Genomic DNA, 57,285 nt, shown 5'->3' on the forward strand with positions numbered 1-57,285 from the left:
GTCGGTCCCGAAGCTGGTCTGGAAGGAGACCAGCCAGATGCTGACGGTCTGCTTCTCCGGAGTCGACAGCAGGATGTAGACGAGGACGTACTCGTTCCAGGCCTGGACGAGGGCGAAGACGGAGGTGGCGACGATGCCGGGTGCGAGCAGCGGGAGCACCACCCGGCGGAACGCGCCGAGCCGGCCGCAGCCGTCGACCATGGCCGCCTCCTCGAGTTCCACGGGGACCCCGGCGATGAAGCCGCGCAGCATCCAGACCGTGAACGGCAGCGTGAACACCAGGTAGGTGAGGACCACGCCGGTGAGGCTGTCCGTCATCCCGACGTCGTTCAGCAGCAGGTAGACCGGGATGATCAGGGCCGTCAGCGGGACCATCTGGACGATGAGGATCACCACGACGAAGGCCTTGCGGCCCGCGAAGCGGAAGCGGGCGAGGGCGAAGGCGGCGAGCGCGCCGACGACCAGCGACACCAGGACGGTGCCGATGCCGATGACGACGCTGGAGCGGACGTTGGCCCAGAAGGTCTCGGTGCCCAGCGCCCGGGCGAAGTTGTCGAGCGTGGGGCGGCCCGGCCAGAACTTCGGTGGCAGGCTCAGGATCTCGGTGGCCGGCCGGAACGCGGTGAGCACCATCCAGTAGACGGGGAAGCCGATCACCGCGGCGACGAGCAGACCGAGCAGGTCGTGGCCCAGCGACCGCCGTCGCCTCATTCGATCTCTCCCGTCCTGAGCATCTGACGCAGGTGGACGACCGATCCGGCGAGCAGCAGGACGACGGTCACGAGCGCGATCGCGGCCCCGGTGCTGTACCGGTTCACGGCGAAGGACTCGATGAAGGAGTAGACGCCCAGCAGGTAGTACTCCCGCTCGGGCTGGCCGCCGCGCATGAGCCAGATCTGGTTGAAGACGCCGAAGTCCCAGATGGCCGACAGCGTGGTCACCATGACGAGGACCGGTCTGATCACCGGCAGGGTGACGTGCCGGAAGACCTGGAGGGACCGGGCCCCGTCGAGGACCGCGGACTCCTCCAGCTCGGGCGGGACCTGGGCCAGCGCGGCCCGCAGGGTGATCGCGGCGAACGGCAGCGAGCCCCACACCACGACGGCGACGATGACGGTGAACCCCTGCCAGGGGTTGGTGAACCAGTTGTGGCGGGCCAGGTCGACCCCGGGCAGGTTCGAGAGCAGCCAGTTCACCACGCCGTAGTCGGCGTCGAAGAGCCAGCGGAAGACCGACGAGGCGACCATGACGGGCATGGCCCACACGGTGACCAGCACCCCGGCGATGACGGCGCGCACCCACGGGGAGACCCGGTGCATCAGCCGGGCGGTGAACAGCCCGCAGAGCACGGTGAGGGCGACGCACACCGCGGTGAAGAGCACCGTGCGGGCGACCACCGTCCAGAAGAACCCGTCCCCGAGGATCCGGCGGAACTGGTCCAGCCCGGCCCACGGCGGCGAGGTGCCGCCGAACAGCTGCTCGCGGGTCATGTCCTGGAAGGAGAGGACGACCATGTCCACGAGCGGGTAGCCGAGCACCAGGACGAGCGCGAGGACGGTCGGGCCGATCAGCAGGTACGGCAGCAGCGGACGCCGCCGCCGGCCCCGGTCAGCGCTCATTGATCACTTCGTCGATCCGCCGGTCCGCCTCCCGCGCGGCGTCCTGCACCGACGCCTTGCCGTTGGCGATCCGCTCCAGCATCTCGGGCAGGACGTTGGACTTCTCCACCGACGTCCAGCCGGGCGCGAACGGGGTCATCCAGCCCCCGGTCGCCGCGGCCTGGGCGGCGGGGCCGTTGATGCCGCCGGCGGCGACCTCGGTCAGCTGGGTGGTGTTGTTGGGCAGGGTGTTCGCGGCGATCAGCGTCTTCTGCGACTCCCGGTCGGTGAACAGCCTGATCCAGTCGCCGGCCAGGTCCTTGCGCGTCGACTTGGCCGGCACGGCCAGGGTGGAGCCGCCGAGGAAGGGCGGCAGGAGCTTCCCGGACGGGCCGGGGAAGGGGAAGGTGGCGAACTTGTCCTTCAGCTTCGGGTCCCCGCCGGAGCGCTCGTCGGCGGCGGCGCCGGCCTCCCAGGTGTTGCCGTAGAAGACGCCCACGCGGCCCTGGCCGACGACGGCCGGCTGGTCGCCGTTGTCCTTGGCGCGGTCGCCGACGTAGTAGGCGTCGATCAGCCGCTTCCACTCGGTGAGCCCGGCGACGGAGTTGGGCGAGGACAGCGAGGCCTTCCAGCGGTTGCCGTCCTTCACCGCGATCTCGCCGCCCGCGTCCTTCAGGAAGGCCATGGCCGCGTACCAGTAGCGGCCGGGCATGTAGAGGGCGGAGAAGCTCGGGTCCTGGGTGCCGAAGGTGCTCTTCAGCCGGTCGAACGCGGAGAGGAGTTCGGGGTACGTCTTCGGGGCGCCCGGCACACCGGCCTGGGTGAAGTAGTCGGTGCGGTAGACACCGACCCGGGCCCCGACGTAGTAGGGCACGCAGTAGGCCTTGCCGTTGTCGCGGCAGGCGTCGGCGAGCGCCGGCAGCCAGGCGTCCGACTGGTCGAAGCGGGCCGGGTCGAGGGTGGCGAAGGCGCCGTTGACGATGTAGTTGGTGGTCTCGCTGTTGCCCATCTCCACCACGTCGGGCACGTTCTTCCCGGCGAGGACGGCGTCCAGCTTCTGGTTCTTCGTCGTCCACTGCTGGTACTGGACGTCGACCCGGACCCCGGGGTGGGCCTTGGCGAAGCGGTCGTTGGTGGACTGGACCAGTTGTGGCCAGTTCTCCTGGGCGTCCACGGCCAGCCACACCGTCAGCTTGCCGCCGGCCCCGGAACCGCTGCCCGAGCCGGAGCCGCCGCATCCGGCCGCGGCCAGGGACAGGAGCAGGGTGAGGACCAGGGGGCGGCAGGACGCGCGAATGGCCATGGGGTCTCCAAGTTCACTGTGGGGGTGACCTTTTGACTACCCCTCAGATCAGCTTGCGTCGCGGGGGAGCGGACATTCGGCCGGAAGACGTCCGACTCCGGGCCCGGCGGAGACCCCAACTTTCGGATGGGGCGAGGCCCTTCGCATTCGCACCTCCCAGGTCGACGGGTCGTGCGGCAGCGAGCCCGGCCGCCCGGGAGGAACAGTGAACGGCAGGCCGGCGCCTGCTGTGACGACGTATTCAGGACAGATTGGAGTAGACCAATGGCGCGGCTCACCCGCCGGGCGTGCGGCGGGCCTCCGGGAGCAGGGCGCGGAAGGCCGCGGCGACGGCGTCGGGGTGTTCCTGCATGGCGACGTGGCCGACGCCGGGCAGGGTGAGGAGCCGGGCGTCCCGGAAGGCCGTGTAGGACCGGGCCGCCGTACGGAAGGGGACGAGGCGGTCCTCGCGGCCGAAGACGAGCAGGGTGGGGGCGGTGACCCGGCGGGCCTGGTGCCAGGGCGAGGGCTCGCCCGGCAGTCGGAGGTGGGCCCGGACGACGGCGCGCACGCCCTCCACCAACATCTGCTGGTTGTACGGGAGTTCGGCGCGGCGCAGGCGTTCGCGCACTTCGGTCGCCCGCTGTTCGGCGTTGACGCGGGACGGGTCGGCGTAGATCAGGCGGTAGAGGTCGTCGAGCTGCCGGTCGGGGCCCCGGGTGGACAGCAGCCGGGCGTACAGGCGGGCGGCGCCCGGCAGGCCCAGCAGGGAGATCCGCAGGGCCTGCGGCGGCGGGAGGGCGGGCAGGACCGGGGAGACGAGGGTCAGGGTGGCGACCAGCTCCGGGCGGTGGGCGGCGAGGTGGAGGGCGGTCAGGCCGCCGAGTGAGTTGCCGACCAGGTGGACGCGGCGGTGCCCGGTGCGGACGAGGTGGCGGGCGACGGCCGCGGCCTGGCGCCCGACGGTGACGAGGCCGTCGGGCGGGGGAGCGGAGCGGCCGAAGCCGGGGAGGTCGAGGGCCAGGCAGTGCACCGACGACCGGAGGCGCTCGATCAGGGCGGACCAGTTGTGGGTCCAGCCGCCGAGCCCGTGCAGGAACACGGCGGTGTCGGCGTCCGGGCGGGCGCCGGGTACGTACGCGGTGGCGAGCGGCTGGTGCATGACGGGTCCGTTCCTCGGTCTCACCCGCGCCCCGCGGCGGAGGACTCCGCCAGCGCGAGCCGGTAGTGGTCGACGAGCCGGTCGCCGACCGCCTCCCAGCTGCGTTCCACGACCGCGGCCCGGCCCGACCGGCCGAACGCCCGGCGGAGTTCCGCGTCCCGGGCGAGCCGTTCCACCGCCTCCCGGAAGCCGCTGACCCCGGCGGGCGGGACGAGGAAGCCGGTGCGTCCGGGCTGGACCAGGTCGAGCGGTCCGCCGACGGCGGGGGCGATCACGGGCAGGCCGCTGGCCATCGCCTCCTGGAGGGTCTGGCCGAAGGTCTCGAACGGTCCGGTGTGCGCGAAGACGTCGAACGAGGCGTAGAGCCGGGCGAGTTCGTGCCCGGTGCGGCGGCCCAGGAAGAGCGCGTCCGGCAGCGCGGCGGCCAGTCGGGCGCGGCTGGGGCCGTCGCCGACCACCACCAGCCGTACGCCCGGGAGCCGGGACACCTCGGCCAGCCGCTCGACCTGCTTCTCCGGCGCCAGCCGCCCGACGTAGCCGACCAGCACCTCGCCGGGCCGGCCGAGGCGCCGGCGCAGGGCCTCGTCCCGGTGGCCGGGGTGGAAGCGCACGCAGTCGACGCCGCGCGGCCACAGGTGGACCCGGGGGACCCCGTGGGCCGTCAGGGCGTCGAGCGAGGCCCGGGACGGCGCCAGGGTCCGCGCGGCCGCCGTGTGGATGAGCCGCAGCCGGTGCCAGGCCAGCCGGGCCCCGGCGGCTCCGGCGAACGGCAGGTAGGTCCGGGCGTACGCGGCGAGGTCGGTCTGGTAGACGGCGACGACGGGGACGCCCGCGCGCCCGGCCGCCGCCGCTCCGGCCGCCCCGAGGGCGAACGGGCCCGCCAGGTGCACCACATGGGGGCGGTGCTGCTCGACGGCGTCGGCCACCCGGCGCCCGGGGAGGGCGACCCGCACCTCCGGGTAGCCGGGCAGCGGGACGGACGGGACGCGGACCACCCGGTAGCCGTACGCCGACTCGTACGGCTCGCTCGCACTGGCGTTCCCGCTGGTGCGGCGCTGGGCCGCCGGGGCCACCACCAGCGGGACGTGCCCCCGGGCCAGGAGGTGCTCGGCGGTCCGGAGCACGCTGTGGGCCACGCCGTTGACCTGCGGGGCGAAGGACTCGGCGACGATCACCACCCGCAGCCGCTCGCCGCCGGGGGCCGGACCGGCCGCGGCGGGCGCCGCCGGCCCGGGCAGGACCCCGCTCACCGGGCGGCCTCCGCAGGTGCCGTGCTCTTCGCCGCGGCCGCGGCCTCCGGGCGGGCCGGGACGGACCGGCCGACCGCGCGCAGGTCCCGCAGGATCTCCCGGAAACAGGCGGTCGGACCCGCCTCGGCGTACGGCACGCCGATCTCCGCGCAGTAGGCGCGCACGATGCGCGAGGCCGGGCGCAGCGCCACCACCGGCATGGCCGGGAAGAGGTGGTGCTCGATCTGGAGGCCGAGGCCGCCGAAGAGGAAGTGGACGAACCGGCCGGCCCGCAGGTTGCGGGAGGGCAGCACCTGCCGCCGGAGGTAGTCGGTGCGCTCGGCGCCGGGGCCGGTCATCGGCATGCCCTTGTGGTTGGGGGCGAAGATGCAGCCCAGGTAGACGCCGAACAGTGCCCCGAACAGCGCGGTGAAGGCGAGCGCCTGGAGCGGGGAGAGCACGAGGACGGTCAGGGCCGCCGCGACGGCGTAGTGCAGTACGGCGAGGGTGCGTTCCAGCGCCGGGTACCTGACGGTGCCGCGGGTGAGGGTCAGGCCGGTGGCGACGAGCAGGCCGAGTGCCTGGAGGGACAGCAGCGGGAAGAACAGTGCCGCCTGGTGCCGTGCCACGAACCGCCGCAACCCCCGTGTCCGATCGGCCTGTTGGGCGGTCCGGGCGAAGAGGAGGGAGTCGGCGGCCGGGTCCTGGCCCTCGCGGTTCGGGTGGGCGTGGTGCCGGTTGTGGTCGTCGACCCACCAGCCGTAGCTCATGCCGACCACCAGGTTCCCCAGCACGATGCCCACCAGGTCGGTCGTCCGGCGGTCGGCGAACACCGCGCGGTGCGCGACGTCGTGGCCGAGCAGCGCCAACTGGCCCAGTACGAGGGCGAACAGCGGCGCCAGGCCGAGCTGCCACCAGCTCGCGCCGAGCGCCGTGAACCCGGCCAGCAGCCCCGCCAGCGCGGCCAGCAGTGCCGCGCTCCGGCACGCGTAGTACAGCGGGCGCCGACGCAGCAGGCCGGCCTGCGCCACGCGCCGGTACAGTTCGGCGAACTCGCCGCGCCGGGCGGTCCCGGTGCTCGGGGGGTCCGGGATGTCCTGAACGGTCATGCCACCAATCCGGTCTCGGGCCGCCCCGGCCGGCCGTGTCCGTGCTGCGTGCCTGGGGCTCGAAGGCCCTGAGCCTTCCGTACCCGACCCGTCGGTGTCCCGCGCTGCCGGTGAATGCGACCCGATCGGGCGGGTGGCGGCCACGGGCTGACGGCCCGCCGTTCGGAGGTCGGGAATCCGTACGGTCCGCCGCCGGGGGAGTGGGTTGTGGGGAGGCCGTCGACGCGATCGGGCTCCTGGGGCCGTCCGTCCGGCAGGCGAGGGGGCGCGACCGTATGTTGATCCGACCGGATGGCGGCCCTTCGCCGCGCGGCGCGCCGGGTCGTCGCCGAACCGGGCGTGTCCCGGTACGCGGGCTAGGTTCGGGTCCGTGACCGGCAACGACGCGGTCCTGGCGCTGATGGTCGTCACGGCGCTGGGCTTCGACTTCACCAACGGCTTCCACGACACCGGCAACGCGATGGCGACCTCGATCGTGACCGGCGCCCTCCCGCCGCGGGTCGCGGTCGCCGTCTCGGCGGTGCTGAACCTGGTCGGCGCGTTCCTGTCGACCGCCGTGGCGGCGACCATCGCCAACGGCCTGGTCGCCAGTGGGGAGGTGACCCTGACGGTGGTGTGCGCCGGCCTGACCGGCAGCATCCTGTGGAACCTGGCCACCTGGTTCCTCGGGATCCCCTCCAGCTCCTCGCACGCGCTGATCGGCGGGGTGGTCGGGGCGACGGTGGCGGCGGCCGGGACCTCGGCCGTCAAGTGGCAGGGGCTGGTCTCCAAGGTGATCGTGCCCGCGGCGCTGTCGCCGTTCATCGCCGGCGGGGTGGCGGTGGTCGGCACCCTCTTGGTCTACCGCCTCACCCGGGACGTGCCCGAGGGCCCGCGCGGGCGCGGGTTCCGGCTCGGCCAGATCGGCTCGGCCTCCATGGTGTCGCTCGCCCACGGCACCAACGACGCGCAGAAGACCATGGGCGCCATCACCCTGGCCCTGATCGCCAACGGCACCCTGCAGGCCGGGGCGAAGGCGCCGGACTGGGTGATCGTCTCCTGCGCGCTGGCGATCGCCCTGGGCACCTACATCGGCGGCTGGCGGGTGATCCGCGCGCTGGGCAAGGGGCTGGTGGAGATCGAGCCGCCGCAGGGGATGGCCGCCGAGTCGGCCTCGGCCGCGGTGATCCTCTGCTCCACCGACTTCGGCTACTCGCTCTCCACCACCCACGTGGCCACCGGGTCGATCCTGGGCTCGGGGATCGGGCGGAGCGGTGCCGTGGTGCGCTGGCAGCTCGCCCGCCGGATGGTGGCGGCCTGGCTGCTCACCCTGCCGGCCGCGGCGGGGGTCGGCGCGGTGGCCTACTGGACCGCGAACGGGATCGGCGGGACGACCGGGGTGGCGGTGATCTTCACCGTGCTGGTGCTGGCGTCGGTCGCCTTCTTCGCCGCCTCCCGCTACCCGGCCGTGACGCCGGAGAACGTCAACGCCGCCTGGACCGGTTCGGTGGCTCCGGAGCCCGTCAAGGACGAGGTGAGGCAGTGAACTCCTGGGTCAACCTGGACGCGGTGTGGAAGATCGTCGTGGTGGGCCTGGTCACCGGTGCCGGCCTGCCCGCGCTGTTCGCCCTCGGCCTGCGCCTGCTCAACCCGTCCGGCCCGTCCAGTCCGTCGGACCCGTCCGCCCCGTCCGGCCCGGCCGACGAGGCGGCGGCCGTCCGGCCCACCGCCGGCCCGGTCGGCTCCACCCTGGCCGGACTCCTCTTCGCGCTGGTGCTCGCGGCGATCGGCTGGGGCATCTACGTCATCGTCAACCACCGCTGACCGTCCGCCGCCCCGGCCCGGCCCGAACGGGCCCCGCCGAATTCCGCTCCGGCAACCGGGTGAAATGGTACGGAGTCGCCTGGCGCGAATGGAAGCCGGGCCCGACGCTGCCAGAATGCAATTTCTCCGAGGGCCACCTGAACGGACGGGGCCACTGGACGGCAGGAGCGGAACATGCGACTCGTTCGACCACGCAATAGTTCGGAAAGCGCGCCCGACCTGGATGCGGCGCGTCTCCCGTGGACGTTGATGTACCACTCGGTGACGTCGGCGACCGAGGATCCCTATCTGATCACCGTCGACCCCGCACGATTCCGCCGCCAGCTGCGCTGGCTGTCCGCGCGCGGACTGCGCGGGGTGTCGGTGGGCGAGCTGATGCGTTCCCACCGGAACGGAACCGCCGCGGGAAAGGTGGGGCTCAGCTTCGACGACGGATACCGCGACTTCGTGGAGGAGGCCCTGCCCGCACTGGCGGAGTACGACTTCACGGCGACGGTCTACGTGGTGGCCGGCCGGCTCGGCGGGTACAACGACTGGGACGAGCAGGGCCCGCGCAAGCCGCTGATGACGGCGGCCCAGGTCCGCGAGGCCGCCGCCGAGGGGGTGGAGATCGGCTCGCACGGGCTGACGCACCGGCGGCTGGCGGGCCTGGGGGCGCGGGATCTGGCGGCCCAGGTCGCCGACAGCCGCCACGTGCTGGAGGACCTCACGGGCCGGTCGGTCGAGGGGTTCTGCTACCCGTACGGTTCGCTCGACGACGCCGCCGTGGAGGCGGTGGCGCACACCGGGTACGGGTACGGGTGCGCGGTCAGCCCCGGTGTCCACGGCGGGGAGTTCGCGCTTCCCCGATGTTACGTCGGCGACCGGGACGGGCCGCTGCACCTGACCGCGAAGCTGGTGCGCGACCGCTGGCTGCGCTGACGGTCGCTCAGGGGGCGGTGGCGGCCGGCTCCAGGTGCAGCCAGGACTCGTGCCAGAGCAGGGCGCACCGCCGGTCGCAGCCGGTGGCGAGCGGCTCGCCACCGCAGCGCAGGCCGTCGAGGATGAACCAGCGCCCCCCGGTGGGGTGTTGCCACCAGGCGAGGGACCGGTGGCGCAGTTCGAGGGCGCTGTGACGGGTGCCGGTGTGGTGTTCCATCCCCGGCTGGAAGGGGACGCCGTGCAGGCGCCCGTCGGGGTCGAGGGTCGCGCGGATCTCCGCGAGGCCGCGCACGGTCGCCCACAGGGCGACGGGACGGGGGGCGGGGACCGGCGCGGGCGCGGGCTCCAGCCATTCGTCGCGGAACAGCAGGGCGCAGTCCAGCCCGCAGCCCTGGGCGCCGTCGGCGCCGTGGCAGGTGGCGCCGGCCAGGGCGACGGTGCCCGACAGGCGCCGTACCCGGTAGTGGTCGTCGATCATGCGGCGCACGATGCGCTCGACCTGGTAGACACCGCCGCAGAACGACCACTGGCTGCCGGTGAACCACAGGCCGCGGTGGCGGTCCTTGTCGTCGAGGGTGGCGCGCACCGCGGCCTCGTCCTTCACCCGGACCCAGTCCCCCTCGGCGAACCGGGAGGGCCGGCCGGGCGCCGGAACGTCGGCGCGGCGCTCGCGCAGGCCCTCGCGGGCGATCCTGGCGCGGCGCACGACGCCGAGTGGGGGAAGGTCGCGCAGGGGCAGGTTCTTGTACTGGCACCGGTTCGCGGCGGTTCCGCAGAGCGGCTCCGCGGTATGGGTGAACCGTGATTCCTCAACGGCCATCAGTGAAATCCCATCGGGTCGGAGATATCGGCACAGGCTAGCGCACCCGGTCTTTTACGCGCTGGCTCGTCGGACCCTACCGGCGCCATGTCGAAAGAAATAACACTAGACGCACTAAGAGCCCCATGGGGTGAAACATCGCCCTTCCCGGGGAATTCTGGTCAGGGTCCGTGTTCATGTGCGTGTAATGTTTCCATCGTTGTCGGGGTGGAGTGGCCGAGTGGCTAGGCGGCGGCTTGCAGGGCCGTTCAGATGGGTTCGATTCCTATCTCCACCTTTTTCTTCCGAGTTCTTTCGAGACATTTCGATCCGTCTCGAAAGGCGCGCCCGGAACAGGACGAGCGGTGCGGTCACCTGGGGCTCCGGGGCACATCACCCGGCGAAGGGATCGCTCATGACCACCTCCCCCAGCGGCTCGGCCGCCGCGCTGCGCGCCGTCCAGGTCGCGGGGCCGGGTGCGGCCCCCGAGCTGGTCGAGGTCCCCTCGCGGGAACCCGGTCCGGGAGCCGTGCGGATCACCGTGGAGGCGTGCGGGGTCTGCCACTCCGACCTGCTCATCGCCGGCGGCCTGCTGCCCGGCAGCACCTTCCCGATCACCCCGGGGCACGAGATCGCCGGCCGCGTCGACGCCCTCGGCGAGGGCGTGGAGGGCTGGCGGGTCGGCGACCGGGTCGCGGTCGGCTGGTACGGCGGCAGCTGCGGGCACTGCGACGCGTGCCGGGCGGGCGACGGCCTGCACTGCGCACGGGTCGAGATCCCCGGCGTCGCCTATCCGGGCGGGTTCGCCGACTCCGTCGTCGTCCCGGCCGTGGCCCTGGCGGCGGTCCCGGACGAGCTCACCGCGGTCGAGGCGGCGCCGCTGGCCTGCGCGGGGGTGACGGTCTTCAACGCCCTGCGCCGCTCCGCCGCACGGCCCGGGGACACCGTCGCCATCCTGGGGATCGGCGGACTCGGCCACCTGGGCGTCCAGTTCGCCGAGAAGATGGGCTTCCGTACCGTCGCCATCGCCCGCGGCCAGGAGAAGGGGCCGCTCGCGCTCCGGCTCGGCGCCGCCCACTACATCGACAGCACCGCGGGCGATGTCGCCGAGGCCCTGCGGCAGTTGGGGGGCGCGAAGGTGGTCCTGTCCACCGTCACCAACGCGCCCGCCGTGGTGGCGACGATCGACGGGATCACCCGTCGGGGCGAGCTCGTCATGGTCGGACTCCCGGCGGAGCCGCTGGAGCTGAGCGCCCTGCAGCTGATCCAGGGCGACCGGAAGGTCTACGCGCACTCCTCGGGCATCGCGGTCGACACCCAGGACACGCTGCGCTTCGCGGCGCAGACGGGGGTGCGGGCCTGGGTCGAGGAGGTGCCGCTGGAGCGGACCGCGGCGGCGGTGGAGAAGATGGCCGCCAATCGGGCCCGCTTCCGCATGGTCGTCACCACCGGCCGCTGAGCGGCGGCCCTCGGAGTCGGCCCTCGGAGTCGGCCCTCGGAGCCGGTCCCTCGGGGCCGGCTCCCGGCGTGTCCGGGCAGGTGGACGGGGGTGAGCGGCCCTCCGGCGGCGCGGCGCGGGCGCGTACCCCTGGACTTACTAGGACGTCCAACTATATGGTCGACGGCAGGTCCGCGGTGTCAGGGAAGCCGGTGTGAGTCCGGCACGGTCCCGCCACTGTGACCGGGGAGTCCGTCCTCGCAGATGACGGCCACTGGCAGCCAGCCGGGAAGGCCTGAGGGCGTGCGGTGATCCGGGAGTCAGGATACCGGCCGCGGGTGGTTCGTGTTTTCCACGAGGATGGAGACGACACACATGACTCCGGGCTGTTTCCGTTCCACCGCGCCCGGCTGTCCCGTGCCGACGACCGCCGGGGCGCCCGCGTCCTGACGTACCGTCACACCGCCGTACGCCCGTGCCGAGGGGCGCGCCACCGTGCGCCCGCCGACCGGCGGCGGCCTCCATTCCTCCTCTCCCCACCCCTGTCGAGAGTAGGAACCGATGGTCCGAGAGCTGACCCACTTCATCGCCGGCAAGCCCACCGCCGGCACCTCCGGCCGCTTCGGCGACGTGTACGACCCCAACACCGGCCGGGTGCAGGCCCGGGTGCCCCTGGCGAGCCGCGCCGAGGTCGAGGCGGTGATCGCCGACGCCGCGCAGGCCCAGCCCGCGTGGGCCGCCTGGAACCCGCAGCGGCGGGCCCGCGTCCTGCTGCGGTTCCTCCAGCTCGTCGAGCAGGAGAAGGACGAGCTGGCCCGGCTGCTCTCCGCCGAGCACGGCAAGACCGTGGCCGACGCCCACGGCGACATCCAACGCGGCCTGGAGGTCGTGGAGTTCGCCGCCGGCATCCCGCACCTGCTGAAGGGCGAGTTCAGCGACAACGCCGGGACGGGCATCGACGTGTACTCGATGCGCCAGCCGCTCGGCGTGGTCGCGGGCATCACGCCGTTCAACTTCCCGGCGATGATCCCGCTCTGGAAGGCCGCGCCCGCGCTGGCCTGCGGAAACGCCTTCGTGCTCAAGCCCTCGGAGCGCGACCCCTCGGTGCCGCTGCGGCTGGCCGAGCTGTTCCTGGAGGCCGGGCTGCCGCCGGGCGTGCTCAACGTCGTCAACGGCGACAAGGAGGCCGTGGACACCCTGCTGGAGGACCCGCGCGTCCAGGCGCTCGGCTTCGTCGGCTCCACGCCGGTCGCCCAGTACGTGTACGCCACCGCCGCCGCGCACGGGAAGCGGGCGCAGTGCTTCGGCGGGGCCAAGAACCACCTGATCGTGATGCCGGACGCCGACCTCGACCAGGCGGCGGACGCGCTGATCGGCGCCGGGTACGGCTCGGCCGGGGAGCGCTGCATGGCCATCTCGGTGGCCGTCCCGGTGGGGGAGGCGACGGCGGACGCCCTGGTGGCGAAGCTGGTCGAGCGGATCGGCGCGCTCAAGGTCGGGCGCTCGGACGACCCGGCGGCGGACTTCGGCCCGCTGGTCGGCGCCGACGCGCTGGCGCGGGTGCGCGGCTACCTGGACCTCGGGATCGAGGAGGGCGCCGAACTCGTCGTCGACGGACGGGCCTTCCGGCTGGCGGGGCACGAGGACGGCTACTTCCTCGGTGCCTCGCTGTTCGACCGGGTCACGCCCGGCATGCGGATCTACCGGGAGGAGATCTTCGGGCCGGTGCTCACCGTGGTGCGTGCCGCCGACTACGAGGAGGCGCTGCGGCTGCCCAGCGAGCACGAGTTCGGCAACGGGGTGGCCATCTACACCCGGGACGGCGACACCGCCCGGGACTTCGCCCGGCGGGTGAACACCGGCATGGTCGGGGTCAACGTGCCCATCCCGGTGCCGATCGCCTACCACACCTTCGGCGGCTGGAAGCGCTCCGCGTTCGGCGACCTCAACCAGCACGGGCCGGACTCGATCCGCTTCTACACCCGCACCCGCACCGTCACCTCGCGCTGGCCCTCCGGGGCCAAGGAGGGCGCGAGCTTCACCATCCCGACGATGGGCTGAGGCGCGCCGTGCACACCCATCTGACCGACGACCAGCTCGCCATCGTCGCGACCACCCGGGACTTCGCCCGCGAGCACCTCGCCCCGCACGCCGTCGCGTGGGACCAGGCCAAGCACTTCCCGGTCGACGTCCTGCGCAAGGCCGCCGACCTGGGCCTCGGCGGCGTCTACGTGCGGGAGGAGGCGGGCGGCTCGGAGCTCGGCCGCCAGGACGGCGTGCTCGTCTTCGAGGCACTGGCGACCGGCTGCCCGTCCATCGCCGGCTACCTGTCGATCCACAACATGGTCGCCTGGATGATCGACCGCTACGGGAGCCCCGCCCAGCGCGCCCGGCTGCTGCCCGGGCTCTGCTCGACGGAGCTGCTCGGCAGCTACTGCCTCACCGAGCCGGGCGCGGGCTCGGACGCCGCCGCGCTGGCCACCCGGGCCCGCCGGCACGGGGACCACTGGGTCCTGGACGGCGTCAAGCAGTTCGTCTCGGGCGCCGGCACCTCGCAGGTGTACGTGGTGATGGCCCGCACCGGCGGCCCGGGGGCCCGGGGAGTCTCCGCGTTCCTGGTGGAGCGGGACGACCCCGGCGTCTCCTTCGGACCGAACGAGAAGAAGATGGGCTGGAACGCCCAGCCGACCCGGCAGGTGCTGCTGGACGGCGTCCGGCTCCCGGCCGACCGCCTGCTCGGCGGGGAGGGCGAGGGCTTCCGGATCGCCATGAACGGGCTGAACGGCGGCCGGCTCGGCTCGCCGCCTGCTCCGTCGGCGGCGCGCAGGACGCCCTGGAGCGGGCCACCCGGCACCTGGCCGACCGGGAGGCGTTCGGGGCCGCGCTGCTGCACGCCCAGGCGCTGCGGTTCCGGCTCGCCGACATGGCCACGGAGCTGGAGGCCGCCCGCTCGCTGCTCTGGCGGGCCGCCGCCGCGCTGGACCGGGGCGACCCCCGGGCGCCGGAGCTGTGCGCGATGGCCAAGCGCCACGCCACCGACACCGGCTTCGAGGTGGCCAACCAGGCGCTCCAACTCCACGGCGGCTACGGCTACCTGGCCGAGTACGGCATCGAGAAGATCGTCCGCGACCTGCGGGTGCACCAGATCCTGGAAGGGACCAACGAGATCATGCGCGTCATCGTCGCCCGCGGCCTGACCGGGGCCGCGTGATGAGTACGGATGAGGTCCTCGTCCAGCGTGAGGGCCGGGCGGGTCTGATCGTCCTCAACCGCCCGGCGGCCCTGAACGCCCTCACCCACGGCATGGTGCGGAGGATCTCCGCCGCACTGGACGCGTGGGAGCGGGACGGCGACGTGGAGAGCGTCGTGATCACCGGCGCCGGTGAGCGCGCCTTCTGCGCCGGCGGCGACATCGTCGCCATCCACCGCGCCGCCACCGGCGGCGACCCGGGTGCCGTCGAGGAGTTCTGGCGCGACGAGTACCGCCTCAACGCCCGGATCGCCCGCTACCCGAAGCCCTACGTCGCCGTGATGAACGGCATCGTGATGGGCGGCGGGGTCGGCGTCTCCGCCCACGGCAGCGTCCGGATCGTCACGGAGAGCACCCGGGTCGCCCTGCCGGAGGCCGGCATCGGCTTCGTCCCCGACGTCGGCGGCACCTACCTGCTCGCCCTCGCGCCGGGGGAGTCGGGCACCCACCTCGCCCTGACCGCGGGATCCGTCGGCGCCGGGGACGCGCTGCTGTGCGGGCTCGCCGACCACTTCGTGCCCGCCGAGCGGCTGCCCGTACTGCTGGACGACCTGGCCGAACTGCCCGTCCACGACGCCCTGGAACGGAACGTCGGGCCCGCGCCGGCCGGCGTGCTGGACGCGCAGCGCGGATGGATCGACCACTGCTACGCGGCCGGCAGCGTGGAGGAGATCCTCGACCGGCTGCGGGAGAGCGGCGAACCCGAGGCCAAGAAGGCCGCCGACCGGATCGCCGCCAACTCCCCGACCGCCGTGAAGGCGACGCTCGCGGCCCTGCGCCGGGCCCGGGCACTCGGCCCGCTGGAGGCCGTCCTCGACCAGGAGTACCGGACCTCCTGCGCGGCGCTCGCCACGCCGGACCTCGCCGAGGGCATCCGGGCCCAGGTGATCGACAAGGACCGCACCCCGCGGTGGAGCCCGGCGACGCTGAGCGCCGTCGAACCCGCCGTCGTGGACCGCTACTTCGCCCCGCTCGGCGACCGTGAACTCGGCCTCGCCGCCACCACACCCCTGGAGCGCTGGTGACCCAGACGATCGGATTCATCGGACTCGGCAACATGGGCGGCCCGATGGCCGCCAACCTCGTCAAGGCCGGACACCGGGTGACCGGCTACGACCTGGCCCCGGACGCCCGGGAGCGCGCCGCCGGGAACGGCGTCGCCGTGGCCGCCTCGGCGGCGCAGGCGGTGGCGGCGGCCGGGACGGTCGTCACCATACTCCCGGCCGGACGCCATGTCCTGGACGCCTACGGTGAGTTGACGGAAGCGGCGCCGAGCGGCGCGCTGTTCGTGGACTGCTCCACCATCGCGGTCGGGGACGCCCGGGTGGCCGCCGACCTCGCCCGGGTCGCCGGGCACCGGGCCGTCGACGCACCGGTCTCCGGCGGCGTGGCCGGCGCCGAGGCGGCCGGCCTGACCTTCATGGTCGGCGCGGACGCCGCCGACTTCGCCGATGCCGAGCCGCTGCTGGCGGCGATGGGCCGGCGGGTCGTCCACTGCGGAGGGTCCGGCGCCGGGCAGGCGGCGAAGATCTGCAACAACATGATCCTCGGCGTCTCCATGATCGCGGTCAGCGAGGCCTTCGTCCTCGGGGAGAGCCTCGGGCTCAGCCACCAGGCCCTGTTCGACGTGGCCTCCACCGCCTCCGGCCAGTGCTGGGCGCTCACCGCCAACTGTCCCGTCCCCGGCCCCGTCCCGGCCAGCCCCGCCAACCGCGACTACGCGGCCGGATTCGCGGCCACCCTGATGGCCAAGGACCTCGGACTGGCCGCCGACGCCGCCACCGCCTCCGCCGTTCCGGCCGAACTGGGCCGACGGGCCGCCGAGTTGTACGCCGCCTTCGCCCAGGACGAGGGCGCCGGGCTGGACTTCTCCGCCATCATCACCACCCTCCGGGAGGGCGCCGCATGACGTACGGGACGATCCTGGTCGAGCGCAAGGGCCGGGTGGGGCTGATCACACTCGACCGGCCCAAGGCGCTCAACGCGCTCAACACCCGGCTGATGAACGAAGTCGTCGCGGCGGCAACGGAGTTCGACCGGGACCAGGAGATCGGCTGCCTGGTGGTCACCGGCTCGGAGAAGGCCTTCGCGGCCGGCGCCGACATCAAGGAGATGCAGTCGCTCGACTTCGTCGACGCCTACCTCGGCGACTGGTTCGCCGCCTGGGACCGCTTCGGCGCCCTGCGCAAGCCCGTCGTCGCGGCCGTCGCGGGCTACGCGCTGGGCGGCGGCTGCGAGTTGGCGATGCTGTGCGACGTCCTGCTGGCGGCGGACACCGCGAAGTTCGGGCAGCCGGAGATCAAGCTCGGTGTCATCCCGGGCATCGGCGGCTCGCAGCGGCTGACCCGGGCGGTCGGCAAGGCGAAGGCCATGGAGCTGTGCCTGACCGGTCGGATGATGGGCGCCGAGGAGGCCGAGCGGGCCGGGCTGGTCTCCCGGATCGTCCCCGCCGACCAGCTGCTGTCCGAGGCGCTGGCCACCGCTGAGACGATCGCGGCGATGTCCGCCCCGGCCGCGATCATGATGAAGGAGAGCGTCAACCGCGCCTTCGAGACGACGCTCGCCGAGGGCGTCCGCTTCGAACGGCGGCTCTTCCACGCGACGTTCGCGACGGCGGACCAGAAGGAGGGCATGACGGCCTTCGCCGAGAAGCGCCCGCCGGAGTTCCGCCACCGCTGACAGCCCGGCCGGTGCGCCGCCCCTCACCGGGGGCGGCGCACCACGGCCTGCGGGGGTGACCGCCAGGCGTACGCGTCTGGCCCCGGGTCATGAGTGTCGGCAGAACTCCGCGTCGGCGAGGTCCCGGGCCGCCGCGCCCTGGAGCGCGAGGCTGTCGGTGTTGAAGTAGACGGTCATCCGGTGGCGGGTGTCGCGGGTGGAGACCGCGAGGGCCTCGAAGCCGTAGCCGCCGCCGCGGTACCCCCAGAGCTCGACCCCGCAGGAGGTGGTCATGCGGGCGATGCCGAGGCCCTGGTCGTCGATGCCGGCGGGCACGGTGGTGGTCATCTCCCGCAGCTGCGCCTGGGGCAGCAGCCGGCCGGTGAGCAGGGCGCGGTAGAAGCGGTCGAGGTCGTCGGCCGTGCTGATGATCTCGCCACTGGCGCGGATCGCCGAGGGGTTGAACTCCGTGACGTCGACGCCCGGTGGGGGCAACTGGACCTGGGCGGTGGAGTAGTCCCGGCCGGACGGCCGGGGCAGCGACTCGCGGGTTCCGGGCGAGTCGGTGCCCCGCAGGTGGAGCGGGTCGATGATGCGACGGCGCAGCTCGTGCTCGTAGGAGCTGCCGGTGATCCGCTCCACGATCATCGCGGCCAGGAGGTAGTTGGTGTTGGAGTACACGAACCTCTCGCCGGGCTGGGCCGTGGGCGGCTTCGACATCGCGACGGCCAGGAGTTCCTCGGGAGTCCAGGTGTCGTGCAGGTGCTCGAGCCAGATCGGCCCGATCTGGTGCAGGGCGGGGTCGTTGAGGTAGTTGTACACACCGCTGGTGTGGTTCAGCAGCTGCCGGACGGTGATGCGGCGGCCGTCGTGGCCGTGGCCCCGGACCAGGCCCGGCAGCCACTTCTCCACGATGTCGTCGATGCCGAGCCGCCCCTCCGCCTCCAGCTGGAGCACGAGCACGGCCGTGAACGTCTTGGTGATGCTGCCCACCCGGAAGTGGTCCGCAGGACGGGGCGGGCGTCCCGTCCTGCGGTCCGCCACCCCTGCCGTTCCCACCCATCGGCCTTCGCCCTCGGCCACGGTGACGAGGACCCCGGGCGCACCGTCCCGTACCGCCCGCTCCATCGCGGCCCGGGTCCGTGCGTGCTCCGGCCGGCCGGCCCCGTCGGCCGGTGCGGCGGCGGCCGCTGGGGACGCCGGGACCGGCAGGAGTGCGGTCAGGAGTGCGGCGGCCACGGCGACGAGGGTGGCCGGGCCTCTTCCGGTGGCCACGGGCATGGGCGTGCTCCCTCTCGGGGCGGGGATCATCCGTCCTCAGTCAAACAGAGGTGCCACCGCCCCGCATGCGGGGTGACCCGCCGGCGCTTGCCCCGTTCCGGTGAGGAAACCGCAGGTCACCGGGCTGCTGGGGGCGGACGGTGCGACCAGGCGGCGGGAGCGGACGACCGTGGCGCCGTCGCCGCGGAGGTTCGGCCCGGCGTCGGCGTCGGCGTCGGCGACCTTTGCGGGGGTGGGTGCAGGAGCACCGCGTCGCGTCGGACAGTTGGGTTCGGGGTACGGGCCAGGCCCGTCGATTCTCGCCGGCCGGGCTTCCAACGTCGGTGCGCGGAAGGCGAGTCGACGTGAGGATCAGGGTTTCGTCTGGCGTGTTCCTGGCAAGCTATCCCAACCATGGGCTTGTCGCCGGTCGCCGGTCATCCTCCTGTCGCTGTCTTCCGTGAGCCCCGGGGTGGGCGGCCCGACCCGGTGCTGGGGCCGCGGGTCGCGGCCGAGGCGGGACGGGCCGCGCGCGTGCTGGCCGGGGTGGCCACCCATGCCGGGCCGGTCGAGCGGACCGCCGCGCTGCGGCAGGCCGCCGCGGCAGCGGGCAGGGTGGTGGCCGCGCTGTCGGCACTGGCACCGGCCCTGGCGGGTGAGGACGTGCCGGCGGAGTCGACCAGTCAGTCGTACTTCCGGGTCCGCGAGGTGGAGCTGTCGGACCAGCAGGCCGCCCTGCACGGCCTGTTGGTGATCCACCGCGGCCTGGAGGACCTCTGCGAGGCTCCGCTGTCGGGTGCCGACCTGGCGCTGGAGCTGGCCGGGATGCGGCGGTCGGTGCTCGACCTCACCGGAGTCGCGCCGGGCACCGAATCCGGGCCCGTTCCGGCGCCGGCCGTCCCGGAGCCCGGTGCGGGGCCGTCGTTGGAGCGCGCGTGGAGCGCACGCTGGCTCATCGGGCACCAGGTCCACGTGCTGTTCAACGTCTGCGCCGCGGTCGCCGTGGCCGACGCCACCCGCCACCTGCGCGACGATGACGGCGACGCCGCACTGGGGCGGCTGGCGGACGCGACGGAGTACGTGCGCGGCTTCCCCGCGGCCATGAACCACGCCAGTACGATCCCGGCCGACTACTACATGGCGGCGATCCGCCGGACCATGGCGCCGCCGTCGACGGACATCCCGCTCAGCGGGCGCCAGCACCGCGGGTACAAGCTCTTCCGGGCGGCGATGAAGGACCTGCTGACGCTGGTTCCCGACTCGTACGGGCAACTGGTGGGCCGCGAGCCCGAGTTGGCCGAGACGCGGGACGCCCTCCTGGAAGCCGACATCGTGGACGCCGAACGGCACGTCACCCTCGCGTACGCGATGGTCCGGCTGCGCCGTTCCATCGCCCAGCGGCCCGAGGGCCCCGACAACGCCGTCGCCGAACTACGACAGATGCGCCACTGCCGCGCGGCCCAGTACGCCCCGCTGATCCGATTCGGGGACCACTACGTCGCCGACGCCGTGGCCGGCCTGCGCCACTCGTGAGTCCGCGCGTCCGCCCGTCCACACCCCCGGCAGGAGACCCGATGCCCGGCACCACCGACAACACCGCCGTCGCCGCCGCGGACTGGAACCTGGGCCCCGGCCGACGCCGACACGTGCGAGCGCCTGGCCCGGACCCTGCCCGCCGACGGGGGCGACCAGGTCGACAGCCCCGCATGGGTGGCACGGGCCCGGGACGCCTGGGACGAACTCCCGCTGCCGCTGCGCCGGGCGGTGCGCCGGTTCCGACGGCACTCCGGCCCGCGCGGCACCCTGGTGATCGGCGGCCTGCCCGTCGACCGGGCGGCCCTGCCCCCGACCCCGGCCGTGCCCGGCTCGGTCCAGCGGCAGGCGACCGTCCCGGCCGCGCTGCTCACCATGGTGGCCTGCGGGCTCGGCGAGCCGCTCGCCTACCTGGCCGAGAAGTCGGGGGCCCTGGTGCAGGACGTCGTGCCCGTGCCCGGGCAGGAGGCCTTCCACGGCAACGCCGGATCGGTGCCGCTGTCCTTCCACACCGAGAACGGCTTCCACCCCCACCCGCCGGACTACGTGGTCTTCCTGTGCCTGCGCGCCGACCACGACCGGACCGCCGGGATGCGCGTCGCCGGCATCCGCCAGGCACTGCCCCTCCTCACCCCGGCCGAGCGGGAGGCCCTGTCCGCACCGGAGTTCCGCACCACGCCGCCGCCCTCCTTCGGCCCCGACGCCGCGAGCGGGGCCGGAGCCGAACCCCGGCCGGTGCTGTCGGGCGCGGCCGAGGACCCCGACATCCGCATGGCCCAACTCGTCACCACCCCGCTCACCCCTCGGGCCGCCGCCGCGCTGGCCGCGTTCGGCCGGGCCTGCGAGGCGACCGCCCGCACCCTGCGCCTGGCCCCCGGCGACCTGGTCGTCATCGACAACCGCGTCACCGTCCACGGCCGTACCGCCTTCCGGCCCCGCTACGACGGGGCGGACCGCTGGCTGCAACGCACCTATGCCAGCGCCGACCTGCGCCGCTCCCGCGACCACCGACCCGACGACGGCCACGTCCTCGCCCGCTGACCGGGCCCGCCCGCCGCGAACGGCACGTACGGTGCGCCTCGTCCCTCCGGCATCCGTTGCCTGCCGACCTCCTCGCCAGCTGATCCATTGCCCTGTCGCCGGTGGTTACCTAGCCTTGGGGGTGCGCGCTTGGGAGGGCGGATGAGCAACGATCAGGGGCAGGGCTACAGCGCTTCCGAGGCGCTGAACCGCAGTGGTCCGAAGAGCCGCGCCAAGCGGCTGTTCAGTGGTGTGGTGCTCACGCTGCTCCTGCTGGCCATGGGGCTGGTCGTGCTGGCTGCGATGCTCCTCGTCACCTGGCTCGCGTTCCGGATCGCTCCGTGGCTCGGCATGCTGCTGCTCGCGATCACGGGGCTCGCGGGCTGGATCTCGCGCGGCCGGATCCTCGCCGAGGACCGGGCCGAGAAGGAGCAACGCCGCCGGGAGCGTCGCCAGTCCCGGAGCGGCACCCCGGGCCGCTAGCCAAGGGGCGTCCCGTAGTTGGTCTCCGGTCCGGAGCGGGGGAGTACCCCGCCCCGGGCCGGAGGCCGGAGCCGCGGAACCATCGGTGCGTACGCCGGTGTTGTCCGGGCGCAGCGGCCTGAGCGGCCTCAGCGGCAGAGGGCTGCTTCGACGACGTTCTCGACGTGCCTCAGGGCGGCTTTGTCGGTCGGGCGGGAGGTCACGGCGATGTTGGCCGCGGTGCTGCCGTCCTCGGTGACGCCGCCGCGGGTCTCGTAGCCGGGGAAGCTGCCGCCGTGGCCCCAGTAGAGGCCGCCGCAGGGCAGGGGCCTGCTCACGAGGCCGAGTCCGTAGGCGGCGCCGGGGCCGACGGCCTCGGCGGGGACGGTCTTCTTCATTTCGGCGAGCTGGGCGGGTGGGAGGAGGCCGCCGTGGAGGAGTGCGGAGAAGAAGTGGTTGAGGTCGGAGTTGGTGGAGATCATCTGACCGGCGGCCCAGCCGAAGGAGGGGTCGGTCTCGGTGACGTCCTGCTGGGGTGCGTCGGGGGCTTCGCGGTAGTAGCCCTTGGGGTGGGGCTCGCGGATGGCCGTGTCGCCGGGGGTGGGGAAGTAGGTGTGGCGCAGGCCGACGGGCTTGACGATGCGGCGGTCGATCTCCGCCGCGAGCGGGCGGCCGGTGACCCGTTGGACGATCAGGCCGGCCACGAGGTAGTTCGTGTTGCTGTAGTTGAACCGGTCGCCAGGGGCGAAGTCGGCCTTGAACCGCAGTGCGTTGTCGAGGAGGTCGCGCGGCTCGTAGTAGTGGAACGAGGCATCACCCCTCAGGTACTCCGGGAGCCCGCTGGTGTGCTGGAGGAGCTGACGGACGGTGATGTTCCGCCCGTCGATGCCGTCCCCGCGGACGAGGCCCGGCAGGTAGGTCTCGACGGGTGCGTCGAGGCCGATCTTCCCCTCTCCGACCAGCTGGAGCACGACCACCGCCGTGAACGTCTTGGTGTTGCTGCCCATCCGCACCTGACCGTCGACCGGGACCTTCGCCCCGGTGGCCAGGTCACCCACCCCGGCGGTGTAGTTGCGGGCTCGGCCGTGCCCCTTCTCGACGTTCGCCAGCGTGCCGACGATGCCGTCGTCCCGCACCAGTGCGTCGAGGCCCTGCTGGACGGTGTCCGGCTTCGGTGCCGCGAAGGCCGTGGTGGGGGCCAGCACCCCCGTCGTCAGGGCACCGACGGCCATCGCGGCCACCAGGACCTTCCGGTGCCGGGACGGGTGGACGGTCTGCTGCGCCTGATTGCGCATGCATCAACTCCGGTTGCTTGTCGAGGAAGCCGGCGGGTCACGCCGCTGCCCCAACCCTCTCCGGAGCGGACCACCTGCGACGATGCCGCTACCCGCCCGGTCGTGGGTGGGGTTATCCCCCGGTATCCGCAGGAATGACGGGTTCACGGCAGTACGGCCACCGCCGCCACGTCCGCCGGCCGGTCGTCGTACCCGGGCACCGGGGCCTGCCCCTGCGCGCACGCGCCGGCCGCCGGCAGATCACCGGGGTTCGGCGACGAGCAGCGGGCCGCGTGGGCGGACGGTGGCGGCGGTGGCGCTCTCCCGGAGGGGGGTGGCCGTGGCCGGGCTGAGGCGCAGGCGGGCGAGGACGGCCGCGGTGACGACGAGCATCTCGGTCCAGGCGAAGGACTCGCCGACGCACTTGTGCCGGCCCGCGCCGAAGGGGATGAACAGCCTGGGTGGGGCGTGGCCGGCGGACCGGCGCCAGCGGTCGGGGTCGAACCGCGACGGGTCGGGGTGGAGCCGCGGGGAGCGGTGCAGCGCGGTCGGGCTGAAGAGGATCTCCGCCCCCGGGGGCAGGACGACGCCGCCGTACCGGAGGGGCTCCGTCGCCCGGCGCATCAGGATCCAGTTGGGGGTGTGGAGCCGGAGGGTCTCGCTGATGGCGTGGCCCGTGCGCTCCAGGAGCGGCAGGTCGTCCGGGGACACGGAGCCGTCGGGGGCGACGGCGCGCACCTCCTCGCTCAGCTCGTCCTGGAGGTCCTGGTGCCGGGCGAGTTCGTGGAAGAGCCAGGCGAGCGTGGTGGCGGTCGTCTCGGTGCCTGCCAGGAGCAGCGAGACGGTCTCGTCCCTGACCTGGGCCGGTGGCATGGCGAGGCCGGTCTCCTCGTCGCGGGTGGTCAGCAGCAGGGAGAGCAGGGTGCCGTCCGGGCCCTGCTGCGGGGCGGCGGCCCGGGCGACGATCTCGTCCACGACGGTGCGCAGGTCCCGGACCGCCGCGTCGAAGTGCCGGTTGGCCGGTACGGGCAGTTTCTCCAGCAGCGGCGACGGGTAGAGCGCCCGCTGGACGAAGCCGGTGAGGACGACGGGCACGGCCCGGTCGATCCGGGCCTTCTGGGCGGGGGTCAGGCGGGTGGCGAACAGTGCCTCGACCACGATGTCCCGGGCGAGTCCGTGCATCCGCGGCTCGATCGGCGCGGGCCGCCCGGTCTCCCAGCGGGACACCGCGGCCGCTGCCAGCCGCGCGGCCAGGGCGGCGTACCGGCGGATGCCGTCGCGGTGGAAGGCCGGTTGCACCAGGCGCCGCTGGCGGAGGTGGAACGCGCCCTCGGAGATGAACAGGCCGTTGCCCAGCAGGCCGCGGGCCTGGTCGAAGACGAAGCCCTTCTCGGTCCTCGCGGCGTCCTGGACGAGCAGCCGGTGGACCAGCCCGGGGTCGGTGAGGACGTGAACGGGCCTGCGCCACAGGTGGATCCGCACCACCGGGCCGTGGTCGGCGAGCGACTGGAGGAACGGCACGGGGCGGGTCAGCAGCGGGAGCAGGTGGCCGAGCAGGGGCAGGTGGCCGGGTGCGCGCGGCGCGCTGCCGGGCGGGGCGGCGTCCTCGCGCATCAGTGCCTCGCCGCGGGGGACGGCACGTCGAACCGGGAGCTGCCGCGCGACCAGTCGATGTGCCCGCGCAGCCACAGCCCGAGGCTGCGGGCGTACGCGGAGGCCGCGTCGCTGCCGTCCGTGCGGACGGTCCGGCTCAGCTCGACGAACGCGCGCATCTCGGCGTCGCGCATGGCGACGGCCGACCGTCGGGCCTCGGCCGGGGAGCAGCGGTGGTGGCGGGCGAGGACCTCGACCAGGTTGTGGCGGCTCTGGCCGCCGGCGGCTTCCTTGGCGTGGGAGTACAGGTCGTTGTCCCAGCTCACCAGGTTCGCCGTGAGGTCCCTGAGCCTGCGTAGCGACGGTCCGTCCGCCTCCGCGGCCGGCACTTCGTCGCCGGCCGCGAGGTCGACCAGGGCGAGGCAGGTGTACGTCGCCCCGGCGTGCCGGCGCATGGCCACGTACTCGGCCAGGCCCGGTACGGTGCCCGCCTCCCGGTTGGCGGCCTCCCAGACCTGGGCGGAGAGGTAGTCGCGGACCGTGCACTCCCACCGGATCAGCTGGGACGGCGAGGCCTGCGCGGCGACCCGGTCCCGGATCTCCCGCAGGGCCGTCGCGTAGGCGCCGGCCGGTCCGGGCAGCTCGTCGCCGGGCGGCTCGGGGTCGACCACCCGGGAGAGGAGCGCGGTCGTACGGGCCAACGGCCCGGGGGCGGCGCCGCGTTCGCGGTCCTCGCAGTACCCGTCGTCGAAGGCGAAGAGCCAGACGTACCAGTCGGACAGCAGGCGCAGCATCCCGGCGGAGACCTCCGGGTTGGTCCGTGCGGCCAGGTGGCCGCTGCGCTGGCGGCCGATCCGGTCGGACTGCCGGTGGCGCCCGTCCAGCAGCCGGTGGCGCGCCAGCCAGTCCAGGCTCTGCCGGTCGGCCTGCTCGGCGTGGGGGTTCGTCAGGGAGGGGAAGGGGCACCACAGGTCGTCCGGGGCGCTGGGTGGCTGCCCGTCGCGGGGATCGGTCATGGGTGTGTCGGCCTTCGTCTGGTGTGGGGCGGTCAGTTCCGGAAGGACGCGGTGAGGTCGGCGTGGCCGCGGAAGGTGAGGCGGTCGCGGCGGACCGCCGGGCCGGTGCGCCGCATGACGCTACGGCGGCGGGAGGCGGGGCGGTTGCGCGTCCGTGCACGGGGGATGGCCCGGGAGGGAACCGGCGGGCCGGCGGCGAGAGCCGGGGCTGGGCACGCTGCGCGCCCGGAGCGGTACCCGCCGTAGTGCCGGGGCGGGTTGACGGATTGTAGCCTTGGGTGCCTGGGGAGTGGGCGGTGAGAACCCGAGGGGGACGAGAGTGGTGGACGGCGGGCGGGTTCCGGTCCTGGTCGGCCGGCAGCGGGAGACGGAGCTGCTGACGGCGGCGCTGGTCCAGGCCGTGGACGGTGCGAGCGGTTCCACGGTGCTGCTGCGCGGTGAGGCGGGGGTCGGCAAGAGCACACTGCTGGCCTGGGTGGAACGGGCGGCGCGCGAGCGCGGGTTCACCGTCCTGCGCGCGGTCGGCTCCGAGGCGGAGACGGACCTCGCGTTCGGCGCCCTCCACCAGGCCTTCTGGGCGCCGCTCCAGCGCTCCACCGCGCTGTCCGCCCACCAACGGGAGGCCCTGGAGAGCGCGTTCGGCGTCCGCCCCGGCGCACCGAGCGGCCTCGCCGTCGGTGCCGCCGCGCTGGCCCTGCTGGAGGAGGCGGCGCGGGCCGCCCCCACGCTGCTCCTCCTCGACGACCTGCACTGGATCGACTCGTCGAGCGCGACCGTCTACGCCTTCCTCCACCGGCGCTGCGCCGAGCAGCGGGTGGTGATCGTCGGCGCCACCCGCCCGGACGGGCCGGCCGCCCGGCTCTGGTCCGCCGAGGCCGTCGACGTGCGGGCCCTGCCCCGGACGGACGCGGCCCTGCTGCTGGGCTCCCGCTACCCCGAACTCGCCCCGCCCGCCAGGGACCGGGTACTGGCGGAGGCGGCCGGGAACGCGCTGGCGCTGGTGGAGCTGCCGCGCCAGCTCGCGGCCGCCCAGCAGCGCGGGGCCGCGCCACTGCCGGAGCGGCTGCCGCTGGGGCGGAAGCTGGAGCGGATGTTCACCGAACGGCTGGGCGCGGTGCCGCCGGAGGCCGGCCGTCTCCTGCTGCTCGGCGCCCTGGCCGCCAGTCCGGACTTCGGCAGCGGCGAGTGGCTGAGCGCGGTCGCGGACGAGAACGCGCGGGAGATCCTGGAGCGGATCGAGGCCGACGGACTGGCCCGGCTCGACCCGGCCGGGCAACTGGTGTTCCGGCACCCGTTGGTGCGCACCGCCGTCGTCTCCGCGGCCTCCGACACCGCGCGCCGCGAGGCGCACCGCGCGCTGTCCGACGCCCTCGCGCCGGGCGACCCCCGGCGGCTGGTCCACGAGGCCGCCGCCGCGCTGCTGCCCGACGAGGACCTCGCGCACCGCCTCCAGGAGGCCGGCCGCGACCTCGCCCGGCGCGGCGGCGACGCGGAGGGCGCGCTGCTGCTCGAACGCGCCGCCACCCTCAGCCCCAGCTCCTGCGAGCGCGCCCGCCGGCTCACCTGGGCCGCGGTGATGTCCGCCCACGGCGGGCAACTGCGGCACACCGCGGCCCTGGTGGAGGACCTGAAGGCCAGCACCGTGCCCGAGGACGTCGCCCCGCTGTTCGCGTACGCGGTGGTCTACGTCGACCAGAGCCACCACGTCGACTTCGAGTCCTCCTCCGCCCTGCTGCCCGCGGCCCTCGACGCGCTGACCGCGCCGGGCGCCGAATCCTTCGGCGGGCTGGTCGAACAGGCCTACTTCAAACTCCTCCTGGCCGCCAGCTACACGGACGACCCCTGGGCCTGGCAGGCCCTGGAACGGCACCGGGAGAACGTCTCCGAGGCGGGCAGGCTCTGCCTGCGCGCCTGGACCGACCCGGGCCCGGACACGGCCGCCGCGCTCCGGGCGGCGGCCGCGGACCTGAGCGCGGAGCAGGAGGCCGGTGCGGCCTGGCTCCTGCTCTGGACCGCCTCGGCGCTCGACTGCCCCGAGGGCGACCTGTGGCGCCGCTTCACCGGGCTGCACGGCTACGCCACCCAGGGCTCGGTCGCCAAGGCCAGGTGCCACCAGGACTTCCTGCTCGGACAGTGGGACCGGGCGGCCGTCTGCCTGCGCGAGGCCGGGATCGCGGAGGAGCTCGGCTACCGCACCAACGCCCTGGTGTTCCGCCTGTACCACGCCCACTTCCTGGCCGGCCGGGGCGACGAGGACGGCCTGCGGGAGATCGAACAGGCCGTCCGGCCGACCGCCACCCGCGCCCGGATGCGGTACGTCCTCGACCGCCTGAGCCACCTGCGCGGCTTGGCCGCGCTCGCCCACCGGCGCTACGAGGAGGCGTACGCCCACTTCTGCGAACTCACCCCGCCCGGACACCTGCCCGGCGGCCGGCCCTGGCACCACACACTGGTCCTCGACCTGGTGACGGCCGCCGTGCACACCGGCCGGCACGAGGAGGCCCGGCAGCACCTCGCGGCCGGACGCGCGGCGCGCTCGGCGGAGATCTCCGGCCGCCACGCCTTCCTCTTCGCGGCCGCCACGGCCCTGGCCGCCGACGACGACGAGGCCGACGCCGCCTACCGCGCCGCGTACGCCGTGCCGGGGACCGAGCGGTGGGCGTTCGACCTCGCCCGGCTGCGGCTCGCCCACGGCGGGTGGCTGCGCCGGCGCCACCGCCCCGGGGCCCGGGAGCCGCTGCGCGCGGCCCACCACGTGTTCCGCCGCCTCCGGGCGGAGCCCTGGGCCCGGTGGTGCGAGGAGGAACTGCGGGCCGCCGGGGACTCCGCGGCCCTGCCGCCGGCCGGACCGGCCGGGCTGACCGGCCTGACCGGCCATGAACTGCGCATCGCCCGGCTGGCCGCGACCGGCCTGACGAACAAGGAGATCGGCCGGGAGCTCCAGCTGTCGCCCCGCACCGTCGGGGCCCACCTGTACCGGATCTTCCCGAAGCTCGGCATCACCTCGCGGGCCGCGCTCGCCCACGCCCTCGACGGCGGCCGACCGGCCGGGACGGCGCTTCCTCCGACCGCTGTCGAACCAGGCAGTCAGATGACCTAACGGGCCGTCGCCGTCGAAGTCCAGGCTGAGTCGCGCAGGGCTTCGACGGGAGGACGGTCAGATGGGCGTGCGGGGGACGACCGGGTCGGTCACGGACGGCGGGAAGGCCGCGTTCCGGGGCGCTCCGGCGGCGCCGGTTCCGGCGGGGGCCCACCCGTTCACCGGGCGGCCGTCCGACGGGCTCCCGGTGTCGCACCGGCTCGGCTACGTGCGGATCTCCACCCTGGAAGGAGACACCGCCCGGTTCTCCCGTAGCGCCGACCTGATCGCCCCGGCCCCGCGCACCGAGCCGCAGGTCGGGGTCGGGGTGCAGGAGTCCGGCCGGGCCGTACTGGAGCAGGACGGGCGCCGCACGGAGGTGCCGCCGGGCGGGCTCGTCCTGTACGACGCCGGGCGGCCGTTCGCCGTCGAGTACCCGGGGCGCTTCCGCACCCACCTGTTCCAACTGCCGTGCAGGCTGCTGGGCGTGTCGGAGCGCGACCTGCGGCACGCGGCGGGTACGGCCGTCGGCCCGGCGGACGGCTGCGGGCCCGTGCTCGGGCCCTTCCTCGGCACCCTGGCCGCCTCCGCGCACTCCTACCCCGGCCCGGTCGGGGACCAGCTGGCCGGGCGGGTCGCCGACCTGGTGAGCGCGCTGGTCGTCCAGCTGGCGGCGGACGGCCCCGGAAGTGTCGGCCCCGACGGCCCGAACGAGCACCTGGTCCGGCGGGTGCGGGAGTACATCGACCAGCGGCTGGGCGACCCGGAGCTGACGCCCGAGCGGATCGCGCACGCCCACCGGATCTCGGTGCGGTACCTGCACCGGCTGTTCGAGCACGATGGAGTGACGGTGAGCCGGCTCGTCCGGCAGCGCCGCCTGGAGGCCTGCGCCCGCGAACTGGGCCGCCATGGCCGGACCGCCCCGACCGTGTCGGCGGTCGCCCAGCGCTGGGGCTTCGTCAACCCGGCGCACTTCAGCCGGGCCTTCCGCGCCGCGTACGGGGTCTCGCCGCGCGACTGGCGCCCGCTCCGGACCGACGGGGCCTGCTGACGAGCCGTAGAACCAGCACGACTTGGGCCACCGCCGCCGAGGCGCGACCCGGCGCGGTCGGGCCCGCAGACCGAACAGGAGCACAGATGTCCGTCGTCCCGTCCGCCGTCCTCGACACCGCCGGTGTGCCGGCCGCCGACCGCGCCGAGTACTGGCACGAGGCGGTCTCCCGTACCTTCATCCCGCTCGACGTCGTCCTGCGCGAGGACGCGCCCGCGCCCGCGACGATCACCAGCCACCGGCTGGGCGCCGCCCAGGTCTCCCTGGTCCGGGCCGGCCCGCAGCGGGTCGAACGCAGCGCCCGGCTGATCGCCCGCGGTGGCGAGGACCACCTCACCCTGGCGCTCCAGCACCGCGGCACCGCCCGGCTGCTCCAGGACGGACGCCAGGTGGAGCTGCGCCCGGGCACCTTCGCGATCTCCGACGCCGGGCGGCCGTTCAGCAAGGACCTGCCGGAGCCGTTCCTCTTCACGGCCTTCCACTGGCCGCGCTCGGCCGTCGGGGTCACCGAGGAGGACCTGCGGGTGCTCACGGCGACGGCCTTCGACACCCGCGAGGACGACACCGCCCGCCTGGTGGGCGCCTACCTGGACTGCCTCTCCCGCTCGGCCGGGAGCATGGAGCCGCCGGCGGCCGCCTGGCTCGCCACCACGGCGCTCGACCTGCTCGCGGTGCTCGCGCACGAACGCCGCGGCCGGTCCGTACCGGAGGCGCCCGAGGCGGCCCTGGCCACCCTGGCCCGGCTGAAGGACCACATCCTGCGGCACCTGGGGGACCCGGAGCTCTCGCCGGAGCGGATCGCCGAGGCCCACCACGTGTCCGTGCGGTACCTGCACAAGCTGTTCGGCTTCGAGGGGGTGACGGTGACCCGCTGGATCCGGCGCCAGCGGCTGGACGCGTGCCGCCGGGACCTCGCCCGTGCGGCGACCCGTACGGCGGCCCGTCCGGCGACCGGTCCGACGGGTGGCCCGGCGACCGTGGCGGCGGTCGCCGGGCGGTGGGGTTTCGTGAGCGCCAGTCACTTCAGCCGGGCCTTCCGGGCCGCCTACGGGGTCTCGCCGCGCGAGTGGCAGGCGTGCGCCCGGGCGGGCCTCGCCCAGGGAGGCGCGGCCCGGCCGGAGGGGTACGGCATCGCGGTGTGACCGCCCCCGTGCCGGGGCACCGGTCACCGGTCGCCGTGCAGCTCCGCGACGTAGCCGCCGGGGAACCGCACCATCGCGCTGTCCCGGCCGTCCGCCCGGACCGGGCCGGACAGCACCGACGCGCCGGCGGCCTCCGCCCGCTCCAGGGTGGCGCCGAGGTCCGCCACGCCGTAGCCGGTGAGCTCCCGGCCGAACGGGTACGGCAGGTGGCCGTCCGTCACGGCGACCGTCGTGGTGCCGAAGCCGGAGGCGAGGCGCAGCAGCCGGTAGGCGGTGCCGGGCAGTCCGATCGCGGCGCCGTCGGCCCGGCGGTCGTCGGAGACGATCCGGCCGTCGGTGAAGGCGAGGAAGCTGCGCAGGAAGGCGCCCACCGCGTCCGGTGACAGGTAGAGCCGGTTCTCCGGCACGCTGGCGAGCCCGGGGTAGGACGGCGGGGTGGTGTGGACGTACAGCTGGGCGTTGACGCCGCCGGGGAACTGGACGACGGCGTCCCGGCCGATCGGGTCGGCGAACGGGGTCACGGTGACGGCGGCCCCGTCGGCGCGGGCGGCGCGGACCGCCTGGTCGAGGTCGGTGACCAGCCAGCCGGTGCGCTCGGTGCCGAAGGGGTACGGGACGGGCGTGGTGTAGTCGAACACCGAGAGGGTGCCCACCGGGGAGACGACCAGTTCGGAGAGCGTCCGGCTGGGCGTGGGGGTCACCTGGGTGGCGTTCGGCCCGATCGTGCTGCCGCCGAAGGTGGCCACCCAACTGGCCGCGAAGGCCTGCTCGGTGCCGGGCTCAACGTACACGTGGGTGGAGTCGTACTGGGGGCCGACGGCGAACTGCCGGTGCCCGGCGGTCGGTGCGGCTGGGGTGCCTTGGGCGGGCGCGGCGGTGGGGACGGCCGCCAGCGCGGCGACCGCCGCCACCAGCGGGACCAGGCGTCGGGTGAGGCGTCGGGTCAGGGGGCGTTGCACGGGGGTGACCTCCCGGTCGTGGTCGGTGCGGGTGCTCGGAGTGTCGGTGCGGTGGTCAGGCCGTCGGTGCGGCCCAGGGCGCGTCGGGCCCGTGGGCCGCCGAGAGCCGGTGGGCGGCCAGCGCAGTGCCCAGGAGCAGCAGGGCGGCCAGGGCGAGGGCCGTGGCGGTCCGCCCGTGCAGGACCAGGACCGCGCCCGCGAGGCCGCCGAGCAGCATCGCCAGGGCGGAGAGGATCCGGCGCCCAGGCCGCGGCGCGGTGCCCCCGGCCGGGGCCGAGTCGGAGGCGAGGCCGGTCAGGGTGAGGGTGAGGACGGTGGTGGTCAGGTCGGGTACGGCGAGCCGCCGGGCCACCGCGTTCTGCAGGCCCATGCCCAGGCCCAGCAGGACGATCAGGGCGTAGCGGGCGCCGGCGCCGTCCGCGAGCGCGGCGGTGACGGCGGCGCCGGCGGTCAGGGCGGTCTGGACGCGGGCGGTCAGGGCCAGCAGACGCCCGCGGTGGTCGGCGGACCGGCCGGCGAGCCGTCCGCCGCAGAGCGCGCCGGTCAGGAAGGCCGCGAGCGAGACCAGCGACGCCGCGGCCGACAGGCCGGAGGCGCCCGCGAGGGCGAACCCGAGGAAGACCACGTTGCCGGTCATGTTCGCCACGAAGACGTGCCCGAGGCCGAGGTAGCTCACCGCGTCGACCACGCCGGTGGTCACGGTCAGCAGCAGCATCAGCGGCGGCAGCGGTCCGTGCCGGTCGGTGCGCGGCGGGGCGAGCGTCCGCAGGGCGTCAGTCAGCAGGGCGCGCAACGGCGGTGGCTCCTTCGGGCGTGGCCGGGCGGTGCAGGACGGCCCGGGTGAGCAGTCCGCTGGCGGGGCCGAGCACGACGGCCGCGACGGAGATCCAGAGCGGCCAGGCGGTCAGGCCGACGGCGTGGTCGACGGACCACCGGCCCGGGCCGGTGAGGGCGAGCGCCCCGGTGACGACGACCAGGACCAGCGGGTACTCGTAGCCGTCGTCCTGCACCCAGAGCCCGTGCGGCAGTTTGACGGTGATCGCCACTGTCATCACCCCCATGGCGACCATGGCCGCGGGCGGGGTGAGCGCGCCCAGGGCCAGGAACAGGCCCGATCCGACCTGCCCGGCGCCCGCGGCGAGCGCGGTGGGCGTCCCGCCGCGGAAGCCGTCGTGGCGGAACTCCGCCGTCCCGCCGGCGAGGCCGTGGCCCCCGAGGCGGTGGCTCACCTTCTGTACTCCGTGCCCGGCGATGAGCAGGCCCACCACCACGCGGAGGATCAGCAGTCCGGTATCCATCGTGTCCTGTTCCTGGTCCCTGGTCCCTGGTTCCTGTGCTTCTTGTGCGGTGCCGGCTCAGCCCGCGGCGTGCTCGCCGAGGAAGGCCTGGGCGTAGACGATCCCGAGGCCGTACGCGCCGCCGTGCTCCTTGACGATGTCCGTGACCACGCCGTACGTCTCCGTCCGGGCCCAGTCACGCTGGAGTTCGAGCAGGACCTGCACCCAGGTGACGGGCACCGCACCGGCCTGGGTCATCCGCTGGACGGCGTGCTCGTGGGCCTGCGGGGAGACGCCGCCGGAGGCGTCGGTGACGACGTAGACCTCGTAGCCCTGGTCGATCATGGACAGCACGGGAAGGACCAGGCAGACCTCGGTCCACAGCCCGGCTATCACGACCTTGCCGCGGCCGGTGGCCTTGACCGCCTCGACGACCGCCTCGTCCTCCCAGGCGTTCATCGAGGTGCGGTCGAGGACCTCGGCCTTGGGGAAGACCGCCGCCAGCTGCGGCAGCAGCGGGCCGGAGAAGGACTCGGCGGCGACGGTGGTCAGGACGGTCGGCACGTCGAAGGCCCGGGCGGCCTTGGCGAGGCCGACGGTGGCGTTGACGATCGCGGTGCGGTCGCCGCTGCCGGTGCCGAAGAACATCTGCGGCTGGTGGTCCACGAACAGCACCACGGCGTTGTCGGGGGTGAGCAGGTCGGGGCTGGGGGTGGCGCTGACCTGGGTGAGGTCGACCATGACGGGGTTCCCTTCGGTGCGGTGGGACAGGGTCCTTCGCGCGGTGGTCCGCGTGAAGGCGGGGCAGGTGGATCAGAGGAGGAAGCAGGGGTCGAACGGCGCGCCCTGCTCGGCGGCCAGGCCGCGCGCGACCCGCCAGCGGTGGTGCAGCTCGGACTCGGCGACGGCCTCGCCGAGCAGCTCCGCCTGGCGGGCGCCCGTGCCGTGGGCGGGGCGGGCGGGCTGGTAGCCGCCGAAGTGGGCGACCGGGCTCCAGCCGGGGCTGACCGGCGGGAGCTCCTCGTCCATGCCCTCGTACTCGGCCGCGGCGTGGACGATCCGGCCGCCGACGACGGTCAGCACGGACTCGATGGACGGGATCTGCGGCTCCGGCACCGTGAAGTAGTCCTCGGACAGCACCGCCAGGTCCCCGTAACTGCCCGGCCGCAGCACGCCCTTGACGTCCTGCTCGCCGGTGAGGGCGGCGCCGGCCGTGGTGTACATCGCGAGCGCGGTCGCCCGGTCGACCCGGTTCTCCGGGGGCCGGATCGCCAGGCCGCCGACCGTGCGGCCGGAGACCAGCCAGTGCAGGGCGACCCAGGGGTTGTAGGAGGACACCCGGGTGGCGTCCGTGCCGGCGGCCACGGTCAGTCCGCGCGCCAGCATGGCGCGGACCGGCGGCGCCTCGGCGGCGGCAGCGGCGCCGTACCGGCGGGTGAACACCTCGCCCTGGAAGGACAGCCGGTTCTGGACGGAGAGCGAGCCGCCGAGCGCCGCGATCCGGTCCAGGCTGTCCGGGGAGACGGTCTCGGCGTGGTCGAAGAGCCACCGGTTCCCGGCGGGGAAGAGCCCCTCGGCGGCGAGCCCCTCGAACACCGCGAGGTCGCGCCGGATCGTCTCGTCGTACGTCGCGTGCAGCCGGAAGCCCCAGCCGTGCTCGGTGAGCAGGCGCACGGCCTTGGCGAACTCCCCTTCGTAGGCGTTCAGTTCGGGGCGCGGCTCGGCGAAGTTCTCGAAGTCGGCGGCGGCCCAGGTGAGGTTCTCGCCGGCGCCGTTCAGCCGCAGCCACTCGTCGCCGTCCCCGGGCCGGACCGTCTCGACCCAGCGGGTGAGGTCGTCCAGCTCCTGGCCGGGGGTCTGCGGGAACAGGTGGTAGGCGATGCGGAGCGAGAGCAGCCCCTCGCGGGCGAGTTCGGTCACCGTGGCGTAGTTCTCCGGGAAGCTCTGGAACCCGCCGGCGGCGTCGATCGCGGAGGTCAGCCCGAAGCGGTTCAGCTCGCGCAGGAAGTGCCGGGTGGACGTCCTGCGCTCCTCGCCCTCCAGCGCCGGGGCCTTGGCGAGCGTGGAGTAGAGGACCAGGGCGCTCGGGGCGGCCAGCAGCATGCCGTTGGGCTCGCCGCCGCGGCCCCGGACGATCTGGCCGCCCTTCGGGTCCGGGGTGTCGCGGGTGTAGCCGACGGCGCGCAGCGCGGCGCGGTTGAGGACCGCCGACTGGTAGAGGTGGAGGACGAACACCGGGGTGTCCGGCGCCGCCTCGTTCAGCTCGGCGGGGGTCGGCAGCCGCCGCTCGGCGAACTGCTCCGCCGACCAGCCGCCGACCACCCGCACCCACTGCCCCCGGGGCGTCCGGGCGGCCTGCTCCCGCAGCATCGCCAGGCCCTGGCGCAGCGACCGCACACCGTCCCAGCGCAGCTCCAGGACGTAGTTGAGGCCGCCGCGGATCACGTGCAGGTGCGCGTCGTTGAGGCCGGGCACCACGCGGCGGCCGAGCGCGTCGACCACCACCGTGGACGGGCCGACGGCCGGGGCGACGTCCGCGTCGTCCCCGACGGCCGTGATCAGGCCGTCCCGGATGGCGAGGGCGCCGGCCTGCGGGCGGCGGGCGTCCCCGGTGTGGATCCGGGCGTTGCGGACGACGACGTCGGCGGCGTGTTCGGTGACGTTTTCCGTGCGGGGGACCAGCCCGCCGACCGGCATTGCAGGCACCTCGACGGCCTCCAGTCATGGGTTCGGGCCGCCGCCCGGAGCGGGCGGCGGCGCGGCGCGGTCGAGCCGGACGAGCCCAAGGGGCTCTCCTGCTCGCTCTCATGACGGAACGTTAGGCAGTGGCATGGTGTCGGAGTTGGCCCACAGTGCACCGGCACGGGTCCGGGAGCGCACCGGCCGGGTGGAGTGACGGCCGGGCGCGAGGCCGGTGTCCGAGTGTCGGCCGGGGGTCGAACCGGGGCGGCGCCCGCCGGTCAGCTCCCGGAGCGCCGCAGCAGGTAGGTGTCCATGATCCAGCCCTTGCGCTCGCGGGCCGACTCGCGCAACTCGCTGATCCGCGGGGCGGCTTCGGCCAGCGGACCGGCGACGAGGATCTCGTCGGGGGTGCCGAGGTACGCGCCGTAGCGGATCTCCAGCCCCTCCGGGTCGATCCCGGTGAAGGCGGCGCGGCCGTCGAGCATCACCACGACGTCGTCCACGCCCTCGGGGAAGCCCTCGGCCAGCCGGCGGCCGGTGGTGATCTGCACCGGGCGGCCGACCCGGGTCAGCGTGGTGCGGTGGCGGGCCGCGAGCGCGGAGACGCTGCTGATGCCCGGGACCACCTCGTAGTCGAAGCCGACGGCGCCGCGGGCCAGGACGTCGTCCACCACGGCGATGACGCTGTCGTAGAGGCTCGGATCCCCCCAGACCAGGAACGCGCCCGTCTCGCCCTCGCCGAGGTGCTCGGAGAGCAACTGCTCGACCAGGTCGGCCCGGCGGACGCGCCAGTCGTCCACGGCGGCCGCGTACGCGGGGGTGGTCCGGTCCCGCTCCGCGTCCGGCGCCTCGACCACCCGGTGGCCGGGCCGGCCGTGCTCGGCCAGCATCCGGCGGCGCAGCCGGATCAGGTCCTGCCGGTCCTCGTTCTTGTCGAGGATGAAGAAGACGTCCGTGCGGGCGAGCGCCTTGACCGCCTGCAGGGTGAGGTGGTCGGGGTCGCCCGCGCCGATGCCGATGACGAAGATGTGCCGCATGGGAGGCATTCTGCCGTCCGGGACGCCCTGGTCGCGTCGGCGGCCGGGAGGGGCGCGTCGCGATGTCGGGCGGCGGCCACCGTGATGTCACGTTCGAACCCTTGACCGGATCTTTTCCGTATCGCCATGATGGGCCGTCATGTTGTGACTCCGCCGCTGGGGGAAGTCCGGTTCGAATCCGGCGCTGGCCCGCAACGGTAGGCCGCCGGCTCCTGGTCGGCGGCGAGCCCGAGTACCCGTCGGCGGAGGCGTGTCGTCCCTCCTCCCGTCGTGGTCCGCGGGCCGGAGCCCCGAGGGCCGCCCCGGCTGTCGCCGCCGTCCTCCGGGCCCCTGCGCACGGGCCCGGAAAGGCCACCATGCCCACGCTCCGCCGCGCCCTCGGTCTGCTCGCGATACCCGCCGTGGCGCTCGCCACCGCGCTCCCGGCGGCCACCGCCGCCCACGCCGCGCCCGTGAACGCGCCCGCCGCCGCGACCTCGTCCCCGACGGTCCGCCCCGACGCCGCCGCGGGCGGCTGGCTGGCCCGCCAGCTCGTCGACGGCGACCACTTCGAGTCCGTCTTCAACGGGACCGCCTACCCCGACCAGGGCCTCACCATCGACGCCGTACTGGCCTTCGCCGCCTCGCGCGGCTCCGACGAGGCCGCCGCGAAGGCCACCGCCTGGCTGGCGAAGCCCGAGATCATCGGCGGCTACCTCGGCGACGGCACCACCGAGGCCTACGCGGGCGCGACCGCCAAGCTGCTGCTCGCCGTCGAGGTCCGCGGCGGGGACCCGACGGCCTTCGGTGGCGTCGACCTGCCGGCCCGCCTGCGGTCGCTGCAGACCGCCGAGGGCCGGTTCTCCGACCGCTCCCAGTGGGGCGACTACAGCAACGCCTTCGGCCAGTCCCTCGCCGTGATCGCCCTGCACCGCACGCCCGGTGACGTCCCGGCGGCGGCCGTGGACTTCCTGGCGAACAGCCAGTGCGCGGACGGCGGCTTCCCGCTCTCCTTCGGCCAGGCCGCCTGCACCAGCGACGCCGACGCCACCGCCCTCGCCGTCCAGGCCCTCGCCGCCACCGGGCGCGCCGCCAAGGCGAACACGGGCCTGGGCTGGCTCACCGCCCACCAGAACGCCGACGGCGGCTTCGCGGCCGCCGGGGCGACCGCCTCCAACGCCAACAGCACCGGCCTGGCCACCCAGGCGCTGCTCTCCGGCGGACGCCTCGGCCCCGGCCTCAAGGCCTGGGGCCGGCTGGTGAAGCTCCAGCAGGGCTGCTCCGCCGACCCGGCGGTCCGCGGCGCCGTCGCCTACGACGCGACCGGCTTCAACGCGGGCAACGGCGCCCGGGCCACCGCGCAGGCCGTCCTCGGCCTCGCGGGCACCCCGCTGTCCACGCTCTCCGCCTCCGGGGCCGCCCCCGACGCCCCGACCCAGGCCTGCCCGCCGGTTCCGGCCACGCGCTGAACCACGCTGACACCGCGAGGAGTTCACCGATGAGCGACACCCCCACCCTGGCCCGCTGTACGCTCGGGTCGATCGCCGCCGCGGCGGCCCTCACCGCCGGACTGCTCGGCGTCTGCGCCGTCCAGGCCCCGCAGGCGCGGGCGGCCGCCTGCGGCGGCACCACCGGCGTCACCGTCGTGGTCGACTTCACCGCCGTCGGCGGCGGCATCCAGACCGGCTGCGCGCCCGGCGACCCGGCCAGCGGCCTGGCCGCGCTCACCGGCGCCGGATTCTCGTACGCCTTCCACCCGCGCTACCCGGGCTTCGTCTGCACCATCAACGCCCTGCCGACGACCTGCACCAACCCGACCGGCAGCGCCTACTGGTCGTACTGGCACGCCCAGCACGGCGGCCCCTGGTCGTACAGCACCCTGGGCGCGGGCAGCTACGACCCGGCCCCCGGCGACGTCGAGGGCTGGTCCTTCGGCGCCGGCGCGCAGCCGGGCACCACCGCGCCCTGACAGGCGGGGGGCGACCGGCGCCCCGGCCCCTTCTCCGGAAGGGGCCGGGGCGCCGGTGCCAGGGGCTCAGGCGCCGCGGGACGCTCGGCGCCGCCGGTCGAGGTGTCCGACCAGCCGTACGGTTGCCACCGCGGCGGCCGTGAACAACAGGCTGTCGACCACGATGCCCGCGGTGGTCAGCCACGCGGGGTCGTCGCCGTCGGGCACGCGCGTCGCGGTGAACAGCCCGCCGACGCCCGTCGAACGTACTGTCATTCGACGGCCGCGCCCACTCGCGGTCCTCCCTGAGGATCCGGTCCATCGTCATGGGTTTCGGTGTTCTCGTCCCGGCCGGGCCGGCCGTCGGCATCCAGATCACGCCGACGTGGTGGTCCACTTCCGCCGCCGGCCCCGCGGACCGACCTCTCGGCGTGCCGGCCTGGCCCCGCGGGTACGGCTTCGCGCTCGGCCTGCGCGGTTGACCCGACATCACGACGAAGGCCCAGGCGGCCCCGGGGCGGCCTGTCATGACACGGCGTCAGATCGCATACTCGTCGGTATGAGCGATCGGAATGGGGCGGCGTCGGCCTGGAAGGTCGGCGATGTGATCGAGGGGCTGTACCGGGTCGACCAGGTGCACGAGGCCGGCGGGATGGGCCTGGTGTACCGGGTCTGGCACCTGGGGTGGGGGACCGACCTGGCGGTGAAGTCCCCCCGGCCGGAACTGTTCCGGTCCGCGCGGGAGCGGGAGCTGTTCGTCGCCGAGGCGCAGACCTGGGTCGGCCTCGGCCTGCACCCGCACGTCTGCGCCTGCCACTACGTACGGGAGATCGGCGGGACGCCCCGGGTGTTCGCCGAGTACCTGGACGGCGGCAGCCTGAGCGAGTTGATCCACAGTGGCCGGCTGTACGCGGGCGGCCCGGAACAAGCCCTCGCCCGGATCCTGGACCTGGCGGTCCAGGCCGCCCGGGGTCTGGACCACGCCCACCAGCAGGGCGTGGTCCACCAGGACGTGAAACCGGGCAACATCCTGCTGGACCGGGACGGTACCGCCCGGATCACCGACTTCGGCCTGGCCCGGGCCGGGCAGCTCGCCGCGTGGCCCGGCGGCGCAGGCGATCGGCCCGGCGCCGACGCCACCGTCCTGGTCGCCGCCGGAGGGATGACCAGGGTGTACGCCTCGCCCGAGCAGTACGGGCAGCGGCAGCTCGGCCGGCGAAGCGACCTGTACAGCTTCGCCGTCTCGGTGCTGGAGATGTTCACCGGCGGCGTGGCCTGGTACGTCGGACCACTCGCGAGCGAGACCCTCGCGGTCTTCCGCGGGACCCGAGGCCGCGACGGCCGCCCGCCGATCCCGCCCGGCGTCGCCGAGCTGCTGGAGCGCTGCCTGCGCCACGACCCCGCCCAGCGACCCGCCTCGATGGCCGAGGTCGCCGCCGAGCTCGCCGAGCACTACCACCGGGCCACCGGGACCCGGTACGCGCGCCCGGTGCCGAGCGCGGTCGGGCTGCGCGCCGACGAGCTGAACAACCGCGGCCTGTCGCTCTTCGACCTCGAGGACATCCCCGGCGCGCAGCGCGCCTTCGCCGACGCTCTGGAAGCGGACCCGCGCCACCTGGACGCCGCCTACAACGGCGGCCTGCTGCGCTGGCGGCGCGGCGAGACCACTGACGACACCCTGGTCGCCGACCTGGAGCAGCTGCGGCTCGTGCACGGCGACTCCTGGCAGTCCCGCCACCGGCTGACCGAGGTCCACCTGGAACGCGGCGACCTGGAGGCCGCCCGCGAGCTGCTCGCCGGGATCACCGCGGAGTGCGGCGACGACCCCGAGCGGCGCGCCGCCGTGGAACGTCTCGACCTCTCAAGCGCCCCCGACAACCGGGCGGCCCCGGCCTTCACCGCCCGCTGGTACCAGCTGTTCGACGGCCCCGCGCGGCTCGCCGCCCGGATCACCCCCGACGGGCGGTACGCGGTCACCGGCTACGGCGGCCACGGCGACAAGGACCGCGGGCTGAAGCTGTGGGACCTGCGGCGCGGCGAGCTGCTGCGCACCGTCGGCGGCCTGGAGTCCTGGGTGAGCAGCCTCGACGTCTCCGACGGCCGGTACGCGGTCTCGGTCGGCCCGGACAACGAGGTCCGGTTCTGGGACCTGGCGCGCGAGCGCTGCCTGCTGGCCTTCACCCCGCCCGGCCGCCGCGAGCTGTTCCGGGTGCAGGCCCTGCGGATCGACAACCGGGCGCGGACCGCCGTCGCCGTGGTGGAGGGACGGCTGCTGGTCTGGGACTTCCCGAGCGGCCGGCAGCGGTTGCGGCTCGGACCCGTCACGGACCGGGCCGAGGACTCCCACCGGGTCGAACTGAGCCACGACGGCGGTCTCGCCCTGGTCAGCAGCCACGCGCGCGGCACCCTCCAGCTGTGGGACCTGAACACCGGAGAGCTGCGGCAGACGATGACGATGCCGGGCCGCGGTCCCACCGCGATATGGCTGGAGCCCGAGGGCCGCACCGCGGCGACCGCCTCGCCCGGCCTGACGATCCGGCTGTGGGACCTGCGCAGCGGCCGCGCGGTGCGCACCGTGACCTCGCCGATCGGCGAGGTCCGCTCGCTGGTGCTGAGCGGCGACTCCCGGTACGCCGTCACCGGCGGCGAGGACGGCGCGGTGCGGCTCTGGGACCTGGCCCTGTACCGCTGCGTGCGCACCTTCCGCGAACACAGCCAGCCGGTCGCCGCCGTGATGATGGGCGGGGACGCCGACTGGGCGGTGTCCGCCGGGCAGGACAACACCGCGCGCTGGTGGCGGATCACCCCGGAGCGCCGGTTCCGGGCGAGCATGCAGCTCAGTCGGCCCCGCCGCCACCAGGAGATCGAGCGGGCCGGCGGGCAGGTCGGGGCCCTGCTCGCCGAGGCCGAGCAGGCGCTCGGGTCTCGGCAGCACGCCGCCGCGCTCGACCTGCTCACCCGGGCCCGCTCGACGCCCGGCTATGAGCGTGCGCCGGAGGTGCTGGCCGCGTGGCGGCGGCTGGGGAGATCCGTCCGCCGTACCGGGCTGCGCGGGGCGTGGCCGGTGCACACCCTCGGCGGGCAGGGCCACGTGTCCTCGCTCGCCGTGTCGGCGGACGGGCGTACCGCGGCGATCGGCGGTGACCGCCGGGTCGGGCTGTGGAATCCGACCGACGGCACCCCGCTGCGCGCGCTCGACAAGCCCCGGGTCGGATCGGTCGGCCTGAGCGCCGACGGCCTGCGTGCGGTGGCCGGCGGGGACGCGGTGCTGCAGAGCTGGGAGCTGCCCGGCGGCCGACCGCTCGGCCGGGTCGACGCCCGTGGGCCCGACGGCCGTGCCGAGAGCGGTGAGGAGGGCATGCTCGGGAACTCGGTCCTGTTCACCGCCGATGCCCGGCAGGCCCTGGTGATCGGCCGGGACGGCGCGCTGCGGCTGTGGGACCTGGACAGCGGCCGCTGCGTGCGGGTGCTCACCGGCGACGGCGAGCGGCCGACCACCGCCGCCGCGATGAGCGCGGATGGCACCCGGGCGGCGAGCGTGGCGCTGTTCGGCGAGATCCAGCTGCACGCCCGGCTCGGCGCTCCGCCGCTGGCGCTGAGTCATCCGGCGTGCGGCTGGCTCTCGTTCGACGCAGACGGCCGCCGGCTGCTGTCCGGCAGCGCGTACGGCGACCGCTCGCTGCGGCTGTGGGACGCCGGCACCGGGCAATTCCTCCGCGCCTTCGACTTCGAGGTCCTGCCGTGGGACGCCGGTACCGGGCCGGATGAGCTGTCGGTCCTTCACCTCTCCGCCGGCGGCCGGTTCGCCTACACAGGCCACCGGCTCGGCACCGTGCGGATCTGGGACGCCGACACCGGCCGCTGCCTGCGCGAGCTGGAAGGAGGTGGCGGCCAGGTGTGGAGTCTCACCGCCACCGCGGACGACAGCCTGCTGCTCTTCGGCTGTGCGGACGGCTCGGTGCGGGCGTGGGCGCTGGACTGGGAGCTGTCCGCCGGGCAGTGACGATCGGCCGGCCGGGACACCGGCTCAGTTCCGCAGTGGCCGGGCGGGCATTCGGGCTCGGGACGGTACGGTCACCTCCCCACACCGCTGCGCGTCAGCCCCGGGTTCGCACCGGGTTCCCCCGCTCGGCCACCGCGGACGCTACCGCACAGGTCCGTCGCCCGACGAGGTGATGTGATCGACCTGACGCCCCGTTGACTGCCCGTCGGTCAGCGTGGTCTGATGAACCGATTTTTTGCCCTCGGCATTCAGGGGAAGCCGGTCCAACTCCGGCGCTGACCCGCAACCGTGGACCCACCTGAGGGTGGGTGAGCCGGAATGCCTGGACCGGGGGTCTGTTCACAGAGCACTTGCGTCGTCGCGGACTACGACGCGGTTTCGACGGCCCCGTGCCCGCGGGCGGCCGTCGGCTGCGCCGTCGCCTCGCGTGTCGACCGACCAGGGAGTCGTCGTGAGGGTCAGCAGCAATCGCACACGTCACAGGAACCGGGACCTCGCCTCGCTGGTGGTCGCCGGCACCGTCGCGGCCGCCGCCTGCGGCACGGTCCTGCTCGGGTACCCGGGTACCGCCTCGGCCGACCCGATCGAGCAGTGCACGGCGACGACGGGCGCGATCGTCGCCGTCGACTTCACCCACTGGGGCGGCGGCGTCGTCCGGGGCTGCGACGCCCACTCCACGACGGGCATGAACCTGCTGCACAACGCCGGCTTCACCACGACCGGCACCGAGCACGACGGACCGGCCTTCATCTGCCGGCTCGGGACCGGGACCTTCAACGGCGGCGCCCAGTACCCGACACCGGCCGAGGAGCCGTGCGTCAACACCCCGCAGGCCACCGCGTACTGGTCGTACTGGATCGCCGAACCCGGCCAACAGACCTGGTCCTACAGCCGGTTCGGGGCCGGCACGCAGAAGCCCGAGCCCGGCGAGGTCGAGGCCTGGGTCTACGGCGGCACGGACATCGGCGGCACCAGCGGGGCGCCGAACTTCACCCCGGACTCCGTCCGCGCCAGGAACGGCGGCCCCTCGCCCTCCGCCTCCCCGTCGGCGTCGCCCTCGCCCGCGGTGGCCCTGAGCGCGCCCGCGGGGAGGAAACCCGACGCGGCCAGGGGGAGCGCCTACCTCACCGACCCGTCCCGCCTGATCGACGGCCACTACTACGAGGGCTTCCCGGCCTTCGCCGACTTCGGCCTGACCATCGACGGGGCCTACGCCCTCGCCGCGACCGGCACCGACGACGCCGCGCTGCGCCGGATCGTCGACTTCCTCGACCAGCAGGGCAAGGACGCGAGCGAGCGCACCGTCAACGACTGGACCGCGATCGGCACCGAGTACGCCGGCGGCGGGTCCATCGGCAAGGAGGCGCTGCTCGCCGAGGCCGTCGGCCGCAACCCGCGGGACTTCGGCGGCCACGACCTGATCGCCGCCCTCGCCGCACTGGTGTGTGCCAAGGCCGACGCGAACACCGGCTGCGCCGCCCCGGGCAACTACGCCTACGCCACCTCCGTCTTCTCCCAGGCGCTCGCCGTCATGGCCCAGCTCCGGGCCGGGGAGTCCACCAGCGTCGCCCCCGCGATCGCCTACCTGAAGGGCCTCCAGCACCCGGACGGCTCCTGGCCGAGCCTGATCCCCGCCACCGGCGACTCCGACGTGGACAGCACGGCGATGGCCGTCATGGCCCTTGCCCTCGTCCCCGGGGACGAGGCCGCCCAGGCGGTCGACCAGGGGCTCGGCTGGCTCGCCGCGCGGCAGCTGCCCGACGGCGGCTTCCCCGGCGCGTCCGGCGACTCCACCAACTCGGCCGCGCTGGCCGTCCAGGGCCTGACGCTGCGCCAGGCCGCCTACGGTGGACAGATCGCCAAGGCGCTCGACTTCCTCGCCGGGCAGCAGAACGGCGACGGCGGGTTCAACGTCGCGGCGGCCGGGCAGCGGGGGTCGGACGTCCGCGCGTCCACGCAGGTGCTGGGCGGTGCCACCGGCATCTCCTTCGGGACGCTGTCCCGCGACCTCGCGGGCACGCCGACGCCTACTCCCACCGGGACTCCGACAGGTACCCCGACGGGGACGTCCTCCCCGACGGGTTCGCCCACCACGACCGGGCCGGCCCCGGCCACCGACGCCCCGTCGTCCGGCGGTGTCGCCGAGGCCGGGGGCGTACCGGTGCGGACCGGTTCAGGCGGCCTGGCCAGTACCGGAAGCCAGGCACTGGCACTGACGGCGGGAGCCGGCGCGCTGACCGCGCTCGGCGCCGGGGCCGTCCTCGTCGCCCGTCGTCGCACCGCGGCCGCCCCGGGGCGTCACCGGTGAGCCGGGGACTCGGCACGCGCCTCGCCCGGCTGTCCGGGGCGGCGTCGCTGACCTTCGCCCTCGCCTTCGGCGGCGTCGCCGTGGGCACCGTCCCGGCCGCCGCGACCCCGTTGCCGATCGAGCAGTGCACCACCACCTCCGGTGCCGTACTCGCCGTGGACTTCGGCAAGTGGGGCGGCCCGCTGCTGCGTTCCTGCGGAACCACGCCCACCACCGGGTTCACCCTGCTCAACCAGGGCGGCTGGAAGACCACCGGCACCGGCCACGACGGCCCGGCCTTCATCTGCCGGATCGGCTACAGCGGCTTCCAGGGCGGCAAGCAGTACCCGACGCCGGAGCAGGAGAAGTGCGTCCTGACGCCCCCGGCCACCGCGTACTGGTCGTACTGGCACGCCGATCCGGGCCAGAACGAGTGGTCCTACAGCCAGCTCGGCGCGATGCTCTACCAGCCGAAGCCCGGCAGCGTCGACCTGTGGATCTTCGGCGGCACCAACGTCGAGGGCACCGAAGGCCGTCCGACGATCTCGCCGGACAGCGTCCGGGCCCACAACTCCAGCCCGGGCGGGCAGCCGGCCGACCCCGGCCAGGGCACGACGGGTGGTTCCGGCGGAGCGGCGGGCGGTTCCGGTACGACAGGCGGATCCGGTACGACGGGCGGCAGCGGCTCCGGCTCAACCGGCGGCACTGGTTCAACCGGCGGCCGGGCCCCGGCCCCCGCCGCGCCTCAGCCCGGCGGAGCCCGTCCGCCCGGGTCCGCCGCGACCCCGGGGACGGACCCCGCCGCCACCCCCGGGGACGGCAGCACCCCGTCGGGCGTGCCCGACCCCACGCCGGTGCCGGCCGAGCCGTCCACCGCCCCGCCGACCGACGCCCCGAGCGACCAGTCGACACCGCAGACGGCCGCGGCCGAGGCCGGGCCCACGTCCGCGGCAGCCGTGCCCGGCGGGGTGGTGGACGCCAACCCGGTGGCCGACGCCCCGCACGACTCCGGGTCGATGGTCCCCGCCGTGCTCGGCTCGGTCCTCGTCGTGGCGCTGGGCGTGGCCACGGTGGTGGCCGCCCGGCGCCGCCGCCGACGGGCCGAGTGATCCGGTGGGCACGCTCGACACACGCGAGTCCGGCTCCCCGCAGCGCGCCCCCGGGCGGGCCGCGGGGGGCCGGCGCGTCCCGCGCAACCTCCACCCGCTGGCCTGGTGGGCCTGGGCGCTCGCCCTGGCGACGGCGGCCAGCCGCACCACCAACCCGCTGCTGCTCCTGCTCGTCCTCGCCGTGCTCGGCTTCGTGGTCACCGCCCGCCGCAGCGAGGCGCCGTGGGCGCGCGGGTTCGCCTACTACCTGTGGCTGGCCCTGACGGTGGTGGCGATCCGGGTGGTCTTCCGGTGCGTCTTCGCCACCGGTGTCACCCCGCACGACCACCTGCTCTTCTCCCTGCCGCACATCCCGACCCCCGCCTGGTACGCGGGCATCGAGATCGGCGGCCCGGTCTCGCTGGAGGCCACGCTCTCGGCGGCCTTCGACGGGCTGCGGCTGGCCTGTCTGATCTGCTGCATCGGCGCCGCGAACACCCTGGCGAACCCCAAGCGGGCGCTGCGGGTGCTGCCCGGGGCCCTGTACGAGCTGGGCGTCGCGGTGACGGTGTCGCTCAGCGTCGCGCCCCAGCTGGTGCAGAGCGTCCAACGGGTCGCCCGGGCACGGCGGTTGCGCGCCGGCCGGCGCAAGGGCGTCCGCGCCCTGCGCAGCATCGTGGTGCCGGTCCTGGAGGACGCGCTGGAGCGTTCGCTCAGCCTCGCGGCCGCGATGGACTCGCGCGGCTACGGGCGTTCCGGCACCGCCTCGCGCCGCTCCCGTCGGCTGACCGGCGCGCTGATGCTGCTCGGCATGTGCGGCCTGTGCGCCGGGGTGTACGGGCTGCTGGACGGGACGGCCCCGGCCGCGCTCGGCCTGCCCGCCTTCCTCGCGGGCGCCGTGCTCTGCGTGGCGGGCCTGCTGCTCGGCGGGCGGCGGGTGCGGCGCACCACCTACCGGCCGGACCGCTGGCGGGCCGCCGAGTGGGGCGTGGCCGGCTGCGGGGTGACCGCCGCCGTGCTGCTGTTCGCCACCGTCGGTTACGACGCCACCGACCTCAACCCCTCGCTGTACCCGCTGACTTGGCCGACTCTGCCGCTCGTCCCGGTGCTCGCCCTGCTGCTGGCGGGGGCGGCCGGGATCGTCTCGCCGCCGCCCGGCCGGCCGCCCGGACCCGCCGCCGGGCCGGGGCCGCGCCCGGCCGCACGTCCCGACGCCGCCCCCACCGACCGCACCGACCGCACGACCTCCGAGGTGAGCACGTGATCCGATTCGACCGGGTCGGCGTGGTGTACGACGGCGAGAGCACGCCCGTCCTGCGCGACGTCGACCTGCACATCCCGGAGGGCGAGCTCTGCCTGGTGGTCGGCCGCACCGGTGTCGGCAAGTCGACCCTGCTCGGCGCCGTCAACGGCCTGGTGCCGCACTTCACCGGCGGAACCCTGCGCGGCCGGGTCACCGTGGACGGCCGCGACACCGCCCACCACCCGCCGCGCGAACTCGCCGACGTGGTCGGCGTGGTCGGGCAGGACCCGCTGGCCGGCTTCACCACCGACACGGTGGAGGAGGAACTGGCGTACGTCATGGAGCAGTTGGCGATCCCGCCGGAGACCATGCGCAAGCGGGTCGAGGAGACCCTGGACCTGCTCGGCCTGGCCGACCTGCGCCACCGGGCCCTGTACGAGCTCTCCGGCGGCCAGCAGCAGCGCGTCGCCATCGGCTCGGTGCTCACCGCGCACCCGCGCGTCCTGGTGCTGGACGAGCCGACCTCCGCGCTCGACCCGACCGCCGCCGAGGAGGTGCTGGCCGCGATCACCCGGCTGGTCCACGACCTCGGCGTGACCGTCCTGTTGGCCGAGCACCGCCTGGAGCGGGTCGTCCAGTATGCCGACCGGGTCGCCTACCTGCCCGGCGACGGGACGGTCGTGCACGGCCCCCCGGCCGAGGTCTTCCGGGACACCGCGATCGCGCCGCCCGTCGTCGACCTCGGCCGACTGGCCGGCTGGCGGCCGCTGCCGCTGTCCGTCCGGGACGCCCGCCGGGCCGCCGCGCCGCTGCGGGAGAGGCTCACGGACCTGCCGGTTCCCCCGCCGCGCCGGGCAGCGGTGGCGGGGGAACCGGTGCTGGAGGCGACGGGGGTCGTCGTCCGGTACGGGCCGGTGGCCGCCGTCCGGGACGTCCGGCTGGAGCTGCGGGCGGGCGAGGTCACGGCGCTGATGGGCCGCAACGGGTCCGGCAAGTCCTCGCTCCTGTGGGCCCTCCAGGGCTCCGGGCCCCGCCAGGGCGGCAGCGTGAAGGTCACCGGCGCCGGGGGCGGCCCGGCCGCGGACCCCAAGCGGCTGCCTGCGGCCCGGGCCCGGCAGCTGGTCGGGCTCGTCCCGCAGACCCCCACCGACCTGCTGTACCTGGAGACGGTCGCCCAGGAACTCGCCCAGAGCGACCTCGAAGCCGACGGCGCCGGCGGGCCGACCGCCCGGCAGGTCCTCGACCGCCTGGCCCCCGGGATCCCGGACGGCACCCACCCCCGGGACCTCTCCGAGGGGCAGAAGCTGGCCCTCGTCCTGGCGATCCAACTCGCCGCCGCACCAAGGGTCGTGCTGCTGGACGAACCCACCCGCGGGCTCGACTACCAGGCGAAGGAGGCGCTCACCGGCATCGTGGACGCCCTCGCCGCCGAAGGCCGTACGGTCGTCGTCTCCACCCACGACGTCGAGTTCGTCGCCTCCGCCGCCGACCGCGTCGTGGTGATGGCCGAGGGCGAGATCGTCGCCGACGGGCCCACCGCCGAGGTCATCGTCGCCTCGCCCACCTTCGCCCCGCAGACCGCCAAGATCCTCGCCCCGCTCGGCTATCTGACGGTACGTCAGGTCGCGGCGGCCGTGGAAGCGGTGGAGGCCGCCCGGTGACCGCCGTCCGGATCCCCGGCCGGGCCCGCGTCGTCGTCGCCCTGGCCGCCTTCATCGGGCTGGTGGCCTTCACCTGGCCGTTCGTCGTCGCGCCCGGGCGGTTCGGCTCCAACTACGCCCCGCCGCTGATCTTCGGCGCCCTGCTGGTCCTGGTGCTCGCCGTCGTCATCGCGGAGATCTCCGCGGGCGGCATCGACGCCAAGGCCCTCGCCATGCTCGGCGTCCTGTCCGCCGTCAACGCCGGACTCCGCCCGCTCGGCGCCGGGACCGCCGGAGTGGAGACGGTCTTCTTCATCCTGGTGCTGGCCGGCCGGGTCTTCGGCCCCGGCTTCGGCTTCACCCTCGGCTGCACCTCGCTGTTCGCCTCCGCGCTGCTCACCGGCGGGGTCGGCCCCTGGATGCCGTACCAGATGTTCGGCTGCGCCTTCGTCGGCATGCTCGCCGGGCTGCTGCCGGGGGCCGGGCGGCGCTGGGAGGTGCCGCTGCTGGCCGGGTACGGGGCGTTCTCCGGCTACCTCTTCGGCTTCCTGCTGAACCTCTCCTTCTGGCCGTTCTCCACCGACCCGAACAGCTCGATCGCCTACCTGCCGGGCCTGCCCTTCACCGAGCAGTGGCACCGCTACCTGCTGTTCGACCTGGCCACCTCGCTCGGCTGGGACACCGGCCGCGCCGTCACCACCTTCACCGCCGTGCTCGTCGTCGGGCCGGCCGTCCTCACCGTCTTCCGCCGCGCGGCCCGCCGCGCCAACTTCGAGCCCACGGTGCGCTTCGAGGCCCCGCCCGGCCCGGACACCACGGTGGGGCCGCCGACCGCCGCGCGGCCCACCGGCCCGGCGCACCCCTGAACCGAAAGGCCGACCATCGTGCCCAAGCCCGCGAAGCACCGGACGATGACGCTGGACGGGGTCGAGGTCGTCGTCCTGACCCCGGAACAGCATGCCGCACTGGAATCCGCCCGCCGCCAGCTGGGCGGAGCGCAGGCGCAGGTCGCCAGGATGAGGTCAGACCTCCAGCGGGGACGGCAGCTGCTGGGCGAAGCCGAACGGCTACTGGCGGGCATCCCCGCCGACCAGCGTGCGCGACTGGACGCCCGGCTGGGGCCGGGACGCGGCCTGACCGGACTGCTCGCGGACATCCGCGCCGCCCTGCCCGGCACGCCGGACACCCCGACGCGGACCTGACCACCGGCCCCGCGAGCCGTGGTGGCGTCCCACCATCCGGACGGGTTCCGAGATTCCCGCGCCAGGCCCGGCGCTTTGCCCCTAAGCTGACGGTGCAGCTGGTTCGCCCTGTCCGCCAGGCAGGGCGTCGCAAGAGGGAACCCGGTGACGCCTTTCGACTGGCCAGTCCGGGACTGCCCCGCAGCGGTGAGTGGGAACGACCGCCGTCATACGCACTGGACCCGGGACGGGTCTGGGAAGCGACGGCCAGTAGGTGTCCGCCCTTCACGGGACGGACGCGCCCGCGAGTCCGAAGACCTGCCACTGCCCGCCCGCGGACGACCCGCGCGCGGCTATCCGGTGACCTCGTGGGCGGGTCGGCGACCATACCAGGCGGACCAGGCCCGTACGTTCCCGTGACGGCCGCCGCCGGGTACGTCATCCCTTCGCGCCCTCGTGCCGTCTCCGGGTACCTGAGGAGAACAGACTCGCGAAGGAGAGTCCCTTGACCACGAAGTCCGCAGCCGCGGCGAGCGTCGCCACCGCGTACGGCTACCCCCGCCAGGGCCGGGGCCGGGAGCTCAAGAAGGCCATCGAGGGCTACTGGAAGGGCTCGGTCACCGCCGAGGTGCTGCTGGCCACCGCCGCCGACCTGCGCCGGGGGAACTGGCAGCAGCTCGCCGACTCCGGCGTCGAAGAGGTCCCGACCGGTGACTTCTCGTTCTACGACCACGTGCTGGACACCACCGTCGCCGTCGGCGCGATCCCGCCCCGGCACCGGGCCGCCGTCGAAGCCGACCCGCTGGACGGGTACTTCGCCATGGCGCGCGGCAACCAGGACGTCGCCCCGCTGGAGATGACCAAGTGGTTCGACACCAACTACCACTACCTGGTGCCGGAGCTGGGGCCGGACACGGTGTTCACGGCGAACCCGGCCAAGGCCGTCGGCGAGCTGCGCGAGGCGCTGCTGCTCGGCCACGCGGCCCGGCCGGTGCTGGTCGGGCCGGTCACCTACCTGCTGCTCGCCAAGCCGGCGCCCGGGGTGGCCGCCGACTTCCAGCCGATCACCCTGCTGGACCGGCTGCTGCCCGTCTACGCGGAGCTGCTGGCCGGGTTGCGCGCCGCCGGCGCCGAGTGGGTGCAGCTGGACGAGCCCGCGCTGGTCCAGGACCGCACCCCGGCCGAGCTCAACGCCGCCGCCCGCGCCTACCGCGAGCTGGGCGCCCTCACCGACCGGCCCAAGCTGCTGGTCGCCAGCTACTTCGACCGGCTCGGCGACGCCCTGCCGGTCCTGGCGAAGGCCCCGATCGAGGGTCTGGCACTGGACTTCACCGGCCCGGCCGCGGCCAACCTGGAGGACCTCGCCGCCGCCGGAGGCCTGCCCGGCAAGCGGCTGGTGGCGGGGGTGATCGACGGGCGCAACATCTGGATCAACGACCTGGAGAAGTCCCTCACGACCCTGGCGACCCTGCTGGGCCTCGCCGACACCGTCGACGTCGCGCCGTCCTGCTCCCTGCTGCACGTGCCGATCGACGCCACCCTCGAACGCGACATCGACCCGCAGATCGCCCGCTGGCTGGCCTTCGCCAAGCAGAAGGCCGCCGAGGCGGCGCTGCTCGCCCGCGGCCTGCGCGAGGGCACCGGCGCGATCGCCGCCGACCTCGCGGCCAACCGGGCCGACCTGGCCTCCCGCGCGGGCTCGCCGATCACCCGCGACCCGGCGGTGCGCGCCCGGATCGCCGCCGTCACCGACGCGGACGCCCGTCGCGCCCAGGCCTACCCGCAGCGGGCCGAGGCCCAGCGTGCCCGGCTCGGCCTGCCGCTGCTGCCGACCACCACCATCGGCTCCTTCCCGCAGACCACCGAACTGCGCGTCGCCCGGGCCGATCTGACGGCCGGTCGGATCGACGGCGCCACGTACCGGGAGCGGATGGAGGCCGAGGTCCGCGAGGTCATCGCGTACCAGGAGAAGGCCGGCCTGGACGTCCTGGTGCACGGCGAGCCCGAGCGCAACGACATGGTCCAGTACTTCGCCGAGCAGCTCACCGGCTACCTGGCCACCCGGCACGGCTGGGTGCAGTCCTACGGCACCCGGTACGTGCGCCCGCCGGTCCTCGCCGGGGACATCTCCCGGCCGCACCCGATGACCGTCGACTGGTTCCGCTACGCGCAGGGCCTGACCGACCGCCCCGTGAAGGGCATGCTGACCGGCCCGGTCACCATGCTCGCCTGGTCCTTCGTCCGCGACGACCAGCCGCTCGCCGACACCGCCCGCCAGGTCGCCCTCGCCCTGCGCGACGAGGTCGTCGACCTGGAGGCCGGGGGCGCCGCCGTCGTCCAGGTCGACGAGCCGGCCCTGCGCGAGACCCTCCCGCTGCGGGCCGCCGCCCGCCCGGCGTACCTGGACTGGGCCACCGAGGCCTTCCGCCTGGCCACCTCCGGCGTCCGCGCCGACACCCAGATCCACACCCACATGTGCTACGCCGAGTTCGGCGCCATCATGACGGCGATCGACGACCTCGACGCCGACGTCATCTCCCTGGAGGCGACCCGCTCCCACATGGAGGTGGCGGGCGAGCTGGCCGAGGCGGGCTACCCGCGCGAGGTCGGCCCCGGCGTCTGGGACATCCACTCCCCGCGCGTCCCCAGCACCGAGGAGGCCGTCTCCCTGCTGCGCGCGGGCCTGGCCGCGATCCCGGCCGAACGGCTCTGGGTCAACCCGGACTGCGGACTGAAGACCCGCGGTTGGACGGAGACCCGGGCCTCGCTGGAGAGCCTGGTCGGCGCCGCCCGCCTGCTGCGCGAGGAACTCGCCGGCTGACGCGGCCGGGCGGGACTCCTCCGCCGGTTCGGGACGCCCGCCACGGCATGCGGGCCGCGTCGCGGCGCGGCCCGCATGCCCGTTCAGCCGGACCGAGGCAGTCCGAGGTTCTGATAGATCTCGGTGGTGACCGTGGAGAAGTTCATGGTCATGAAATGCAGCCCGGGCACGCCTTCGGAAAGCAACCGCCGGCACATGGCGGTGGCGTGCTCGATCCCGATCGACCGCACGGCGGCGGGATCGTCCTGGTGTTCCAGCATGCGGTCGGAGAGGGCCGTGGGAATGGCAGCGGTGCTCAGGGTCGGAATTCGGCGCAGTGACCGGATACTGGTCACCGGCATGATCTCCGGAATCACTGGAATATCGCATCCGGCCTTCTGGAGACGGTCACGGAAACGGAGGTATCCGTCCACCTCGAAGAACATCTGGGTGATCGCGTAGTCGGCTCCGGAACGGCACTTCGTGACGAAGTGCCGGATTTCCGAGTCCCAGTCCGGTGACCGCGGGTGCATTTCCGGGAAAGCCGCCACCCCGACGCAGAAGTCGCCCGAGTCCTTGACGAGGTGAACCAGGTCGGCGGCGTACTCGACCCCGCCCGGATGCCGGACCCAGGCGCCCAGCGGGTCGCCCGGAGGGTCGCCGCGCAGGGCCAGGATGTTCCGTACTCCCTGGTCGGCGTAGTGCCCGAGGATGTTCCTGAGCTCGCCGACGCTGTGGCCGACGGCGGTCAGATGGGCGGCCGGGGTGAGGGTCGTCTCCTGGGCGATGCGGCCGGTGACGTTCACCGTCCGCTCCCGGGTCGAGCCGCCCGCACCGTAGGTCACCGAGACGAAGGTGGGGGAGAGCGCCTCCAGTCGGCGGATCGCGTTCCACAGGCCGGCTTCCGCCTCGGCGTTCCGCGGTGGCATGAACTCGAACGAATAGGAGTGCTTTCCGGTGGCAAGGAGGTCGCGGACGGTTGCCGCCCGGTCGGTGCGCGTGGAGGGTTTCCCGAGTGTCATGACAGGACGGTATACGCCCGGTCGGAATGGCGTGGTGGAAAGTCCACAGTGTGATACGCGGGTTTTCGCCAATGACGGTCGATGGCCTTCGGGGGTGGTCGCGGAGCGGCCTCCGGAGGCTGCACAATAGGGGCATGGAAAGACATTCGTACGCCCTTCCCGGACTTCCCGACTGGGGTCGCTGCGCGGTCATGGGAATCCTCAACGTCACCCCGGACTCGTTCTCGGACGGGGGATGCTGGCTGGACCCGGGCCGGGCGGTGGAGCACGGACTGGCGCTGGCCGCGCGGGGGGCCGACATGGTGGACGTGGGCGGCGAGTCGACCCGCCCCGGCGCCCGTCGGGTGCCGGTCGAGGAGGAGCTCGCGCGGGTGCTGCCGGTGGTGCGCGGTCTCGCCCGGCAGGGCGTCCTGGTGAGCATCGACACGATGCGCGCCCGGGTCGCCGAGGCCGCGGTGGACGCCGGGGCCCGGATCATCAACGACGTCAGCGGCGGCCGGGCGGACGAGGCCATGGCGAAGACGGCCGCGCGGGCCGGCGTGCCGTTCGTCGTCATGCACTGGCGGGGGCAGTCCCAGGGGATGGACGACCTGGCGGACTACGGGGACGTCGTCGCCGAGGTGGTCGCCGAAGTGGGGCGCCAACTGGACGCCGTGGTGTCGGCCGGCGTCGACCCGGAGCAGGTCGTCCTCGACCCCGGCCTCGGCTTCGCCAAGGGCCGGGGCGACGACTGGGCGCTGCTCGCCGCCCTGGACACCTGGGCCGTGCTGGACCGCCCGCTCCTGGTCGGGCCCTCCCGCAAGCGCTTCCTCGGCGAACTGCTGGCCGACCCGGCCACCGGCGCGCCCCGCCCGGCCCGGGAGCGGGACGACGCGACCTCGGCCGCGGCCGTCCTGGCCGCCGCGCAGGGCGCCTGGGCCGTACGGGTCCACGAGGTGCGGGCGGCCGCCGACGCGGTGCGGGTCGAGGCGGCCGTACGGGCCCACCGGATGACCGCCGGCCAGGTGCCGGTGTAGGCCTTCGCAACCATCCGGGGAAGAGAAGACCGGGGAAGAAAAGAGAAGAGGGGTGCGTCGCACCATGGCACGTCCCGTCGGGCGCAAGATCTTCGCCCACGCCAAGCTGCGCCGGCTGCGCCGCGAGCACGGCATGAACCAGGTCGAGCTGGCCCACGAGCTCGGCATCTCGACCAGCTACCTCAACCAGATCGAGCACAGCCAGCGCCCGCTCACCGCCGCCGTGCTGCTGCGGATCGCCGAGGTGTTCGGCGTGGACCCGGAGTTCTTCTCCGAGGCCGACGAGGAGCGCCTCGCCACCGACCTGCGCGCCGCCCTCGCCGACGAGGCGTGCGGCGCCCCCGTCCCGGCCGAGGACGTCGCGGAGGTGAGCCGGGACCACCCCGACGTGGCCCGGGCGCTCGTCGCGCTGTACCGCCGCTACCGGGAGGCGGCCGCCAGGGTCGCCGATCTCGGCGACGCCGCCGGGACCGCCGCGCTCAGCCCGGCCGAACCCCACGACGAGGTACGGGACTTCTTCTACACGCACCACAACCACATCCCGGCCCTGGAGGAGCAGGCCGAGCGCACCGCGACCGCGCTCGGGGCGACCACGGCCGGCGGCCTCGCCGCCGCGCTGGCGGCCGCACTCGGCGAGCGGCACGGCGTGCGGGTGGTCGACGCGGACCACCGGCAGCAGGCGGAGATGCGCCGGTTCGATCCGGCGAGCGGCATCCTCCGCCTCTCCGCGTGGCTGACCGACGGCCAGCGGGCCTTCCAACTGGCCACCCAGCTCGCGCTGCTGGAGCACCGGCCGCTGCTCGACGCGCTGGTCTCGGCGGCGGGGCCCGACCTCACCTCCCCCCAGGCGGCGGACCTCGCCCGGATCGGTCTCGCCACCTACTTCGCCGGCGCGCTGCTGATGCCCTACTCGGCCTTCCACGCCGCCGCCGAGGAGCTGCGCTACGACATCGACCTGCTCGGCGCCCGCTTCGGGGTCGGCTTCGAGACGGTCTGCCACCGGCTGAGCACCCTGCAGCGCACCGGCCGCCGGGGCGTGCCGTTCTCCTTCCTGCGCGCCGACCGGGCGGGCAACATCTCCAAGCGGCAGTCCGCGACCGACTTCCACTTCTCCCGCCTCGGCGGCACCTGCCCGCTCTGGACGGTCTACGAGGCCTTCTCGGCGCCGGGGCGGATCCTCACCCAGATCGCCGAAATGCCGGACGGCAAGCGGTACTTCTGGATCGCCCGCACCGTCACCCACGGCGGCTTCGGCCACCGCGCGCCGCGCAGCGAGTTCGCCGTCGCGCTCGGCTGCGAGCTGCGCCACGCCCACCGCCTGGTCTACGCCGAGGGCATCGCCCTAGACGGCCGGGAGGCGGCCACGCCGATCGGCCTGGGCTGCCGGATCTGCGAGCGGACCGACTGCGCCCAGCGGGCCCGGCCCCCCGTCGGCGGCCGGCTGGTGGTGGACCCGGACCGGCGCACCAGGGTGCCCTACCCGGTCGTCGCCGAAGGGCGCGACGGAGATCGGGAGGGGCGCCGCTGACCGGTGCCGCCGAGACGTCGCACCGGCGGCGGGCGGCACCCGGGTGCCGCGGTCGGGGCCCTGTGGTCGGGGCGTCCCGGCCGCAGGCCGGGCGACGGCGACGGATCCGGCACCGTGCCGCCGATCGTGTGGCCCTGGGCCCTTCCGGGTGGTGATGTGGGTCCCTCGGGGTGAACGCCGGGAGGGGGCGTCAGGCCCCGGGGGACACCCAGAAAATGTCAGATCATCAGATTGTCTCGCGAAGGCTGATCCTGGCCGCGGCCGGGTTGTCGGTCCTCGGCGCCGCAGGGTGCGGGGGAGCACGGCGGGCCGGGGAACCCGGTACCGCGCCGAGAGGGAACGCCGGGCCGCCGCCCGCGGCCGCGCCCCCGGCGGCCGCACCGGAAGCCGCACCGGTGGCCGCGCCTGAAACCGCCCCGGAAACCGCGCCGGAAGCCGCCCCGGAAGCCCCCAGGGTGCTGACCGAGGCGGAGAGCCGGCCGCTGTTCGAACTCGCCGAGGAGGGGAAGGTGGTGGCCCTCACCATCGACGACGGACCCCATCCGCGCCACACCCCCGACGTCCTGGCGCTGCTGGAGAAGCACGGGATCCGGGCGACGTTCTTCCTGATCGGCGAGAACGCGGCCGCCCGTCCCGACCTGGTCCGGGAGATCGCGGCGCGGGGGCACCGCATCGGCAACCACACCTGGAGCCATCCGGACCTCCGTCACCTTCCCGACGACGCCCAGGTGCGGGAGGAGCTGACGCGCACCTCCGACCTCCTCGCCGGGATCACCGGCAAGTCGCCCGCCTGGTTCCGGGCCCCGGGCGGGGACTGGGCCCCGAGGACGCTCAGGACGAGCAGGGAGCTCGGGATGCGGCCGATGGGCTGGACGGTCGACCCGGAGGACTGGGCCGAGCCGGGGACGGACGTGAT

46 protein-coding genes, 1 tRNA gene, 1 pseudogene and 5 riboswitches (2 of these 53 cut by a window edge) are annotated in these 57,285 nt (G+C 74.6%); of the genes and pseudogenes, 29 read left to right on the plus strand and 19 right to left on the minus strand.

What is annotated here, in order from left to right; translation table 11 throughout:
• From ACFVU7_RS22660 to ACFVU7_RS22685, 6 genes are all read right to left on the minus strand, one after another.
• Positions 1-711, minus strand: the 5' portion of a protein-coding gene (locus ACFVU7_RS22660) for a carbohydrate ABC transporter permease (RefSeq protein ID WP_053112138.1). The gene continues 114 nt to the left of window position 1, outside the view; 711 of the gene's 825 nt are visible here — the first part of the coding sequence; its start codon is at positions 709-711; the stop codon falls past the left edge of the window.
• Positions 708-1,619 carry a carbohydrate ABC transporter permease gene (locus ACFVU7_RS22665; protein ID WP_388046715.1) on the minus strand — a complete coding sequence of 304 codons (912 nt, stop codon included), beginning with the start codon at positions 1,617-1,619 and terminating at the stop codon, positions 708-710. Before ACFVU7_RS22665 ends, ACFVU7_RS22660 begins: the two co-directional genes overlap by 4 nt.
• Complete coding sequence (locus ACFVU7_RS22670; protein WP_388046717.1) at positions 1,609-2,901, minus strand: extracellular solute-binding protein; 1,293 nt, start codon at positions 2,899-2,901, stop codon at positions 1,609-1,611. Before ACFVU7_RS22670 ends, ACFVU7_RS22665 begins: the two co-directional genes overlap by 11 nt.
• 274 nt (positions 2,902-3,175) lie before the next feature.
• Complete coding sequence (locus ACFVU7_RS22675; RefSeq protein WP_388046718.1) at positions 3,176-4,042, minus strand: alpha/beta fold hydrolase; 867 nt, start codon at positions 4,040-4,042, stop codon at positions 3,176-3,178.
• Positions 4,043-4,062: 20 nt separating this feature from the next.
• Complete coding sequence (locus ACFVU7_RS22680; protein ID WP_388046949.1) at positions 4,063-5,226, minus strand: glycosyltransferase family 4 protein; 1,164 nt, start codon at positions 5,224-5,226, stop codon at positions 4,063-4,065.
• A 62-nt stretch (positions 5,227-5,288) separates the two neighbouring features.
• A complete protein-coding gene (locus ACFVU7_RS22685) occupies positions 5,289-6,380 on the minus strand; it encodes a fatty acid desaturase family protein (protein ID WP_388046720.1) in 1,092 nt (363 codons plus the stop codon).
• A 370-nt stretch (positions 6,381-6,750) separates the two neighbouring features.
• On the opposite strand from ACFVU7_RS22685, the gene ACFVU7_RS22690 reads away from it, so the two are divergent.
• The 3 genes from ACFVU7_RS22690 to ACFVU7_RS22700 all read left to right on the plus strand — a co-directional run bounded on the left by ACFVU7_RS22690 (position 6,751) and on the right by ACFVU7_RS22700 (position 9,104).
• Positions 6,751-7,905, plus strand: coding sequence for an anion permease (locus tag ACFVU7_RS22690; RefSeq protein ID WP_388046722.1), 1,155 nt, complete (start codon positions 6,751-6,753; stop codon positions 7,903-7,905).
• The gene (locus tag ACFVU7_RS22695; protein WP_388046723.1) at positions 7,902-8,183 is read left to right on the plus strand and encodes a hypothetical protein; all 282 of its coding nucleotides are present in this window, start codon (positions 7,902-7,904) and stop codon (positions 8,181-8,183) included. The genes ACFVU7_RS22690 and ACFVU7_RS22695 overlap by 4 nt, the downstream gene beginning before the upstream one ends.
• A 261-nt stretch (positions 8,184-8,444) precedes the next feature.
• Complete coding sequence (locus tag ACFVU7_RS22700) at positions 8,445-9,104, plus strand: polysaccharide deacetylase family protein (protein ID WP_198959395.1); 660 nt, start codon at positions 8,445-8,447, stop codon at positions 9,102-9,104.
• Between the two features lie 7 nt (positions 9,105-9,111).
• Here ACFVU7_RS22700 and ACFVU7_RS22705 read toward each other — a convergent pair whose 3' ends face one another.
• Positions 9,112-9,924, minus strand: a complete 813-nt coding sequence (locus ACFVU7_RS22705) for a hypothetical protein (RefSeq protein ID WP_375877506.1) — start codon at positions 9,922-9,924, stop codon at positions 9,112-9,114.
• A 206-nt stretch (positions 9,925-10,130) separates the two neighbouring features.
• Between ACFVU7_RS22705 and ACFVU7_RS22710 the strand changes: the two genes are divergently transcribed.
• From ACFVU7_RS22710 to ACFVU7_RS22740, 7 genes and pseudogenes are all read left to right on the plus strand, one after another.
• A tRNA-Cys gene (locus ACFVU7_RS22710) sits at positions 10,131-10,201 on the plus strand.
• 117 nt (positions 10,202-10,318) lie between these two features.
• Complete coding sequence (locus ACFVU7_RS22715; protein ID WP_375877507.1) at positions 10,319-11,362, plus strand: alcohol dehydrogenase catalytic domain-containing protein; 1,044 nt, start codon at positions 10,319-10,321, stop codon at positions 11,360-11,362.
• Between the two features lie 139 nt (positions 11,363-11,501).
• Positions 11,502-11,693: riboswitch (cobalamin riboswitch) on the plus strand.
• Between the two features lie 209 nt (positions 11,694-11,902).
• Positions 11,903-13,402: a CoA-acylating methylmalonate-semialdehyde dehydrogenase gene (locus ACFVU7_RS22720; protein ID WP_388046725.1), complete on the plus strand. Its 1,500-nt coding sequence runs from the start codon at positions 11,903-11,905 to the stop codon at positions 13,400-13,402.
• Between the two features lie 8 nt (positions 13,403-13,410).
• Positions 13,411-14,552: pseudogene (locus tag ACFVU7_RS22725) on the plus strand (acyl-CoA dehydrogenase family protein).
• Positions 14,552-15,616: an enoyl-CoA hydratase/isomerase family protein gene (locus ACFVU7_RS22730; RefSeq protein ID WP_388046727.1), complete on the plus strand. Its 1,065-nt coding sequence runs from the start codon at positions 14,552-14,554 to the stop codon at positions 15,614-15,616. Before ACFVU7_RS22725 ends, ACFVU7_RS22730 begins: the two are co-directional and overlap by 1 nt.
• Positions 15,613-16,500, plus strand: coding sequence for a 3-hydroxyisobutyrate dehydrogenase (gene mmsB, locus ACFVU7_RS22735; RefSeq protein WP_388046728.1), 888 nt, complete (start codon positions 15,613-15,615; stop codon positions 16,498-16,500). Before ACFVU7_RS22730 ends, mmsB begins: the two co-directional genes overlap by 4 nt.
• Positions 16,497-17,270 carry an enoyl-CoA hydratase gene (locus ACFVU7_RS22740; protein WP_388046730.1) on the plus strand — a complete coding sequence of 258 codons (774 nt, stop codon included), beginning with the start codon at positions 16,497-16,499 and terminating at the stop codon, positions 17,268-17,270. The genes mmsB and ACFVU7_RS22740 overlap by 4 nt, the downstream gene beginning before the upstream one ends.
• Before the next feature lie 87 nt (positions 17,271-17,357).
• Here the strand turns inward: ACFVU7_RS22740 and ACFVU7_RS22745 are convergent, their stop codons facing one another.
• A complete protein-coding gene (locus ACFVU7_RS22745; RefSeq protein WP_388046731.1) occupies positions 17,358-18,530 on the minus strand; it encodes a serine hydrolase domain-containing protein in 1,173 nt (390 codons plus the stop codon).
• A gap of 468 nt (positions 18,531-18,998) precedes the next feature.
• On the opposite strand from ACFVU7_RS22745, the gene ACFVU7_RS22750 reads away from it, so the two are divergent.
• The 3 genes from ACFVU7_RS22750 to ACFVU7_RS22760 all read left to right on the plus strand — a co-directional run bounded on the left by ACFVU7_RS22750 (position 18,999) and on the right by ACFVU7_RS22760 (position 21,545).
• Entirely contained in the window at positions 18,999-20,042 is a 1,044-nt protein-coding gene (locus tag ACFVU7_RS22750) for a hypothetical protein (RefSeq protein ID WP_388046733.1), read from the plus strand.
• 123 nt (positions 20,043-20,165) lie between these two features.
• Complete coding sequence (locus tag ACFVU7_RS22755; protein ID WP_388046951.1) at positions 20,166-21,083, plus strand: TauD/TfdA family dioxygenase; 918 nt, start codon at positions 20,166-20,168, stop codon at positions 21,081-21,083.
• A gap of 141 nt (positions 21,084-21,224) precedes the next feature.
• A complete protein-coding gene (locus ACFVU7_RS22760) occupies positions 21,225-21,545 on the plus strand; it encodes a hypothetical protein (RefSeq protein WP_388046735.1) in 321 nt (106 codons plus the stop codon).
• A gap of 128 nt (positions 21,546-21,673) precedes the next feature.
• Here ACFVU7_RS22760 and ACFVU7_RS22765 read toward each other — a convergent pair whose 3' ends face one another.
• From ACFVU7_RS22765 to ACFVU7_RS22775, 3 genes are all read right to left on the minus strand, one after another.
• Entirely contained in the window at positions 21,674-22,819 is a 1,146-nt protein-coding gene (locus tag ACFVU7_RS22765; protein WP_388046736.1) for a serine hydrolase domain-containing protein, read from the minus strand.
• Positions 22,820-23,059: 240 nt separating this feature from the next.
• Positions 23,060-24,412 (minus strand): cytochrome P450, encoded by a 1,353-nt coding sequence (locus ACFVU7_RS22770; RefSeq protein WP_388046738.1) that lies wholly within the window; start codon positions 24,410-24,412, stop codon positions 23,060-23,062.
• Positions 24,412-25,407 carry a hypothetical protein gene (locus ACFVU7_RS22775; RefSeq protein ID WP_388046740.1) on the minus strand — a complete coding sequence of 332 codons (996 nt, stop codon included), beginning with the start codon at positions 25,405-25,407 and terminating at the stop codon, positions 24,412-24,414. Before ACFVU7_RS22775 ends, ACFVU7_RS22770 begins: the two co-directional genes overlap by 1 nt.
• A 274-nt stretch (positions 25,408-25,681) precedes the next feature.
• On the opposite strand from ACFVU7_RS22775, the gene ACFVU7_RS22780 reads away from it, so the two are divergent.
• From ACFVU7_RS22780 to ACFVU7_RS22790, 3 genes are all read left to right on the plus strand, one after another.
• Positions 25,682-28,507, plus strand: coding sequence for a BREX system ATP-binding domain-containing protein (locus tag ACFVU7_RS22780; RefSeq protein ID WP_388046742.1), 2,826 nt, complete (start codon positions 25,682-25,684; stop codon positions 28,505-28,507).
• A gap of 61 nt (positions 28,508-28,568) precedes the next feature.
• Complete coding sequence (locus tag ACFVU7_RS22785) at positions 28,569-29,537, plus strand: helix-turn-helix domain-containing protein (RefSeq protein ID WP_388046744.1); 969 nt, start codon at positions 28,569-28,571, stop codon at positions 29,535-29,537.
• Positions 29,538-29,623: 86 nt separating this feature from the next.
• Positions 29,624-30,679 carry a helix-turn-helix domain-containing protein gene (locus ACFVU7_RS22790; RefSeq protein ID WP_388046746.1) on the plus strand — a complete coding sequence of 352 codons (1,056 nt, stop codon included), beginning with the start codon at positions 29,624-29,626 and terminating at the stop codon, positions 30,677-30,679.
• Positions 30,680-30,702: 23 nt separating this feature from the next.
• Here the strand turns inward: ACFVU7_RS22790 and ACFVU7_RS22795 are convergent, their stop codons facing one another.
• The 6 genes from ACFVU7_RS22795 to cobF form a co-directional block, all read right to left on the minus strand.
• Positions 30,703-31,638 carry a VOC family protein gene (locus tag ACFVU7_RS22795; RefSeq protein ID WP_388046747.1) on the minus strand — a complete coding sequence of 312 codons (936 nt, stop codon included), beginning with the start codon at positions 31,636-31,638 and terminating at the stop codon, positions 30,703-30,705.
• A gap of 55 nt (positions 31,639-31,693) precedes the next feature.
• Positions 31,694-32,431, minus strand: coding sequence for a YoaK family protein (locus ACFVU7_RS22800; protein WP_388046749.1), 738 nt, complete (start codon positions 32,429-32,431; stop codon positions 31,694-31,696).
• Positions 32,412-32,936 carry a DoxX family protein gene (locus ACFVU7_RS22805; protein WP_388046751.1) on the minus strand — a complete coding sequence of 175 codons (525 nt, stop codon included), beginning with the start codon at positions 32,934-32,936 and terminating at the stop codon, positions 32,412-32,414. Before ACFVU7_RS22805 ends, ACFVU7_RS22800 begins: the two co-directional genes overlap by 20 nt.
• A gap of 57 nt (positions 32,937-32,993) precedes the next feature.
• On the minus strand, positions 32,994-33,656 hold the full coding sequence (locus ACFVU7_RS22810) for a hydrolase (RefSeq protein WP_049653335.1): 663 nt from the start codon (positions 33,654-33,656) through the stop codon (positions 32,994-32,996).
• A 72-nt stretch (positions 33,657-33,728) separates the two neighbouring features.
• Positions 33,729-35,612, minus strand: coding sequence for an amidohydrolase (locus tag ACFVU7_RS22815; protein WP_388046952.1), 1,884 nt, complete (start codon positions 35,610-35,612; stop codon positions 33,729-33,731).
• 263 nt (positions 35,613-35,875) lie between these two features.
• Complete coding sequence (cobF, locus tag ACFVU7_RS22820) at positions 35,876-36,634, minus strand: precorrin-6A synthase (deacetylating) (protein WP_388046753.1); 759 nt, start codon at positions 36,632-36,634, stop codon at positions 35,876-35,878.
• A gap of 118 nt (positions 36,635-36,752) precedes the next feature.
• Positions 36,753-36,893: riboswitch (cobalamin riboswitch) on the plus strand.
• A gap of 97 nt (positions 36,894-36,990) precedes the next feature.
• On the opposite strand from cobF, the gene ACFVU7_RS22825 reads away from it, so the two are divergent.
• Together ACFVU7_RS22825 and ACFVU7_RS22830 are read left to right on the plus strand one after the other, a co-directional pair.
• Complete coding sequence (locus ACFVU7_RS22825) at positions 36,991-38,082, plus strand: prenyltransferase/squalene oxidase repeat-containing protein (protein ID WP_388046755.1); 1,092 nt, start codon at positions 36,991-36,993, stop codon at positions 38,080-38,082.
• A 29-nt stretch (positions 38,083-38,111) separates the two neighbouring features.
• Positions 38,112-38,582, plus strand: coding sequence for a flagellar hook-length control protein FliK (locus tag ACFVU7_RS22830; RefSeq protein WP_388046756.1), 471 nt, complete (start codon positions 38,112-38,114; stop codon positions 38,580-38,582).
• 66 nt (positions 38,583-38,648) lie between these two features.
• On the opposite strand, the gene ACFVU7_RS22835 is transcribed toward ACFVU7_RS22830, so the two are convergent.
• Entirely contained in the window at positions 38,649-38,837 is a 189-nt protein-coding gene (locus tag ACFVU7_RS22835) for a hypothetical protein (RefSeq protein WP_388046758.1), read from the minus strand.
• A gap of 283 nt (positions 38,838-39,120) precedes the next feature.
• Here ACFVU7_RS22835 and ACFVU7_RS22840 point away from each other — a divergent pair, with 283 nt between their 5' ends.
• From ACFVU7_RS22840 to metE, 8 genes are all read left to right on the plus strand, one after another.
• Entirely contained in the window at positions 39,121-42,564 is a 3,444-nt protein-coding gene (locus ACFVU7_RS22840; protein WP_388046760.1) for a protein kinase, read from the plus strand.
• 45 nt (positions 42,565-42,609) lie between these two features.
• A riboswitch (cobalamin riboswitch) is annotated at positions 42,610-42,686 on the minus strand.
• 94 nt (positions 42,687-42,780) lie between these two features.
• Positions 42,781-42,909: riboswitch (cobalamin riboswitch) on the plus strand.
• Positions 42,910-43,015: 106 nt separating this feature from the next.
• Positions 43,016-44,872 carry a prenyltransferase/squalene oxidase repeat-containing protein gene (locus ACFVU7_RS22845; protein WP_388046762.1) on the plus strand — a complete coding sequence of 619 codons (1,857 nt, stop codon included), beginning with the start codon at positions 43,016-43,018 and terminating at the stop codon, positions 44,870-44,872.
• Entirely contained in the window at positions 44,869-45,960 is a 1,092-nt protein-coding gene (locus ACFVU7_RS22850; protein ID WP_388046763.1) for a hypothetical protein, read from the plus strand. The genes ACFVU7_RS22845 and ACFVU7_RS22850 overlap by 4 nt, the downstream gene beginning before the upstream one ends.
• Before the next feature lie 4 nt (positions 45,961-45,964).
• Entirely contained in the window at positions 45,965-47,203 is a 1,239-nt protein-coding gene (locus ACFVU7_RS22855) for a CbiQ family ECF transporter T component (RefSeq protein ID WP_388046766.1), read from the plus strand.
• Positions 47,200-48,843, plus strand: coding sequence for an ABC transporter ATP-binding protein (locus tag ACFVU7_RS22860; protein WP_388046767.1), 1,644 nt, complete (start codon positions 47,200-47,202; stop codon positions 48,841-48,843). Before ACFVU7_RS22855 ends, ACFVU7_RS22860 begins: the two co-directional genes overlap by 4 nt.
• Positions 48,840-49,688 carry an ECF transporter S component gene (locus ACFVU7_RS22865; protein ID WP_388046769.1) on the plus strand — a complete coding sequence of 283 codons (849 nt, stop codon included), beginning with the start codon at positions 48,840-48,842 and terminating at the stop codon, positions 49,686-49,688. Before ACFVU7_RS22860 ends, ACFVU7_RS22865 begins: the two co-directional genes overlap by 4 nt.
• Positions 49,689-49,706: 18 nt before the next feature.
• Positions 49,707-50,024, plus strand: a complete 318-nt coding sequence (locus tag ACFVU7_RS22870; protein WP_388046771.1) for a hypothetical protein — start codon at positions 49,707-49,709, stop codon at positions 50,022-50,024.
• 82 nt (positions 50,025-50,106) lie between these two features.
• Positions 50,107-50,344, plus strand: a riboswitch (cobalamin riboswitch).
• Positions 50,345-50,508: 164 nt separating this feature from the next.
• Positions 50,509-52,824, plus strand: coding sequence for a 5-methyltetrahydropteroyltriglutamate--homocysteine S-methyltransferase (gene metE / locus ACFVU7_RS22875; RefSeq protein WP_388046773.1), 2,316 nt, complete (start codon positions 50,509-50,511; stop codon positions 52,822-52,824).
• Between the two features lie 83 nt (positions 52,825-52,907).
• Here metE and metF read toward each other — a convergent pair whose 3' ends face one another.
• Positions 52,908-53,825: a methylenetetrahydrofolate reductase [NAD(P)H] gene (metF, locus tag ACFVU7_RS22880; RefSeq protein WP_388046954.1), complete on the minus strand. Its 918-nt coding sequence runs from the start codon at positions 53,823-53,825 to the stop codon at positions 52,908-52,910.
• Between the two features lie 134 nt (positions 53,826-53,959).
• On the opposite strand from metF, the gene folP reads away from it, so the two are divergent.
• The 3 genes from folP to ACFVU7_RS22895 form a co-directional block, all read left to right on the plus strand.
• Positions 53,960-54,841 carry a dihydropteroate synthase gene (gene folP, locus ACFVU7_RS22885; protein ID WP_388046774.1) on the plus strand — a complete coding sequence of 294 codons (882 nt, stop codon included), beginning with the start codon at positions 53,960-53,962 and terminating at the stop codon, positions 54,839-54,841.
• Positions 54,842-54,905: 64 nt separating this feature from the next.
• Positions 54,906-56,369, plus strand: coding sequence for a short-chain fatty acyl-CoA regulator family protein (locus tag ACFVU7_RS22890; RefSeq protein ID WP_388046776.1), 1,464 nt, complete (start codon positions 54,906-54,908; stop codon positions 56,367-56,369).
• Between the two features lie 395 nt (positions 56,370-56,764).
• On the plus strand, positions 56,765-57,285 hold the 5' portion of the coding sequence (locus tag ACFVU7_RS22895) for a polysaccharide deacetylase family protein (RefSeq protein WP_388046777.1). 151 nt of this gene lie beyond the right edge of the window; only the first 521 of its 672 coding nucleotides appear in the window; it begins with the start codon at positions 56,765-56,767; the stop codon falls past the right edge of the window.

It is taken from the genome of Kitasatospora sp. NPDC058046, from assembly GCF_042885595.1.
Taxonomy (GTDB): Bacteria; Actinomycetota; Actinomycetes; order Streptomycetales; family Streptomycetaceae; genus Kitasatospora.

Coding starts and splice junctions, on each gene's coding strand:
- ACFVU7_RS22665 (WP_388046715.1), bottom strand. CDS start 1,619: ATGAGCGCTGACCGGGGCCGGCGGCGGCGTCCGCTGCTGCCGTACCTG.
- ACFVU7_RS22670 (WP_388046717.1), bottom strand. CDS start 2,901: ATGGCCATTCGCGCGTCCTGCCGCCCCCTGGTCCTCACCCTGCTCCTG.
- ACFVU7_RS22675 (WP_388046718.1), bottom strand. CDS start 4,042: ATGCACCAGCCGCTCGCCACCGCGTACGTACCCGGCGCCCGCCCGGAC.
- ACFVU7_RS22685 (WP_388046720.1), bottom strand. CDS start 6,380: ATGACCGTTCAGGACATCCCGGACCCCCCGAGCACCGGGACCGCCCGG.
- ACFVU7_RS22705 (WP_375877506.1), bottom strand. CDS start 9,924: ATGGCCGTTGAGGAATCACGGTTCACCCATACCGCGGAGCCGCTCTGC.
- ACFVU7_RS22715 (WP_375877507.1), top strand. CDS start 10,319: ATGACCACCTCCCCCAGCGGCTCGGCCGCCGCGCTGCGCGCCGTCCAG.
- ACFVU7_RS22720 (WP_388046725.1), top strand. CDS start 11,903: ATGGTCCGAGAGCTGACCCACTTCATCGCCGGCAAGCCCACCGCCGGC.
- ACFVU7_RS22730 (WP_388046727.1), top strand. CDS start 14,552: ATGAGTACGGATGAGGTCCTCGTCCAGCGTGAGGGCCGGGCGGGTCTG.
- ACFVU7_RS22740 (WP_388046730.1), top strand. CDS start 16,497: ATGACGTACGGGACGATCCTGGTCGAGCGCAAGGGCCGGGTGGGGCTG.
- ACFVU7_RS22745 (WP_388046731.1), bottom strand. CDS start 18,530: ATGCCCGTGGCCACCGGAAGAGGCCCGGCCACCCTCGTCGCCGTGGCC.
- ACFVU7_RS22760 (WP_388046735.1), top strand. CDS start 21,225: ATGAGCAACGATCAGGGGCAGGGCTACAGCGCTTCCGAGGCGCTGAAC.
- ACFVU7_RS22765 (WP_388046736.1), bottom strand. CDS start 22,819: ATGCGCAATCAGGCGCAGCAGACCGTCCACCCGTCCCGGCACCGGAAG.
- ACFVU7_RS22770 (WP_388046738.1), bottom strand. CDS start 24,412: ATGCGCGAGGACGCCGCCCCGCCCGGCAGCGCGCCGCGCGCACCCGGC.
- ACFVU7_RS22775 (WP_388046740.1), bottom strand. CDS start 25,407: ATGACCGATCCCCGCGACGGGCAGCCACCCAGCGCCCCGGACGACCTG.
- ACFVU7_RS22785 (WP_388046744.1), top strand. CDS start 28,569: ATGGGCGTGCGGGGGACGACCGGGTCGGTCACGGACGGCGGGAAGGCC.
- ACFVU7_RS22790 (WP_388046746.1), top strand. CDS start 29,624: ATGTCCGTCGTCCCGTCCGCCGTCCTCGACACCGCCGGTGTGCCGGCC.
- ACFVU7_RS22805 (WP_388046751.1), bottom strand. CDS start 32,936: ATGGATACCGGACTGCTGATCCTCCGCGTGGTGGTGGGCCTGCTCATC.
- ACFVU7_RS22810 (WP_049653335.1), bottom strand. CDS start 33,656: ATGGTCGACCTCACCCAGGTCAGCGCCACCCCCAGCCCCGACCTGCTC.
- ACFVU7_RS22815 (WP_388046952.1), bottom strand. CDS start 35,612: ATGCCGGTCGGCGGGCTGGTCCCCCGCACGGAAAACGTCACCGAACAC.
- cobF (WP_388046753.1), bottom strand. CDS start 36,634: ATGCGGCACATCTTCGTCATCGGCATCGGCGCGGGCGACCCCGACCAC.
- ACFVU7_RS22825 (WP_388046755.1), top strand. CDS start 36,991: ATGCCCACGCTCCGCCGCGCCCTCGGTCTGCTCGCGATACCCGCCGTG.
- ACFVU7_RS22830 (WP_388046756.1), top strand. CDS start 38,112: ATGAGCGACACCCCCACCCTGGCCCGCTGTACGCTCGGGTCGATCGCC.
- ACFVU7_RS22835 (WP_388046758.1), bottom strand. CDS start 38,837: ATGACAGTACGTTCGACGGGCGTCGGCGGGCTGTTCACCGCGACGCGC.
- ACFVU7_RS22840 (WP_388046760.1), top strand. CDS start 39,121: ATGAGCGATCGGAATGGGGCGGCGTCGGCCTGGAAGGTCGGCGATGTG.
- metF (WP_388046954.1), bottom strand. CDS start 53,825: ATGACACTCGGGAAACCCTCCACGCGCACCGACCGGGCGGCAACCGTC.
- folP (WP_388046774.1), top strand. CDS start 53,960: ATGGAAAGACATTCGTACGCCCTTCCCGGACTTCCCGACTGGGGTCGC.
- ACFVU7_RS22890 (WP_388046776.1), top strand. CDS start 54,906: ATGGCACGTCCCGTCGGGCGCAAGATCTTCGCCCACGCCAAGCTGCGC.